Annotated in this window: 28 protein-coding genes, 1 other RNA gene and 1 pseudogene (1 of these 30 running past the window's edge); 2 read left to right on the top strand and 28 right to left on the bottom strand. The window is 40.9% G+C overall.

The annotated features are described in order from the left end of the window. From LH29_RS10025 to LH29_RS10035, 3 genes are all read right to left on the bottom strand, one after another. Window positions 1-4,103, bottom strand: a 4,103-nt coding sequence (locus LH29_RS10025) for a cohesin domain-containing protein (RefSeq protein ID WP_045029236.1), incomplete at its 3' end; no start/stop codon positions are given. Between the two features lie 72 nt (window positions 4,104-4,175). After that, a complete protein-coding gene (locus LH29_RS10030) occupies window positions 4,176-7,133 on the bottom strand; it encodes a right-handed parallel beta-helix repeat-containing protein (RefSeq protein ID WP_045029239.1) in 2,958 nt (985 codons plus the stop codon). 105 nt (window positions 7,134-7,238) lie between these two features. Then, window positions 7,239-8,003 carry a right-handed parallel beta-helix repeat-containing protein gene (locus LH29_RS10035; RefSeq protein WP_157493656.1) on the bottom strand — a complete coding sequence of 255 codons (765 nt, stop codon included), beginning with the start codon at window positions 8,001-8,003 and terminating at the stop codon, window positions 7,239-7,241. An 841-nt stretch (window positions 8,004-8,844) separates the two neighbouring features. Here LH29_RS10035 and ssrA point away from each other — a divergent pair. After that, window positions 8,845-9,242, top strand: a transfer-messenger RNA (tmRNA) gene (gene ssrA, locus LH29_RS24270). Between the two features lie 733 nt (window positions 9,243-9,975). Here ssrA and LH29_RS25095 read toward each other — a convergent pair. The 11 genes and pseudogenes from LH29_RS25095 to LH29_RS10095 form a co-directional block, all read right to left on the bottom strand. Further along, window positions 9,976-10,809: pseudogene (locus LH29_RS25095) on the bottom strand (recombinase family protein); the annotation flags it as partial. Window positions 10,810-10,881: 72 nt separating this feature from the next. Then, window positions 10,882-11,067, bottom strand: a complete 186-nt coding sequence (locus LH29_RS10050; protein WP_045029249.1) for a hypothetical protein — start codon at window positions 11,065-11,067, stop codon at window positions 10,882-10,884. A gap of 245 nt (window positions 11,068-11,312) precedes the next feature. After that, window positions 11,313-12,593 carry an L-fucose:H+ symporter permease gene (fucP, locus tag LH29_RS10055; protein WP_045029252.1) on the bottom strand — a complete coding sequence of 427 codons (1,281 nt, stop codon included), beginning with the start codon at window positions 12,591-12,593 and terminating at the stop codon, window positions 11,313-11,315. Between the two features lie 49 nt (window positions 12,594-12,642). After that, a complete protein-coding gene (locus LH29_RS10060) occupies window positions 12,643-13,980 on the bottom strand; it encodes a polysaccharide lyase 6 family protein (RefSeq protein WP_198152418.1) in 1,338 nt (445 codons plus the stop codon). A 97-nt stretch (window positions 13,981-14,077) separates the two neighbouring features. Beyond that, window positions 14,078-15,682 (bottom strand): glycoside hydrolase family 28 protein, encoded by a 1,605-nt coding sequence (locus LH29_RS10065; RefSeq protein ID WP_082063561.1) that lies wholly within the window; start codon window positions 15,680-15,682, stop codon window positions 14,078-14,080. Window positions 15,683-15,724: 42 nt separating this feature from the next. Beyond that, complete coding sequence (locus LH29_RS10070; RefSeq protein WP_052670758.1) at window positions 15,725-17,356, bottom strand: pectate lyase family protein; 1,632 nt, start codon at window positions 17,354-17,356, stop codon at window positions 15,725-15,727. Window positions 17,357-17,389: 33 nt separating this feature from the next. After that, window positions 17,390-18,835 (bottom strand): alpha-L-fucosidase, encoded by a 1,446-nt coding sequence (locus LH29_RS10075; RefSeq protein ID WP_045029258.1) that lies wholly within the window; start codon window positions 18,833-18,835, stop codon window positions 17,390-17,392. 39 nt (window positions 18,836-18,874) lie between these two features. After that, complete coding sequence (locus tag LH29_RS23770) at window positions 18,875-20,248, bottom strand: hypothetical protein (RefSeq protein WP_157493657.1); 1,374 nt, start codon at window positions 20,246-20,248, stop codon at window positions 18,875-18,877. A gap of 20 nt (window positions 20,249-20,268) precedes the next feature. Further along, complete coding sequence (locus LH29_RS10085) at window positions 20,269-22,143, bottom strand: alpha-L-fucosidase (RefSeq protein ID WP_045029260.1); 1,875 nt, start codon at window positions 22,141-22,143, stop codon at window positions 20,269-20,271. A 127-nt stretch (window positions 22,144-22,270) separates the two neighbouring features. Further along, entirely contained in the window at window positions 22,271-24,424 is a 2,154-nt protein-coding gene (locus LH29_RS10090) for a glycoside hydrolase family 31 protein (protein WP_198152419.1), read from the bottom strand. Between the two features lie 8 nt (window positions 24,425-24,432). After that, entirely contained in the window at window positions 24,433-26,985 is a 2,553-nt protein-coding gene (locus LH29_RS10095; protein WP_045029263.1) for a glycoside hydrolase family 95 protein, read from the bottom strand. A gap of 154 nt (window positions 26,986-27,139) precedes the next feature. Here LH29_RS10095 and LH29_RS10100 point away from each other — a divergent pair, with 154 nt between their 5' ends. Then, window positions 27,140-31,270 (top strand): hybrid sensor histidine kinase/response regulator transcription factor, encoded by a 4,131-nt coding sequence (locus LH29_RS10100; RefSeq protein WP_157493658.1) that lies wholly within the window; start codon window positions 27,140-27,142, stop codon window positions 31,268-31,270. Between the two features lie 1,872 nt (window positions 31,271-33,142). Here the strand turns inward: LH29_RS10100 and LH29_RS10115 are convergent. From LH29_RS10115 to LH29_RS10180, 14 genes are all read right to left on the bottom strand, one after another. Next, window positions 33,143-35,434: a glycosyl hydrolase family 95 catalytic domain-containing protein gene (locus LH29_RS10115; protein WP_157493659.1), complete on the bottom strand. Its 2,292-nt coding sequence runs from the start codon at window positions 35,432-35,434 to the stop codon at window positions 33,143-33,145. Between the two features lie 197 nt (window positions 35,435-35,631). Further along, entirely contained in the window at window positions 35,632-38,442 is a 2,811-nt protein-coding gene (locus tag LH29_RS10120) for a hypothetical protein (RefSeq protein WP_198152420.1), read from the bottom strand. Window positions 38,443-38,633: 191 nt separating this feature from the next. After that, window positions 38,634-40,253 (bottom strand): putative Ig domain-containing protein, encoded by a 1,620-nt coding sequence (locus tag LH29_RS10125; RefSeq protein ID WP_045030157.1) that lies wholly within the window; start codon window positions 40,251-40,253, stop codon window positions 38,634-38,636. Window positions 40,254-40,438: 185 nt separating this feature from the next. Next, complete coding sequence (locus tag LH29_RS10130; RefSeq protein ID WP_082063563.1) at window positions 40,439-42,913, bottom strand: NPCBM/NEW2 domain-containing protein; 2,475 nt, start codon at window positions 42,911-42,913, stop codon at window positions 40,439-40,441. A gap of 69 nt (window positions 42,914-42,982) precedes the next feature. Further along, window positions 42,983-44,152: an alginate lyase family protein gene (locus LH29_RS10135; protein WP_052670762.1), complete on the bottom strand. Its 1,170-nt coding sequence runs from the start codon at window positions 44,150-44,152 to the stop codon at window positions 42,983-42,985. Between the two features lie 27 nt (window positions 44,153-44,179). Then, window positions 44,180-46,168 (bottom strand): alpha-L-rhamnosidase-related protein, encoded by a 1,989-nt coding sequence (locus LH29_RS10140; protein WP_045029274.1) that lies wholly within the window; start codon window positions 46,166-46,168, stop codon window positions 44,180-44,182. Window positions 46,169-46,206: 38 nt separating this feature from the next. Continuing rightward, a complete protein-coding gene (locus LH29_RS10145) occupies window positions 46,207-47,970 on the bottom strand; it encodes a T9SS type A sorting domain-containing protein (RefSeq protein ID WP_082063564.1) in 1,764 nt (587 codons plus the stop codon). Window positions 47,971-47,988: 18 nt separating this feature from the next. Beyond that, the gene (locus LH29_RS10150; protein WP_045029275.1) at window positions 47,989-48,675 is read right to left on the bottom strand and encodes a TonB-dependent receptor plug domain-containing protein; all 687 of its coding nucleotides are present in this window, start codon (window positions 48,673-48,675) and stop codon (window positions 47,989-47,991) included. Window positions 48,676-48,911: 236 nt separating this feature from the next. Continuing rightward, on the bottom strand, window positions 48,912-49,979 hold the full coding sequence (locus LH29_RS23775) for a hypothetical protein (RefSeq protein WP_157493660.1): 1,068 nt from the start codon (window positions 49,977-49,979) through the stop codon (window positions 48,912-48,914). Between the two features lie 25 nt (window positions 49,980-50,004). Beyond that, window positions 50,005-50,673 carry a fasciclin domain-containing protein gene (locus LH29_RS10160; protein WP_045030167.1) on the bottom strand — a complete coding sequence of 223 codons (669 nt, stop codon included), beginning with the start codon at window positions 50,671-50,673 and terminating at the stop codon, window positions 50,005-50,007. Window positions 50,674-50,706: 33 nt separating this feature from the next. Continuing rightward, complete coding sequence (locus LH29_RS10165; protein ID WP_045029277.1) at window positions 50,707-52,242, bottom strand: RagB/SusD family nutrient uptake outer membrane protein; 1,536 nt, start codon at window positions 52,240-52,242, stop codon at window positions 50,707-50,709. Window positions 52,243-52,254: 12 nt separating this feature from the next. Beyond that, window positions 52,255-55,347 carry a SusC/RagA family TonB-linked outer membrane protein gene (locus LH29_RS10170; RefSeq protein ID WP_232302835.1) on the bottom strand — a complete coding sequence of 1,031 codons (3,093 nt, stop codon included), beginning with the start codon at window positions 55,345-55,347 and terminating at the stop codon, window positions 52,255-52,257. 84 nt (window positions 55,348-55,431) lie between these two features. Continuing rightward, window positions 55,432-56,628 carry a glycoside hydrolase family 88 protein gene (locus LH29_RS10175; RefSeq protein WP_045029283.1) on the bottom strand — a complete coding sequence of 399 codons (1,197 nt, stop codon included), beginning with the start codon at window positions 56,626-56,628 and terminating at the stop codon, window positions 55,432-55,434. Between the two features lie 41 nt (window positions 56,629-56,669). Next, a protein-coding gene (locus LH29_RS10180; protein ID WP_052670765.1) for a glycoside hydrolase family 2 TIM barrel-domain containing protein crosses the window boundary here: on the bottom strand, window positions 56,670-57,671 show its final stretch. 1,458 nt of this gene lie beyond the right edge of the window; 1,002 of the gene's 2,460 nt are visible here — the last part of the coding sequence; its start codon lies off the right edge, out of view; the stop codon is at window positions 56,670-56,672.

A 57,671-nucleotide genomic window follows, 5' to 3' on the forward strand; every position in this document is an offset into this window, starting at 1 on the left:
CCCAGATTTGCTGTTGGTGCCTCTTCTGTTGCTTTTACAAACTTCGATCTCGGACCTTCATTTCCTGAAGCATCGTAAGCTGAAACTGCAAAATAATAAGTTGTATCCTTTAAAAGGCCAGAAATAATCCTGGAAGTATCATTCCCTAAGATAATCGGCGATTCCTCTCCATAAACAGTATGTACTCCATCGTAAGGAGACAAAGTATCTGTATCATAGTAGATAATATATCCTGCAATATCTTCCTCCTGATTTTGTTTCCATTTCAAGGTGACAAAACTGGTATCTTGTACTGCAGAATAAATAATTGGTTGATTAGGAGCAATTGTATCGTAATAAATTACCTCTGCGAATGCATTAGCCGACCCCACAACACTTTCCACTCTTATTTCACCAATTGCAGCCAAATGACTCGATCTAATTTGAAAATTGATTTCGCCATTTACAGAAGGTATTTGAATACCTTCTGTTGACGTATCAACATCGGTTGTTAAGACTGTCCCATGAGATAATCCAACTGTAAATAATGTTCCATCGGCAACTATTGAAGAATCGTTGTTCATTATTAAACTGCTTGTAATAGACGAGACTGAAACGCTATCTGCATAAATGCTATCCGGTGTTGAATACAGACCAAACTCTCCATATGGCATGGATGGGGCGAGTGTAAACAACCCTAATTGTTCCACCGGGGCTGTTACTGAATGATCCACCAAATCAACAACTCCACCAACATACACCCATTTTTTATTTGCCTTGTCCTCATAATACATACCCAAGGTATTTTCATCAATATCGCCTAATTCTGACGGGTCATATTTTATGCACATGTAAGCTGTGTCTAACAATATCGTTCCATATGGTTCAAACTGGTAAAAACCTCCAATTCCATATTGCATTCCATAAATTTCTTGCGCAAGTGCACGTTTTTGTTCAACAATATCTTTAACTCTCGATGATATATTAGCTGATTTTAAATCGGGGGCTCCCCCATACCAAGACCAGGATGTTACAGAGATTGAGTCTAATTCTGTTGGGATAGCTTCATCCGGGAGGTTAATAAATGATCCGTTATCACTCAACAATACCTCTGTCATCGCACTTTTTACACTACTGGTGCTACTTTCACGTCTAAATATCCAGGCAAAATCTCCCATTAGTGATCTCACCACAATTGGGGTTTCATTAATAGTTTTTTCCATTAGCACCTTATAGTCAATTGAAGTCGAGGGTATTGGTTGATTAAATTCTTCATTTTTATATTTTTTGAACCAGTTCCATTTCCCTGCCTCTATGATCATTGATTTTCCTTCTTTTATTTCAGTTCCAGCCCCAATATTTGCATCCAGTCCAGGAAGCGCTGCATCAAACTCTATTGTAAAATCCTCTGAATTAGTATATTCACTCCTTTGTATTGAATATGTTACCTGAATATTTTTAGTATCATTAACTAATTGAAAGAAGTTCTCAAGGAGATCACTAAATGTATTAGCTGCAACTTTAATATCAATTCCGCTAAGGCTTGACTGACTCAATTGAGTTAATTCAATTATTCTATTTTTATAATTAGCGATGAACTGGTCAAGTTCATCACCTGAAACAACATATTCAACTTCTTCATCCCAATCATTCATTAAATGCTTACTTAATAAAGTAAGTTTATATTCCTTTGTAGAGTTTAATAGGGAGTAGTCTTGAACATCTGTAATTTTCAATCCATACCTCATATTCCTATCAAATTCATAAAATCTTCCCCTGAGTTCAGGAGGTAATACATTCAAGTCAAACTTCACACCTGCACCAGCTTCAATGGTAAACTCTCCTGAAAAACTAAGTGAGTTTTCCACTTGATTTTTCAGATGATTAAAATTAAACATTAACTCAGCACTGGCTTCTGCACCTAATTCAGCTCCAACAGACATTCTTACATCTTTTCCATAATCATATCCTGCAAAAGCTTCCGCACTTCCTCCATACGCTACTTCTAATCCAACGGCGTCTGAAACAATTCTTTCAGCTAATTCAACATCATCATTTAACCACGTCTCACACAATATAAGCAACCGAATTAATGTATTATCTAATGCTGTATAAGCACCATTCGCCATAAGTATATATTTTACCACTGCCTGAATATCATTGTCGCTTTCGTAAGGGAAATTGTGTTCATCCTGTAATATTCCAGTAAAAGAAAAGCCAGTTCCAGCTTTTGCTATAGCTCCAGCTTCAACTGATCCTATTTTTGCTTTTACACCGACAGCAGGAGTGCTAAAACCGGCTTTTTCCGCACCGGCACGTGCTTGACGTGTTACATCAACGGTTGTTGGAGATTGTGATATTGATTCATCGATATTAAGTTTTATTAGACCTCCATACTCCAACTTAACATTTTCGATCCCTAATTGCAAAAAATGTCCCCCAAGTCCTATAAAACTATTAACATCAAAATACCTTGTATACGCTTTAGAAATTATTTTAGTATTAAAACCAATTGGAAGATCTAACTCTACACCCTGTATTGTTCTTATCAAATAATCAGATTCAGCTCCAGGCAGTCCATTCCCAATTTCATTACTATGTATCTCTATATCAACTATTCCTTTTTCATCAGACTTAAATACATGCGAATAATTCTCACCAACTACTTCAACGGGAACCAACGACAAAGGATTGCCATTGTAGTTATTTACAACCTGATAATACCTGTGCAAAATACCACCTTGCATTGTGGTTGATATATCAGGATTCGGATTCGGAACAATGTTCTGAATTATATATTCAATCGGGATAGGTGTCAATTCAATGTTAATATTTTTCAGAGGATCAAATTCAGGAACATGAATATTCAAAATATCGAATGTTTCGTATTGTCCTGACATAACAGTCAAATTATAACCATATCCATACGGTACCTTCAACAAATATTTACCAGATGCATCTGATGGTGCCGATTCATAATCAAGAGTTTTAACAATAACACCTTCTACTGGTAATCCTGTGGATTTATTTTTTATAATGCCGGTAATTATTCCCTGATCTGGTTTAACAATTACGTTTAACTTTTCGGAAAAAACTGGATATGTTGTTTTTCCATCAGGTGCAAGTAATCCTGCATTCGAGATATGTACTTCTTCGTATCCGGGTTCTTTAGAATAGAATTTGATGTAAAATAAATTCTTTGGATAACCAGTGGATACACCAGTGGTTGTGTTCAACCTTGTTATTCCAACCACTGCCTTCCCATTAACATTGTCAATATCTTGTAAAAAGATTGTATTTGTTTCCCCTCCTTCATTTAAAAATTCTCCTTCTCTGATAGAAACAATTTCAAGAATATCCGGATCATAATTAACATCAAACGAAACAGCAAATAGATCTTCCACATCTTCAACCTGAACTGCAGTTTCGTATGATTCCTCAGGAAATACTTTAACTTCCTCTGGTGAGAATGATACAGTTGAGTGTTCATCATCAATAAAAACCTGTACAGAACAAGAATTAGTTGTTGAACCATAATTCGTCTCTCCATTCGATCCAATCAATCCGGTATTATTTAGCAGCAAAGATGTGTAACCGGCATTATTCGCCTTTAAATTAAGTGTTAGTAAGGTATTTGTAGATGAAGAAGATACACCGCTTGCAGGAGTAGTCATTCTTGATACTGCAACAATGCATTTTCCAGTAGAATTGTCGATAGATTTTAAAAATGTAGTTAAAGCGCTTCCATTCTCATTTAAAAAATCACCTTCAGTTACGCCTAAAATGGTCACAATTGCAGGATCAAATAAGATTTCGGTTGTAAATGTCATTAAATCGCTAACCGGGCCTATATTTATATCCATCGCGAATGTCTCAAGTGGCTCTAACTGAAGAGTAGAAGGATTTAGAGTAACGCTTACTGATTCCGATACTGCATTCCCTGAAATATTAGTGCTTTTTGTTGAATCAACATCTTCGCTACTGTCAAATGTTAATATTTCATATGAGTTGATGATTGAATCTATATTTCTTTTTGCAATGCCATCTAAAGGAAATATAAGACCTATTATCAGACAGGTTAACAATCCGCTTACAATTTTATGATGATTAGAATAAGTTTTCATTTTTGATTTGCTTTTATAATAAAACAAGTATATTTAAACTCTTAAATGACAGTATTTTACTATCTATTTAACCTACTTACCCTGTAATATCATCTTTTTTGTGATAACAGCATTTCCATTAGCAAGCGTGTAATAATAAATTCCTTCGGGCAACCTATATCCTTTGTCACCAAATCGGTTATATTCATACGAATATTCTCCCTGTTCGAGAAACTCGTTAACAAGAACTTTTACTTCCTGCCCAACAGAATTATATAGAGCCAATCTTACATTGTCTGAATTGCCCGTCGGTACTCTAAACTTAATCCGTGTTGTATTAGAGAATGGATTAGGATAATTCTGCGAAAGCGACAAAATACCAGGTTCATCACTGTAATCCACCCCTGTTGTCAAATCTACATTTAGGTCATTGGTATTCAGGCCCATTCTTGTTGTTCCATTCATTGCCAGTAAACCTGAATCAGAAAATTTGAATGAAAGTGGAAGTTTTATTTCCTTCGATTGGAATATTAATTCGCAAACAGTTCCCGAGCCATTGATTCCATTGATGGTGTTGTCAAGGCTGGCTAATCCAATAACAGCCGATCCGTTATCCTGATCAATTGTTGACATAAATGCCATCTCCCCCATATTGTCCAGATTATTGTATTTTTTTATTTCCACTAATTCAAACATTTCTCTGTCATAATTAACATGGAATGCCAATCCGATAGCTTCTGCTATTTCTTCTGCATTCACAAAAACTGAAAATTCAGAGTTGCTTTTAATCTGCTCAATATCTGCTTCAAGAGACAAAATGGCTTGATGTTCTGACTTTAATTGACTTAAAGCGTAAAAAGGATGTGAATAACTCGATTTTAAGGTTGTCTGTCCAAAATAGGTGGCAAAAATAGCCAGGTCGAAACCATCAATTAAAGTGGAAGCATCCAGGTCACATAATTCATTCCAGTTACTGCTCTCTGGATCAGAGCCAAAAGCGACAGCCAGTTCTGCAAGATCGAACCCATTAACATTTCCATCAGTATTGAAATCAGCCGGAATAATTAGATATGGTGGTTCTTCCAACAAAAACGGATCATACTCTACAATACCTTTGGTCCCATTATCGTAATAATCATAAACTTTATCAGCAATTAATCCAAGATCGGTATAGAACCAGTAATTATTTGTAGCATCAATGGTAGCAGTTGTATTATTGTATAAGTCATATTCCTCATTATAACAAATGGAGGATTCCTTTATCTGCAGACTTGAACCGGCATTGTTTACATATAAACCCGAAAGACCGTTATTTTTAATAAATACGCTCTGCAAAACTGAATTTCCTGCTCCTTGAAAATATATTCCATGACCTCCATTTCCAGTAGATGATAAATTCAGGAAATCGTTATTTATTGCACTGGCCATATATATTCCAGTGTTTATATTATTACTTATTTGGCTATTTTTTAAACTTGCATTAAAAGTTCCACTCCCCTTTCGAAAATAAATTCCGTAATAAATATTATCATGAACTTTCAGATTTTCTATGTTCAGATTCATTGTGTAAGCAGAAGAATATCCATCATAATAAAAATAAGCCGCAGCATAATTAAAATCAGGGTAATTACCACAATTATAAATTTCTCCACCAGTTATATTTATCGTTGAACTGTTACTATTAGCATAAGAACAATAAATCCCATACTTCTGTATATCGTGTATCGTAAAATTCTCCAGGTTTATCGAAGAATACCAACCAATTACTACTCCACGAACACACTCCGAAACATCAAAATCGGATAATATATAATCATTCAGAACCGTTACCCCATCTGTCAGCTTCGATACCTCCCAGTTCGATATACGGTATAGGTCCGGATATAGAGATACTGTTGGATTGAGCTTAACGTAACCCTGGTAGTCACTCGTTGACGATCGGAAAATAATCGGATTCGTATCCGTACCCCGGGCATCTATTAATCCGTTAACCTGGAAATTAAAATCTCCGGCAAACTCTACTACAACTCCAGGATCAATTACCCAGGAATCAGTTGTCTGCGAATAATAATCCCCCACAACTGTATATGCTGTTCCCGCTGTCAAGTGCTGGTCACCCATAAATTTTCCCTGGAGCATATGTGTGGTCGCATCACCCCCTTCACTGGTCAGGTATGGGGCAAAACTAACATCACCGTAATTCATCCCATTAATCGAAACACCATCGGTGGTATCCCACCAGTTCAGCGTAGCATCAATTGCTACATTATTGGAATAAATAGCATATGGGCCACTATTGAAAAATGAAGACTGTTTAATATTGGCATTAAAAGTTCCACTCCCCTTTCGAAAATAAATTCCGTAATAAATATTATCATGAACTTTCAGATTTTCTATGTTCAGATTCATTGTGTAAGCAGAAGAATATCCATCATAATAAAAATAAGCCGCAGCATAATTAAAATCAGGGTAATTACCACAATTATAAATTTCTCCACCAGTTATATTTATCGTTGAACTGTTACTATTAGCATAAGAACAATAAATCCCATACTTCTGTATATCGTGTATCGTAAAATTCTCCAGGTTTATCGAAGAATACCAACCAATTACTACTCCACGAACACACTCCGAAACATCAAAATCGGATAATATATAATCATTCAGAACCGTTACCCCATCTGTCAGCTTCGATACCTCCCAGTTCGATATACGGTATAGGTCCGGATATAGAGATACTGTTGGATTGAGCTTAACGTAACCCTGGTAGTCACTCGTTGCCGATCGGAAAATAATCGGATTCGTATCCGTACCCCGGGCATCTATTAATCCGTTAACCTGGAAATTAAAATCTCCGGCAAACTCTACTACAACTCCAGGATCAATTACCCAGGAATCAGTTGTCTGCGAATAATAATCCCCCACAACTGTATATGCTGTTCCCGCTGTCAAGTGCTGGTCACCCATAAATTTTCCCTGGAGCATATGTGTGGTCGCATCACCCCCTTCACTGGTCAGGTATGGGGCAAAACTAACATCACCGTAATTCATCCCATTAATCGAAACACCATCGGTGGTATCCCACCAGTTCAGCGTAGCATCAATTGCTACATTATTGGAATAAATAGCATATGGGCCACTATTGAAAAATGAAGACTATTTAATATTGGCATTAAAAGTTCCACTCCCCTTTCGAAAATAAATTCCGTAATAAATATTATCATGAACTTTCAGATTTTCTATGTTCAGATTCATTGTGTAAGCAGAAGAATATCCATCATAATAAAAATAAGCCGCAGCATAATTAAAATCAGGGTAATTACCACAATTATAAATTTCTCCACCAGTTATATTTATCGTTGAACTGTTACTATTAGCATAAGAACAATAAATCCCATACTTCTGTATATCGTGTATCGTAAAATTCTCCAGGTTTATCGAAGAATACCAACCAATTACTACTCCACGAACACACTCCGAAACATCAAAATCGGATAATATATAATCATTCAGAACCGTTACCCCATCTGTCAGCTTCGATACCTCCCAGTTCGATATACGGTATAGGTCCGGATATAGAGATACTGTTGGGTTGAGTTTGATATAACCCTGGTAGTCACTCGTTGCCGATCGGAAAATAATCGGATTCGTATCCGTACCCCTGGCATCTATTGATCCGTTCACCTGAAAACTAAAATCTCCGGCAAACTCTACTACAACTCCCGGATCAATGTTTAGCTCTCCATTAAAAGTGACATCGCCTGTTATCATATAAGGGCTGTTGGCAACAGTTAAATTGACAATAGCATCATTAACTCCTATTAAATCAGTAGCGAAACTCTGAACAGAAAAAATTAAGAAAATGGTTAGACATGGAATTGTGCGAACAAACAAGTTCGAAATTGATGAGGAACGTTTCATTTTATTGTTCATTTTAGGTTGATACATCTATATGAGTCATTTTATATAAATAACACAACAGTCCGCATTCACTACATATGTGTGAATACGACACAGATTATTTCAATTCTGAATCCGGAAATTGTTTGGCTTTAAAGAAAAATTGGATTGATTGTGTGTTGTATTTAATTTTTGATTCCTTATTTTTTATCAATCCGTTTGTAATATAAAAAAGGTTCTTCGCAAATACTATTAGATTGATTCTAAATAACTAAACATTCGGTTGAAATATATATGTTTTCCCAAAATGAAAAGGATTTCGGTAATATATCTTAGAATCTTGATTAGTAAGCGAATCTTAAAATTTTTTAATCATATTTCAGCTTACTTGATTTATTATATAATTGTTTAGATACGATTCGAATGGCATGCAGATAAAAGGTCAGGATAGTGGTAGTCATTTGAAAATTCGTGTATCCTTATATTAATTTGATGATTTCAGGATTGGGATTGAATTGAATATACAAATTATGAAATACTCAAAAATTAGTTCATTCAACTAAATACACCTTAAAAGTATAAAGATCAATCTTAAGATATTAATATCTCCTTCCCAACCTATATAAAAATAGATTACGTTGTTATCCATGTAATTTTTCTGTTCTTTGAAATAAACCAAAATTTTCAATAATGTATTTCTATTTTCAATGTAGGTAATTCTACAAGATTCAAAAATTGTGTATCTTTGCATATAATAAGGCTCTGGAAAGTGTACAAATTAGGCACATTTGTTACCATTTTGTTACCCATCATTTTTCAAAGTCTTATTATTTTTTGACTATCAATTAGTTAAGACTTCTATGGGGCTGACTGGTTTTGACAGCGGGTAGAAGAGACAGGTAAGCATGTCGGGTTTTGGTTGTTGACCCGTTAAAAATAATGATCAAAACCATAATTGGCGAAAATAATTACGCTCTTGCTGCGTAATCTAACAATTTAGATTACACTTAATTCCGAAACAAGGTTTTGGAACAAGACATCGCCCGGATGCTAATGCTTTGAAGCGGTCCGATCAGGCGGTGCAAATAAATCGAAGCTAGCATAAACGAGGCTCTGGCGTTTTTGCGAAATTAAAAGAGATAAGGTAGTAGTTGGTGGCTTTGATCCGGCTGCTATTCGAAAATTAAGTCAGAGATAAACATGTAGAAAGCTTGTAGCTTCCTCGTTTGGACGCGGGTTCGACTCCCGCCAGCTCCACCCAACGGGGGATTTCATCAAATTTGTTGTAATCCCCTTTTTTGTATCCTCTCAAATCCCTTGCTATTTCAGGGATTAAGGTAAAAAAGGTATTGATTCTTGCTGTTCGAACTCGATCCAATTCTCGGTTGTAGTAAATTCCTTCTGGGAATAAAAGATTTTGAAAAATCTTCTTCCCGTTTAAGTCGCTGGAGTCCCACAGTTTCATAGGGTTCCGACATAAATCAACCGCATAATTCACTACTTTTTTAAGGTTCGAACTATATCCACCAACTTTATTTAATTCTTGTTCAATTGCAAAACATTCCTTTTCGTATTTATTTCTAAATTTATCGTATAAAGTTCGATCTATTTCACCAATAACGAAACGTTCTTCAATAGCATCTACCCTCCTTCTTGTTTCTGTCAATCTCAATTTTAACGCCCTGGCATCATCTAATTGATTTTTGAAGAAACCCGTCATTTGCTCTTCCAGTTGAACTTTAATAATAGAAGTCGTGTCGGCATCAACTTGGAACATGTTTAATACGTTACGAAATAGATCATGCATAGTTTTTGCACTTCTATTTACATTACATCCTCTTGTTCTACATTTATAATAATATAATTCGTTCTTTTTTACCTTATAGCCTGTAATTGAACTACCACATTTTTCACACTTTGCAAACACCTTTAAAGGCAGGTTTTCACTATCCATATCATGAACAAAGCCATGCACACGTTTCTCATTTCTGATATCATTTGCTTCCAAAAATAATTTCTTTGAGATAAGTGGAGTATGTTTGCCTTCTACTACCTGATCAGGAATAAGCTTGCTTACAATCAAGCCACAATAAAAAGGATTAGTAAATAGCTCATGTAGTTTCTTATCAGAGATATTTACTCCAAGTTTTTGAAGTTTTCGTACAATTTCAATATTAGGCAATTCATGGTATGCTTTCCATTCAAATGCTTTTTTGAGAATTTTTCCCTCTTTATTAATGATAATTTGGCGTTCGGTGGCTTTACTTCCCTTATTTAAAACGTCATAACCACGAGGTGGTTTCCAAACCCAATAGCCTTTCATTAGCATTTCACGCATGCCGGTAACAACCTTATCGCGCCTGAGTTCATTATCCATTTGCCCAAACAGAAATAGTATTTTTTGCTGGAAAGAACCTGACGGTGTAGTCGGGTCAAGCTCTTGAGTTGTAGCTAAAGTTATTACGCCGTACTTTTTCAGCAGTTCATCGGCAATAGATGCACCGTTGATTCCGGAACGAGAAAATCTTTCGTAGGAATAAACAATCACATAGCTGATATTTTTTGATCTCTTTACAAAGGTTAACATCCGGTTAAACTCTTTCCGGTCATCGGTTTTTGCTGATTCGTAAGTACCTCCAAAATAGCCAACCACGTTTAAGTCACGTTTGTTCGCATACGCCTCACAAAATCTTTTTTGTGAGGCAAGGCTGGTGTTATCTTCTTGGTCTGCTGATGATACACGTGTGTAAATTACAGCATTGTTTCCCTCATGAAATTTCTTTGGAGCTTGTGGAGCAAATTGTTTAAACAGGCTTAAATCATTCATGGCTTGAAGAATTTTATATTGGACAGGGATAATAATCTTTGAAAATTACAAAAATATCCAATACCGGTGCAGTTATTTTTTCAACATGAAAGCTTTTAATATCAGTAAAGCAATCGTTTCCGAATCTTTCATAAGCTTCTCATATCCATCAGAAGTCAAATGTTTATACTTAGGTATAGAGCGGATTTTTTCCAAAGGGAGCCTCTTTTTCACCCTTGCTGTTGCTTCTTCTATATTTCTATTTTCGTTTTCCTGCATTGTTTAATATGACCATTTTACATCATGGCTATTGAGTCATATCAAACGTATACAATATCTAGTCGATCGTGAAAATCTGTGGTTGTGTGGCAGTTTGAGGCTCTTTATGTCTTTGAAAAGTATAAAAATTCCCCTGAGACTTAAAAGTTTGTAGTTATTCTGAAAAAACAATATTCCCTAATCATCTCTTATAACATTACTTCCAACACCCTTATTTATTAGATAAATAACAAGGATGAATCTTATTATGACATTACTGCCTTTGATCGACAGCCGAAAACAGCGATCACAACGAAACAGAATAGAGGTAAAACAAATGAAAAATTAACCGCCGGTAATCCAATCACAGTTCCCATATCGATGATCGCGCCTTGCAGTGGAGGCATGATGGCTCCCCCGACAATGGCCATAACGAGTCCGGCTGCTCCCAAGGTTGCATCTTCTCCCACATCGGCTAGTGCAATGCCGTAAATTGTAGGGAACATCAATGACATAAAGGCCGAAGTCGCAATCAAACAATACAAGCCGGTCTGGCCTACAATGAAAATAGTTCCCAATAAAGTAATCACGCCGCCCAAAGCAAAAATCATTAGAAGCCTGTGAGAATCAACATATTTCATCAGGAATGTGCTGATAAAGCGACTTCCCAAAAAGATACTCATGGCAACGATGTTGTACATTTGAGCGGTAGACTTATCAATTTCCAGATTATCAGCATACTGAATAATGAAAGTCCAGCACATGATCTGGGCAGCAACGTAAAACATCTGAGTAACTACTCCTTCTCGGTAAATCTTATTGGCAAGCAACCTTTTCAAGGAATGAATCGGATGTATGTTATTTGAATGGCCGATAGGCGGCATTTTTACCAAAGCAATTACGACAAACATTAATAGAACCACCAAGCCCAATATAACATACGGATCTCGGATAACCATCAAGTCGTTCGTCTTAATGGCAGCTTTTGTTGCTTCATCAAGGGATGGAAATATCAAGTCTCCGGCTGCATTTCGCTTATCGGATTCCAAGGCAGCTAAAACGATTCTAGAAGCCACAAACATTCCCAACAAAGATCCCATAGGATTAAAAGCTTGAGCCAAATTCAATCTCCGGGTTGCTGTTTTTTCACTTCCCAACGACAAAATAAAAGGGTTGGCTGTGGTTTCGAGAAAAGCCAATCCAAAAGTCAGGACATAAAGCGAAGCCAGGAAAAATCCGAATGCCTGAAATTGAGCAGCCGGATAAAATAACAATGCCCCGATTGCGTACAAAGTTAAACCTAACAGAATCGCTTTCTTATAACTAAACCGTTGTACAAATAAAGCTGCCGGAATGGCCATAGTTGCATACCCTCCGTAAAAAGCAAACTGCACCAACGAAGCCTTTGCATTCGAAATCTCCATTACGGTTTTAAAAGCTGCAACCATGGGATTTGTGATATCGTTGGCAAATCCCCAAAGGGCAAACAGGCTGGTTATTAAAACGAAGGGAACAAAATATCTTTTCTCGACCAATGAATCATTCATCTATTTACAATTTAAATTTATTTGATAAACAACATATTACGACACACATTTACCAGATAAGCAAATAAACCGGGCCAGTATTTTCTTCAGTGGCATAAAAGACCAGTTTTTTACCGACTGGACCTGCCGAACAACCAGTACAGTCGTTCGAAGTTGTCCGTCGCTGCTGCATAATGTCTAAACTGATTTGGGGATCGTCGTCAATATTGCTGATATCTAGAATATCACAGTCGTCAATATTACGTAAAGACGACGTTACCTTTTTACCACCTGGCTGAAACAATCCGTTAAGGTTTTGCATAAGACCGGTCTTTGCAAAAGCAAATCCCTCTGGTAGACTGTATTTTTCGTCGGAATCGACAACATTGTTGATGAATTTTTCGTTGCCGGTCATATCTGAAACCGGAACTGCAGTTGGATTAACAAACAGATTGTTGTTCAGTATTGAATTTTGGGGCTTAGAATCGCCTTCGCCTCCCAGTTTCATGGATCCGGATGACACAAACGTATTGTTTGCGATGACAATATGGGACAATGGATCGGCCTGATGGTTTACCAGCCAAATGGAAAAACGGTCGCCGGTATCGAAATAGTTGTTATACACCATTTGGTTTTGCCCTTCTTTAATCCGAAGCCCGGCACCACCTAGAAAAAAATTGCCGTAAACGACATTGTCTTTACCATGCCTAAGTGTAAAATGTGATTCGCCATTGTCAATGAAAGTGTTGTAACGGTAAACATTTTCACGGGATTTAGACGAAATGATCTCGCCATCGCCGTTGCATTTCGTAAAATAGCAATATTCGACAAGGGTCCTGCTGATGAATTTCGACTGATAACTGTAGCCAATGCGCAAAGCCTCGATACCATAATCGCCCCCGGCATTGGGCGGTGCCGTGTGATTCTTGAACGAGCAATACCGGATGACATTGTATCCGGGATGTGCTTCCGAAGCCTCAATTTCAACAACCGAACTCTGGATGTCTTCCGGCTTTTTCTCAAAATTGCAGCGAATAATTAAATTGTGCTTCGCTTCGGGCTTCACATCCAGATAATAATGGGAATGGAAATTCGAAAAATTCAAATTTTCAAGCGTATTGTAATTTCCAGAAACATCGAGAATGTTGTTTTTTGTTTTTCCATCTTTAAACTGAAATCCAGAAAAAACAACCGAATCGGCCTTGAGTTTTAAAAAAGAATTTCCGGTAAAAATGACTGATCCCGGATTTTCAGCACAAAACACAATTCCGTTCTTTTCAACTTCGATCTGAATATCCAGATAAGTTCCGCTTTGCCAAATGACCGAATCGCCTTTTTGAGCCGATTTGTGTGCAGCTAAAAAACCTTCAGTAGTCTTAACTAGCCATGATGCTGCATATGATGGCATGATCATCACTGTCAGTAACAGTGAAAATAAGTAACTTTTCACGTTCAACCTTATATTAATATCTTTCATTTATTAAAGTGATCTAGACTAAAAAGCTCTATTTTGTAATAAATTTTACCGCTTCCTGAGGTACACGTTTGCCACAAGTCTGAGCATGTTGAACTTTCCAGTCAGTATTCTTTTTCAATGCAATATTGTCTGAGCCTTCCCCCTCAACACGTAACATGGTTAACGAATTTGCCTTGGTATCTACCGATTTAACGGTTGCACCATCTACATTTTCAAACCGTATGATTTCCTCATTTCCGGTTGTTCCCGGAAGTTCCAATCCATCAAGAGTCACATGTTTCCCATCTTCACACACAATGGCAGGTCGCAAATCATTCGAATCAAGGGTGAAACGGATATTAGTTAATTTCAATCCGTTGACGTGACGGGCCCATACTCCATAAGCAGGAATCGTTGGCCCAAAGGTTTTCACTTCCGGGTATTTATCGATGGCCTCGGCTACTGGATGCCGGGCGTCTTCAAGTGTTCCTCCCCCGGCCAATGAAATTTCGATATCTTCCAGCGTCAGGTTGATGATGTCGTGACCGGGAACTCCCGTGATCAAAATTCCCGAGGGTGGTTTCAACTGAGCCTCAGCCGAAGCTTTTGCTTTCACATTGCGGATAACAACGTTCTCAAGCGTTCCGGTCGGTTGTTGTATGTCCTGTCCTTTTCGGAAAACGCTCAGGCGTGAGCCCAGACGGAAAAGTATCGGGGTTCGTACATTGTCCATCGTTATCTCCGAAATTTCAACGTTTCGCAGGTGTGCTCCATCAACGGTAAGGAGTTTAATGCCTCCATTTTTGGTATCATAAATATAGCAGTCAGATATACTAATGTCTTCAAAATTTGCCATTGATTCAGTTCCCATCTTTATACCAGCCTGATTACTTTTCAGTCTCATACCAGTTACTTGAATATCCTTACAAGCCATTTTACTCCAGGTTGTTTTAAACACCAAAGCATCATCCCCACTGACTACATCACAATTTTCTATTCGGACATGTTGGCATCCGTCTATACCTATTCCGTCATTGTGTGCAACACCAACACTGTTAATCTTCAGGTCACGGATTTGGATATGTGTACTTTGGGAATAATGAGAAGTCCAGGCGCCAGCAAACTTCAAGCTTACACCACTGACTGAAACACCTGAACAACGGACAATACGAAGTAGAAAAGGACGGTCCCCCCAACGTTTTCCTTCCGAGCGTGTGTCGGTCTGTATTTGTTTTTCCTTGATCGCTTTTCCCCGGCCATCAATTGTTCCTTCACCTTCAACTGCAATATTCCGGGCATCAACGGCAACCACCAACGCCCAACCCACATCAATCCCCAAGCCTTCAGTGAATGGATCGATATTTTTGTAATCTTTCAAATCCAGACTTCCAATCAACTCTGCTCCCTGATCAAGGTGGAGCGTCACATTGTCTTTGAGGATGATTGTGCCGGTAATAAATTTCCCGGATGGAACAATCACTTTTCCACCTCCACTATCAAAACACTGATCGATGGCTTTTTGAATCGCATTTGAATTCAGGGTAATGCTGTCTCCCACAGCTCCGTAGTTTATGATATTGAAGTCCTCAGCTTTCGCATTTATCCCTGATGAAACTAAAAAAAGTATACTTAGTATTCGCAGTAAATCATTCATTCTAACAAACGTTTTAATATTTTACCGGTATCCTATCCCTACTCAAAAAGATATGTGATCCAGTGATTCTATTTCGTAACCTATATTTTCGAGCGCCTTACGCCCCAATCGTTCATTTAACTGTGCCAGGTAAAGACTTGCCGGGGCAACGTGTACCCCGGGAGAATCAATAATTCCTTCGGGAAGGTTAGGCCCTGCATTAAAAGGACGGGGCATCGGTTGACTAGCTCCAATGCAGCCAATCATCCAGTTAGCCGCTCCCGGGGGATTTTGAATAACATAATCCCGTGCTTCGCAATTCCAGGCAATACCCCATCCCATCGACCAGCCATGCCCCGAGCCCATAGAGCCTCGGTTGCGAAAATCAATCCCCCCGTTTTTAGCACGGACATTGTCGTATAGCATCCCGGTTGACCAGCGTTGATGAGATTCTGCCCTCATATTGCCAGCAAAGTCACAATTCAGGATCACAATTGGCCCCGGAATGCCTTTCCCGGTAGCAACAAACCAAACATTATCTGCAATTACTTTACACCTGTGTATTAAAACCTGGCTACCATTGGGTGCAAATTCTGCTGGCTTTGAAGCCCCCTGGTGAGGTGCTTCCCGGCTAACGGTTACATTCTCAACAGTTATCCTTTTGCCTTTGATTCCAACACTGTTCATCGTTTCCTGAATATAAAGGTCTTTTGCCCAGCAATCTTCCCCATTTATCCGCAGCGCAGTAAAATGTGATTTTGTATGAGAAATGGATTGAAGCGGGGAAACAATGTTCAAATGCTCGATTCCCGATTGTTTCACAGGTGACCGGGTCATTCCTTTTTCTACAACTACCCCGGGAGAATTGAGGTAATCCAAATCATATGAATCAGATAATGGAACATCAACAGTGATTTTGTTATCTGAAATTTCAGTAATTCGCCGTTCCGTAATTAAATCGCTCCCAACCGTCAACCAGGTTTGAGGTTTCCCGTCGCGGACAAGGTCATTCATTTGCATGAATTTGACCCAACTTTCAGTTACCGGTTTTCGAATGACTATAAGATCGCCAACCTGAAACAGACTTGCATCTTCAACTGAAAAAGAATTGGCACCGGACGGAACATATTTATTTGAAATTTTGGTATAAACCAAATTGCTCTCTTCCTTTTTAGAATTGTTATGATGAGCACTATTTTCACTGATCGACAATGCATTAAATGGATCACCAGAAAGCCTTAGGGTACTTTTTTCATTACCTGACAAACCACTACCACTTCCCCGGAGAACCACGCCACTTTTTTCAATTGAAATAGTTTTGGAAATAGTATACTCACCAGGTGCTAAAAGAACGGTTCCCCGGAAATCTCCAAATAACGGCATTTCAGAAACTGCATCAATGGCTTTTTGGATATTTTCAGTATCATCATCTCCGGAAGGAGAAACAGTAATTTTAACCGGTAAATCAGGTAACATAACTCCACCGCCCAAGTAACCGGCATGAGAGAAATCCATAATTTGATCGCCAGCAGGCAACCTCTTATAATTCAGTTTTCCGCTATCATTATAAAACACCCATTGACTTGAAATTCGTTCAGAATTCGAGTTCAAATGGCTTTGTCCTTTCGTAACAAAAGAAACAACACTCAAGCCCAGTACTATCGGTAGCAAAATCAGCAAGCTTATCTTTTTCATCCTTGTTTTGTTTGGTTGATCTTAAACAAAAGATTAATCGAGTGCCCCGCTTTTCATTTCCTTTTTAGGACCTTGTGAAATACGGTCCACCACGTTTCCTTTTACTTCAACTTTTATGACACTCGCAATAGCATCAGCTGCCTTCTCAGGAACACTCAACACCAGACCTTCTTTTGTTCCGGTCGTTTCAATTTTCTCTCCATTAGCAAGAAGTTTAGCTGAAACAACCTTGTTATCCAGGCCAGGAACAAGAAGTTTTCCATCAGTTGGCCAATCGAACACCGAAAAGTATAGCGTTGTTTTTCCGCTTTCCTCTTTTTTGGTGCAACGCCCCCAGGACAAAAGACCAAACGGGCTGGCTTGCGTTTTCCAAATTGATTCACCATTAACATCCATCCACTTACCAATTTCGTTCAAGCGCTCTATGGCTTGCTCCGGAAAAGTTCCATCAGGTTTGGGACCAACATTTAACAGGTAGTTTCCACCTTTCGACGTGATATCGATCAGGTTACGGATCAGCAAATCCGTCGACTTCCATTTGTTATCATCGCGCCATCCCCACGAACCATTCATCGTCATACAAGTCTCCCAGTTCTGACCTGCAAGTTCTTCCTGATCCGGGATTTTTTGTTCGGGAGTTTTGGTATCTCCCGGAAAATTTGGGCGTTTCAAACGGTCATTGGTAATAATATTCGGCTGCAGTTCCAATTGTTTCTGAAGTTTCAGGGCTGCTTCATCAGTCATACGTGTTGGGGTATCCCACCAAAGCACGGAAATTTCCCCATAGTTTGATAAAATCTCCCGAACCTGCGGTACAGCAACCTGATCAATGTACTCCTCAAAGGTTGCTGTTTCCTGCACCGGATCCCAATGCCCTTTGTGTTCTTGTGTATAAGCATCGATTTTAGTTGAATCAGGGTTGGGCCAACCTTCTTTCATAACCTTACGCGCAACTGTTCCTCCAGGATTGTTCCAGTCCTGGGCCTGTGAATAATAAAATCCCAATTTGATGCCGTACTTTTTACAAGCCTCTGCCAGCGGTTTCAGCAAGTCTTTTCCATATGCCGTAGCATCTACAACATCCCATTTGCTTGCTTTGCTGTCAAATAATGCAAAGCCATCGTGGTGTTTTGCCGTGATAACCAGATACTTCATTCCCGCATCTTTTGCCATTCTTACCCATGCATCCGGATCATAGTTCACTGGATTAAACTCTTTGGCTCTTTCCTGATACTCGGCAACCGGTATTTTACAGCGGTTCATAATCCACTCTGCACCACCTCTGGCCTGTTCATGACCATGATACTTACCTGCCCATTGTGAATATACACCCCAATGGATGAACATCCCGAATTTAGCTTCATGCCACCATTCCAGACGTTCTTCATCGGAAAGTTTCTTTATTTCTGTTTTTTGAGGTGAACACCCCATTTCCATAATTAGTACGGAAACCATTAGTAGAAAAAATAGTTTTTTCATTTTATAAGTAGTTAATCAGTTTTTAAATAATTATTTTAATTAAAATATCATACTCAAAAGAATACTTCTTTGTGTATATTCAGTGGTCAACCTCGCAAAATAGCAGCCCGGATTTAGGGTTCTATCCTTTCCTGGCACCCACTTTACCTCATATTCCCCTGCCTGCTGTACCTTGTCAACTATCACGTCAACTTCACATCCCTGTTGATTGTAAACCACCAGTTTTACTTCCGTTTGAAATGGGATAGAATAAGTGATTTTTGTTTGTTCGATGAACGGATTCGGATAACTGAACAGCTCCAAAGCTTTTCGTTCCGGGAAGGGGGTCACCCCCGTTATTGTTTCTGATTCGGCATAATCTGAATTTCCAAGCGTATTTTCGGCACGTACCCGGTAAACCGTATTTTCAGAAGGAGCACCTTTTACAACCCAGTATTCAGTTCCGGCCGGAGAACAAGAAAGATAGTGCCAACTGGTTCCTCCATCCATGGAAACATCAATCCGGAACTGGTCTTCGTTATTCGAATTATCCTTCCATGAAAGAACCGGCTCTCCGCTTCCATTCTTTGTTAAAGTAACTTGAGAAGGAGCGCCCGGAGAGGTAAATGTGGTTCCTTCTGTTAATGAGAAATCAGCAAGAAGTACCTGTTCATCACGCCAATAGGAAAGACTGTTAAGGCTCCGGTAAATTCCAAATTTTGGACGAATGAATGTAGATCCTTCCCGCCAAAGGTCAAGCGCATTGCTTTCATATTCAAATAAAACGACATCATCTTTTACACGTCGCAGTACAAGGTGATATTCGCCCGGATCACTGTAAACTACCCTTTCTATAGCTTCGATCCATTCCCCTTTAAATGGGTTTAAATCAACCTGTTTTAAGGTTCCCCGCCCCGGCACACCAGATGAGGGAGTGTAGATTAATTGAAGTTTGTCGGGGCTGCCATATCTCGGGGTAATTGTGATGATAGGTGCCCCGGCATCAGGCCCGTCGCCGGCCTTCAACTGGTGGATATGACAAAAATTGGGCGAAGGCTGAAAATCTTTATCCAGCTTAAATTTCCAGCGATAGTAATGGGTTTCTTCATGCCCCGCTTTTATATTTTCTGGTGAGGGACCATAAGTTTTTATTTCAAGCCGCTGACGGTCAACCCGCTTTTCCCTGTCACCATCTATGTCCTTGTGCATCGTAAAAACGAAAACGTACTTATTCAAATCATTGTCCCATTTTTGTGTGATATGTTTAACTCCGGTATGGAGCGAAGTCTCTTCAATGCCATACCCTTTAGATTTTATAAGACTATATGCATCCTGGTCGTTGTTGGCATCAAGGAAAACCTGTGCTGTTGTGTTCTGTAAAGCGAAGGTCAATAATATAAGAGTAAGGTCAAAAACTTTAGATAATTGATTCATTTTCATGAGAAGGATATTCATTATTTTTCAGAGTTTATCTCCACCTCAAAGAGTTTCATTAAGCTCTCTCCCGAAACCTGTTCCGGTTTGATGGTCAACAATTGCCTACCCACAGGAATGCTACAAGAACCAATGGCTACCGACCTTATTTCTGTTTTGTCTGAAGGCTCTATTTCCAGTGGGAACTCGTTTCCCGCAACTAAAACCCTAACTTTTCCACCAGAATTTTTATCTACCAGAAACCGCATCTTCAAACATGCATTTATGGGTTGGTCCAACCTGAAATCCCAACTGACCGACTGCTCCGTTTTTGTCCACCCGTCTACATAATATCTATCTTTCTTCCCGTCGCCATACCGGAAACCAGCACCTTGCAGTTTCGCATCAAAAGCCAGCAGCCGGTTATTTGTTTCTGCTGATAATAGCCGGACAGAATCAGTTTCAAATTGATGCCCCATTTCCAGCACAACCACTGAATTCTCTTTGTTGGCCGGAATTTTTGGCAGATTGATTTCGAGTTCCGGTGCTTCCATCCTTTTCACCTGAAGTTCTTTTTGCGAAGGATCTTTTAATAACCAGGCTTTCTTAGGAGCAGTTTTCAACCCGCCAACAACCAGTTTCCCATTCGCAGGCCAGTCGAATACGTGCAAATACAATCGATTGCCCTTTTGGGTACAAACACCCCACGACTGGAGCGGAAGCGGCGATTTTTGCGTTCCATAAATACTTTCCCCGTTGACTTTCATCCACTGCCCGATGCCCCTTAAGATTTTCAGGTCACGCGAATCGATTTTCCCGTTTCCCATTGGACCAATATTCATCAGCAAATTGCCGCCGCGCGAAGCAGCATTGGCTAAAAGCCGGATGAAGAAAGAAGCTGGTTTATGACTATCATCGAATTTGGAATAGCCGTATGATTCGTTGGTTGTAGGGATGGCTTCCCAATCGCCGGTAACAGGAAAAAACTCTGCCGGACGATCAGCTGTGTTCTGATAATCGCCCATGTTTCCTTCTGCGTAGCGTGCCAAACGCCCATTTACTACCACATTTCGATCTATTTCGCGAATGGCCTGAAGGATACGTATGTTCTCGGAAAGTGGCAATTTATGGGGTGTGTCAAACCAGATAATATCCGGGTGATAGTTGGTCAGTAATTCTTTGATCTGCGGTATCGCTTTTTCATCAACATATTTCACCGCTTTAGGCAATAGCTCCGGATGAACATCATACCAGTAACGACCTCCAAACAGATTCAAATCACCTCCGGGATTATTGTAATCCCAGTCATTGCCTGGTGCATTGGGATCTTCCCAATCGAACGCATGCGAATAGTAAAAACCAAATTTAACTCCATATTTTTTACAGGCTGCGGCCAGGTCTGTCATCGGATCTTTTCCCCATTTAGTCGCATCCACCACGTTATAGTCTGAAACATCCGAATCAAACATGGCAAACCCATCATGATGCTTTGCTGTAATAACGAAGTATATCATTCCTGCATCGCGAGCTGTTCGAATCCATTCATCAGCATTAAAATCAACCGGGTTAAATGGTTTTACTACTTCCTCCTTATACTTTGCCAACGGAATTTTTTCTTTTCGCATAAGATGCTCAGAATAGCCACTCACTTTTTTGCCCTTCCATTCTCCTCCAGGGCCAGAGTAAACACCCCAATGCACAAACATGCCGAAACGGGCATCGCGCCACCATTCAATCCGCTCCTCATGGCTCCTCATCGATTGAGTCCACCAGCCGCCTTTTGCTTCGTCAATCGCTTGTTGGTCCCTTTTTTTTGCTGCGTTCATCATGTTGGCATCTTCATCGCCTTGCCCCTGTGCAAATAATGGTAAACAGAAAAACATTAGAACTAATAATATAGTTAGTTGTTTTTGCATCTGAATTAATTTCAAAAAGTAAAAAATTGTTGTTTAACCTGTCACTGCAAGTAAAGAAGCAACCGTGCAAAATTACAGGCTGCTTCTTATTACTACCTCTCCTCTCAATGACCTCTTGTCAATCTATTTAGCGTGTTGTCATTTCCACCCAGCTCACCTTACCAATATTATCAGGTTTACCTTTGTCGGCTTTCGAAATGGTGGTTTTAATTTTCCCAGATGAAGATCGTTCAATTTTCAATTCCCTCCATGAATAATCACCTTTTTCATAGTTGAAAGTTTCGCCGTCATCATCATACAACCGATAAGTACCGTCTTTTGTCCCGTAATGACGGATTTCCAAATCAATCCTTTCCCCAGCTTTGGGCGCCCGTAATTGAGCTTTCATCATTGGAATGATTGCCCCGTCTTTAACAAAAACCGGAATACGACTCAAGCCAGGCTCAACGGTAATCACCTCTCCATCGCCAACATATTGACCCGTATAAAAGTCAAACCATTTCCCTTGTGGCAGAACTACTTTCCGGTTGATTTCGCCGGCAAACATGGGTGCTATTAACATATACTCACCAGCCATATATTGGTCTTTTATTTCTTTTCGGACTGCTTCTGCATAAGGGTTCTCATTTAAATCAACTTTCCCCTCAACTTCTTCTGGATGAATTGAAAAACCGGGTTCAAGATACATGGAACGAAATGGTGGTGTTCCTTCAAAATGATATTTAGCAAATTCGGAATAGAAATACGGAAGTAAGCGCATTCGTAAATCAGCCATAGCTTTCACATCCTTCTCAACTTCAGGAAACGACCAGGGTTTGGTGCCGCTGGCCCAGGCATTGATCATGGCCATCGGCGAAAAACAAACGGATTGGATCCGTCTTAACCATTCTTCAGCCGTTTTTGAACTGCGCGCTTCCGGAGTCCACAACACCCCAGAAAACCCGCTATTACAAAGTGCAGTAATAAAATCGGGGTGACTGTAATAATCATTGTATATGACATAAGGGAGGTTCGAGGCTCCCCCGTTCGATGCCCTAACCAATCCGTAAGTACGTTCATTACACTGATGGTAAATGTCGGCTGTAAGCTTTTGCATCAACACACCAAAAGTCTGGCGCATTTGCTCGCCACTGATCCCAGATGGAAAAGTGGCAACATCCGGCCATAAATAATGATCGTAACCATCTACTTCGTCAATTTTATACCCACTAACACCTAGATCCACCTGGCTCTTTTTCAATTGTTCTCCCAATAAATTGGCAGCCTCAGGAATGTTCACATCCGGAATAGTCCCCAGCCAAACTGTATGGCTGCCATAATACGGTTTTAGTGCATCGTAAACCGGGGATTCCGGGGAAACATACGGATTTGTCCACAAATTCAGACGGATCCCCTGATCTTTCATTTCTTTTATAAATCCCGCCGGATCAGGGAACCGCCCCTTGTCCCATTCAAACGAACAAGGGTAAGCCTTACTTTGCCAGCCTGGTTCCAATCCAATAAAATCAAGCGGAAACTGATGCTCATCAAAAGCCTTGACTTCCGCTTTCACATCATCGGCATTGTATAGTTTTTGCACACGCTGGGTGAAGCCTAATCCCCAGCGCGGCGGCAAACATCCCCCACCGTTAAATAAATTGAATCGACGTACTGCATCTAGGGCTGTTGGCCCTTCAAATACAAAAACCTCGAGCCCTGTGGCTTGAACCGACATTTCAATTGCATCAGAATACGGGCGAGAAGACCATTTTTTGTCCGTGTTGCGGTCGCGCACTTCCGGGAAGTCAGGGCTATCCATCCTTACTGCGGTACCGCACCATACTTTGATGTAGCGGGCTACATTTACAAAAACGCCGTACCCCTGATCTGACACATAGAATGGCACAGGTGCATGCGAGCGTCCGTTGTCTTTCCCACCGTAGTGGTCCATGTGCAATTCAAATACCCTGCCCCGTTGAAATATGCTTTTAAAATTAAGTCCAAATCCAAATACCTGTTCATCTTTCTGCAGGGGAAAACGCAGATAAATTTTTTGATCTTCCGTCCGTCCCATAATTGCACCCTTCTTGAACGGGAATCCGGGCTGGTTCATACTTGTAAGCCCTGGCACCGAGGGTGAGCCTCCGGCAGCTTTCAATAAGTCAAACTTTTCCGGAACCCCTATCGTGGTTTTCCAAACACCGGGAGCTACTTTTTCCCATGAAAGATTTTGTGCAGAGACGGCACCCACAAAAAACAGGAGTATCAACACAAACGCAAACTTTTCATTTCTTTTCATCATCGTTTTTATCACTTTTTAGGTTGGATCTTATATTGTTGCCCGGCTGTTGTTTTCCACTCATAAATAATACCTTCGGGATTATTTAACTCAACAGGATCTGTCTTTGAAGAATTAACAAACGGAATTGTAGTAGCAGGCTGCAATAACGGATTTGAAGAGCCTGATGATAAACTTTTCTCTAATCTGAACCGTTCTCCTGCTATTTCGTCCATCACTTTAACCCGACAATCTCCCTCCAGTTTGGAATGGATGACTGCAGACTGCAAACGGCCTTCTTCCCATTTCAGATCGACCACAAAACCTCCACGGGCAACCAAGCCTTTCACCTCACCAGAGGGCCATTCAGAAGGAAGTGCAGGCAATAACTCAATGTAACCTTCGTGGCTCTGCACCAACATCTCGGCAATACCGGCAGCTCCTCCAAAGTTTCCATCGATCTGAAACGGCGGATGAGCATCAAACAGATTGGCATAAGTTCCACCGCCTCCCATTACTTCCTTTTTCTCACCAATATAAGTCAGGCCGTCTTTCAGGATCTTCAATGCATGATCGCCATCTTTCAAACGGGCCCACCAGTTAATTTTCCAGGCCATTGACCATCCTGTGCTAACATCCCCTCTGTGGATCAGCGATTGTTTAGCTGCACTGGCCAACTCTGGTGTGTTATTAAGAGCAATCTGGTTGCCCGGATACAAACTGAACAGGTGGGAAATATGTCGGTGATTGTCATTCGGATCATCCCAATCCTGAAACCATTCCTGAATTTGCCCATGTTTTCCAATGTGAAATGGATACAGCTTTGGGAAAACAACGGCCAGCCTTTCAGTAAACTCATCCTCTACCCCAATTACCTTAGCTGCCTCCAGACAATGGGCTAACAATTCACGAATAATAGACATATCCATCGTACTGGCTTTTGATATCTCATACGATTTACCATTTAGTTTAAACTTATTTTCAGGTGAAGATGACGGATTGGTTACCCAATAGCCATTTTCGTCCATCACCATCCAGTTAAGAACAAACAGAGCAGCACCTTTCATGAGTGGCCATGCTTCTGTTTTCAAAAATTCCTGATCTCCGGTGTACAGGTAATGTTCCCATACATGCTGGCAAAACCAGGCACCCCCCATTGGCCAGCACGACCAGCGTGGAGCCCCTTTAGTATCCCATGCCCCACCGCCTGTGGGAGATGTTTTGGCCCAAACATCGGAATTGTGGTGAACACACCAGCCTTCATCTATCCCATAGTTGGTTTTTGCAGTAACAGCACCATTTTCAGCCAGATTACTCATAAAATGGAACAAAGGCTGATGGCATTCTGAAAGATTGGTATTCTCGGCTGGCCAATAGTTCATTTCAGTATTGATATTTACAGTGTAATTGCTTCCCCATGGTGGCTGCACATGCTGGTTCCATATACCTTGCAGGTTTGAAGGGATTGCCCCCTTTCTCGAAGAAGAGATCATCAGGTAGCGCCCGTATTGAAAGTAAAGTGCGACCAGCCCATTGTCCGGACGACCTTCATTGTATTTTATCATCCGTTCATCAGTTGGAAGGTCCAACAACTGATTCCCAAGGTTAAGGTCTACTCGCTCAAACAAGTTTGCGTAATCTTCTTTGTGCTTTTGCAGTAGATCAGTATATGTTTTCTTAGTTGTCTGGTACATATTTCCCATAGCCTCGTCTGAAGGATCCTTACCGTTGAATCCCGGAGATTTATCAAAGCCATTGAAACTGGTTGCTTCAGTCATTATTATAACAACTTCGTTCGCCCCCTGCACCCCTATTTCATTTTTTTTCGACTTCAGGTTACCCCCCTTCGTAATCAATTTCAGATCAATTTCAAAGTTCATTCCTTCTCCATCAAAATTATCATATACAACTTGACGAGGTTCAGAATCCCGGTGAGCTACATATTTAGGAGCTTTCCCAATTAATCGAAGATGGTCAAGAGCTAAAACCTGAACCTTGTAGTTTAGCTTTGAAGAGATCAGCGCAGAAAAAGATATTTTCTCTTTTTCTGAAGCAGTCAGACGAATGATCATTGCCTGATCAGGATAACTGATAAATGCCTCGCGTTTGTACTCCACATTCCCTTGTTCAAAGCAAACAGTCGAGACAGCAGTATTTAAATCCAGTTTACGCGAATAGTTTGTGACAATTGTATCCTCATTAAAATCAAAATTCAAAAACAAATCCCCCAACGGAAGGTACCGTGCAGAATAAGGACCATGCATCCCGCGCCATAATGAGGCCGCCTTCCCATATTCGGAATCATCAATGGCCTTCCTGACCTTTTCCAGTATCTCGGGGCCGTTCTTAACATTCCCAGGAACAGGTGCCCCTGACCAAAGACTATGATCGTTCAGTGAATAGTGTTCTTTGGAAATCCCTCCCCAGACCATCGCTCCGGTAGTTCCGTTTCCCAATGGCAAGGCTTCTTCCCAGACCTTTGCTGGTTGATTATACCAAAGTAATAAATCTTGTTTTTTATCCGACAATTTGCAGGAAATTAAAACAGAAAATAATACTAAAAAATATTGTTTTTTCCAGTTCATTTAGTAACGGTATTAAGTTAAGTATACTTCTGCATAATGCTGAACCAAAATTGCTCAATATTTCCTCTTTTTTCTTTAGGAATCAGTTGAAGTTCTTACAAATTTGTGCTATTCTCCACTATTACGAGTAAAATATTTATAAAATGTCGCAAAAGTGAAACATAGCCTAATCAATTCTACTTTTTTGCAATCTGGACCAAACTGGATTAATTTGTATTTTTGGAAAAACTATATCACACCTATGAGATTACGACTTTGGACAACTATTTTCATTTTAGCTTTTTCATATTTATCGTCTTTTTCTGAAAATTCTGAAATGCTATTCCGTAAGATTTCTCCCGACGGCGGTTTTTCTTACGGATTCGTAAACGCGATTGCAGAAGATTCGTATGGTTTTATCTGGTTTGGAACAGATAACGGTCTATTCAAATATGATACCCAGGAAATAACTAGGTTTTTGAAGGATGACAAGCCGGGCTCAATTCCTTCAAACAACATTCTTGCACTATTCTGTTCAAATAAAAAAAAGCTTTGGATTGTTACCGATGAGGGGTTGTGTTACTACGACCAGCATCACGAAAGATTTGTAGCTGAAAATTATATTGAACCGGGGTCCGTTTCCCTAAATTCAAATATTAGGGATATCAAACAAAACAGCAGTGGAGACTATTTCACTCTCCATACAAGAAATGTTTGCCAAATCGATACATTAAATCACAGTTATAAAATAATCCCCATTAAATTTATTAACGGGGATACTCCAAGTACCATCTTTTTTGATCATTCGGATGTTTTATGGGTTGGAACAAACCAAGGTAATATTTTTAAAAGTCCATACCCATATACCAAAATCATTTCTATTACTTCCTTGCGAAATGCATCAATCAGAACTATATGCGAAGATAACAACTCCCTGTGGTTTGGATATGAATGGGGAGGAGTTGATCATTTAACCAGGGATGGAGCCTTGATAGACCACCTGGACCACTCCGACTCAGAAGCAAAAAAATTACCACATAACCGCGTCCGTAAAATTATTAAAAACAGTGATAACAATATCTGGATTGGTACTTATAAAGGCCTCTACATTTTATCCCGAACGGGCTACCGTTTAATCCAGTCTGATATTTACAATGAACTGCCGCACAACAGTATCAAAGAGCTATTTATGGACTCCCACAACGGAATATGGATTGGCACCTGGTCTGGTGGCCTGGCCTATTACAATTCAAACGATAACCGGTTTTTGCATTTCAAAAAGAATTCTGATCCAAATTCAATACAAAGTAATATTATTAGTTCATTTGCAGAAGACGCGGACCAAAAGATTTGGGTTGGGACTGAAGATAATGGACTTCAGTTTTTTGAAAGAGATTTAAAGGAATTCAGAAAATTTAAACTAAAAAAAAGTAACGGATCTGTAACGAATATTAAATGTCTGGCTTTAGGACAGAACGAACAGCTTTGGGTCGGAACATTGTTTGACGGATTGTGGAAAATTGATTTGAAAAGTCTAAGCTACGAGAAAATTGACTTTTTCAAAAGCCTTCAATTAAGAATATACTCACTTCGGGAAATCAACACTGGCCTTTGGATTGGAACATACGGAGATGGATTGTTTTATCTAGATTTTAATTCAAAAGAAATTCAAAGGTTTATCCCCGTATCTGGTGACGATGAATCCATTTCGTCCGGCTATATCAGAACAATCTTATCAGATAACAATGGGGGGTTATGGCTTGGCACTCATAACGGATTAAACTACCTGGCAAAAGGAAGTAGCAAATTTCATCGATATTTTACACAAAATCAAGATAGTCTGATATCCTCAATCAGCAACAACGAAATATATGCACTTTTAGAAGATTCTTCTGGGAAAATCTGGATAGGAACAGCAAACGGACTAAATTCGTTTGAGCCAATTACAAACAAATTCGAAGTCTACAAAAAAGACTCAGGATTATCAGGTGTCAGTATATTCGGCATAGAGGAAGATGCAGAAGCTAATTTGTGGATTAGCACAGAAAATGGAATATCAATTCTGAATCTTAAAGACAAAAGCATCAGAACTTTCGACACAGCAGATGGGTTGCAGGGAAAGCAGTTCAACCCAGGAGCAAGTTTCAAATGCGAAAACGAAGAGTTGCTTTTCGGGGGGCCAAACGGATTCAATATCATTAATCCGACTAGCGTAAAAAAGAATCCGGCCCCATCAAACACAATTATTACAAATCTATTTATTGACAACAAAATTGCCGGAGTAAATGAACCTGATAATAAAATACAGGAATCGATAGTTACTTCAAAGAAGATTGTACTTCAACACCAGCAGAATTCATTAACATTTGAATTCATTTCCACCAATTTTATCCAACCGGAAAAGAATAAATTCAAATATAGGTTAGTAAATTATGACAATAATTGGATTTATTCAGGAAAAGAAAACAAAGCAGTATTTACCAAAATACCTCCAGGACAATACACTTTTGAAGTATTAAGTTCCAACAACAATGGTATCTGGTCATCAACTCCCCGTAAACTGCAAATTGAAATCATACCTCCTATATGGGCGCGATGGTATGCTTTTACCATTTATTTGATTTTATTGATTTTAATATTATGGTACATCCGAAAGGGAATCATTATGAAGCAGTGTCTCAAAAGAGATCTGCTGGTTGAAAAGGTAAAAAATGAAAACGAAGAAAAACTATCAGAGCTTAAAATGAAGTTTTTCACCAATGTGACGCACGAATTCAGAACTCCCCTAACATTGATCATGTCTCCGTTGGATTATATTCTTAGAAAAAATAATTATGAACAAGACACCCAGGAACATTTGGATATAATTAAGCGAAATGCAGTCAGATTAAAAATCTTAATCGATCAAATCATTGACTTTAGAAAACTGGAGCTGGGAAAAACGACCTATTGTCCTGTTAGTCTTGATTTAATTAAATTTTGTTCTGACATCTATTCTTCATTCGGTATTTATGCGAAGGACCGTTCTATTGAATACATATTTCAAGCGCCCAAGCAGGATATGATGGTCTTCGCGGACTCTGACAAAATTGAGAAGATACTTTTTAACCTTCTTTCCAATGCTTTTAAATATACCTCTGACAAGGGGGAAATTGAATTTTCAGTAAAATTATCTCCATCAATAGAAATGAACCGGGATAACGGCTTTTTAACGAATACCGAAATTCAAGGTGAGGGTGTGGAAATTTCGATCCGAAATACCGGAAATCGAATTGAAGAACAAGAGATCCACAAGCTGTTCAATCGTTTCTATTCTGATTCGCGGGGAACAGGAATCGGGCTACACTTATGTAAAGAATATGCCATGCTTCATAACGGTGCTATAGCCGTTTTTTCAAACGACGTCGGCACCATATTCAGTTTAATAATTCCTACAGCCGTTGGCGACATAGAAGAATCAACTGAAGAGCATGAGATCAGTAAAAAGATCTTATATACTGAAAAAAACCAGCGGGAAAGATTGAGGCAAAGTGGCAGTCAGAAAACAATTTTGGTTGCAGAAGACAATCCGGAGTTGCTCAGATATATGAAAAACCTACTAAGGGAGGAATTCAATGTTTTGACTGCTGAGAACGGGATACAAGCCGTTGAAATTGCCAACGAATTGGACCCGCAACTGATCATTTCGGATATCCTCATGCCGGAAATGGATGGGCTTGAATTATGTGATCATTTAAAACAGGACATTCATACAAGCCATATTCCGATTATTTTACTAACCGCACTTTCAGAAAAAGAAAAAAAGATTAACGGATTCAGCCTGGGTGCAGATGCATATATTGAAAAACCATTTGATGATCAAGTACTGCTTGCCCAAATAAAAGGTATATTAAAAACAAGGGAACAACTCCAGCAATGCTTTAAAAAATCATTTGAACAGTGGACAAAAGATAGTATTTTGCTGCCTTTCGACAAGCAATTAATTGAAAAAGCAATAAAAATTACGGAAGAACACCTTCTGGATGAAACTTTCACGGTAGAAAATCTCGCTTCTGAACTAAATTTTAGTCGTAGTTCTTTGCACCGGAAACTTCGGGATCTAACCGACCAATCCGCAACAGAATTCATACGTTCTGTCAGGTTGAACAAAGCGCTGACTTTAATGAAACAAGGAAACTACAATATGGAGGAGGTATCTTACGCCGTCGGGTTTAGTTCCCCTTCTTATTTCTCCCAGAGCTTCAAAAAACACTTTAATAAGTCTCCAAAAGCCTACCTAGAGGAAGTGAGACAATTAGAGAACTGAAAAGCAAAATGCCACAGTTTCACGAAGAGTGTTAGTAAAATACCCCATCAGTAAAACGTGTGGAGCCTTTGTGTAGCTTATTAAGTGTCGTTAATCCTAGCGCCTTCTACTTACAGGGCAAAGCTGTTGAAAACTAAAGAATGAGCGGCTGACCGTGCATGTCTCCTGTATTCTTTTCTGGTCAAGGTAATAATGGCTGGCGTTCTATTTGTTGGTTCCCTCACAAACATCGGTTACATCACCATCTTCGTTAATATACTTTAACAAAGCCGCCAAGCTTTCCGGGTAGCAGGGCCATAAACAGCCTCCATCTATCCACCGTTTTTTACGCCAGAGATGTAGGCAAAAGCGAACACAACGGTACACGACGTTTCCGGCTACGAGTCCGGATCATCAATGACCTGCCTCCACATGCCATGATCAGTCTGATATTTTAACAGCGAAACCATCATCTTCTAATATCCTTCCAAAATCCGCAATCTGGTTGGATTGTCTTTCGGCAGCAACCGAAACAGCTGGTTCATTCCAACGGCCATCCAAATGTCTCCCATAGCCAGATAAGCTTGCGACTAAACAGCCGTAATCATAAACATGTCGTCGATCCACAATCGGGTTTGCCAGGTTAAGCCCATGTTGTAGTATACATACTACTCCGAAGTAACATGCTTCCCTTCGGGCTGTCTCCACTGTTTATCAGCAAGGCCTTTCCCCATATTGAGATATTTCTTTTGACCGGGTTGCATGCATAATTCCAAAGGAGCCGTCCAAAACAGTATAATCAGAATGATCCGAAATCGGTATCAAAGAAGCTTTTTAACCCAGTAGCGGTTCAAGCCGGTCGACCAGTTCTCCTTTCAGCTTTTGGTCGTTGGTTTTCTTTGCAAACGTCAGGGCGCCATACCTGCTACACACTTCCGGATAAGATATTGATTAGACGGATTGGACTATCCAAAATTTTGGTAGGGGCATTCAACAAAAAGTTCTGCTATTTTAATCCAACTTCTTGTAATGAACAGCCTTTTGACCAATGACTGAGGTCAGCTTTTCTGCTTAGCGCAAAACCGGCTGAAACGCAAGCAGTTTTGCAACTTTGAAGAATTTACTTTTCCCTCCTTTTGCGATCCTGTAAAGAAATTCGTAGCCTCAGGTAATATTGTGTAGTGGCTGATTGTCGGCAACAATCTGGAAAAACAGATGACAATTGTCTCCGACCAATTCCTCACTTACCATGATATTTCCCTTCGTATAAAGTTGAGGCATTATCAAGGTGTCAATTCTTAAAATGATATCAAAGTCTCCTGTTTTTTAAGAGATGTAAACTGTAACCGATCATTGGCCCTCAAAAAATCTTTTCCTCCTGCGGTCAGGTCAAACCCATTCTTAACAAATTTGGTAACCTCTTTGAATTTCGGATTTCCAATATCGACAGAAGTAAACTTCTTAAGTTTTATCTGCATTACCCAGGCTAATGATGGGGACACTTTCTCTAAGACCGTGGGATATATTATTCATCCTGCGCACCGGCACCAAAAATAAGCAATACCAGACAAATCGTAAGCCATTCAAGTACATGGATTATTCAAAGAATCACAGAAAGCTGTTTCGATTACTTTTTAATGACAAGCACAGAAATAGCCAGACAGATTAATTTATCCAAACCAAAATTCCTGATATAAAACGGCATCGGATTATTTTTGCCAGTAAATGAACTCTAGAAACCGTAAGTTCCACAACCAGGAGGGTAATAAAAAAGGCCTGGCAATAAATTGCCAAACCCCTTAAATTCTTTATACATACCTTTTGAAAAAGGTATATTTCTTATAATTATTTCGATCTGTTGGCTCCGCGCAAAAACAGTTTCTAGATCAGTCTCTATTTTTTCACTCCCCAATAATTGGCAGTATCCAGTATATCCACTTTTGAGATTGTGAAATCCAGTTTGTCCCCGGCGTACAAAATAACCGACTCTCCTTTTTTCAGATCAATTTGAATTTTGTTATCACCCAACGGAGTTAATTTAAATTCGCGTGAGCCAGCCGCATTTATTTCTCCGTTGAAATCGGCTTTTACAATGCAAGGTTCTTCGGCTAAACTTTCAATCTTCACAAATTGAGTTTTTCCACCAGCTCTTTTTGCGCTCACCAGAAAGGCTCCATCTGCCCTTAAGTTTTCGAAAGCAGCGTCTTTCCAGTTATCAGGCACTGCCGGAAATATCCTGATCGTGTTATTGTAACTGCTCAGGATCATATCCTGAATGGCACGTGCCCCGTACAAAGGCGTTTCGATTACAGGCGCCCCTTCAATATATAAGGTATTGGGCTGTGCCGGAAAACGTTCGTGGTCGAGAGACTTTAGGACAAAATCACGAGCAGCGTTCCCTTCCCCTTTCATGGCTTTCATTGAGGCGGCTGCCAACCAGGAATACCCACGATAGGCCTCGGAATACGACAGCCAGTGAGATAAGGATTGGTCGATAATTGCTCCCTGTTCCGGGTCATCATAGGTATATTCGTAAAATGGATAGATCATAAACAGGTGGGACCAGTGCCGGTGAGAATAGGCAAATTTTTGATTTTCACCTACCATAAAACCTTCTGCCTCATCCATAGGGTACGGAACCAAATTAGCCAGTACATTCTTCACCTGTTCAACTTCTGGGTCTTTGAGATGCAGCCTCTGATCAGCTTCGATCATGGCTCTCAGCATCCATTTGAAAATAGCGAGGTTATAATTGCAATCGGCCGGTGCAGGATAACCATCCCTGGTGTATTCAGGCGAACCAGAGGGTTTCAGGTGATAGTTATTATCCTTTCTTTTTTCAACATAGTGATCCATATAAAACAGGTAGTGCCCTTTAATCAAGGGATACAGCTTGTCTCGTAACAAATCTTCGTCCATAGTTAATCGGTACTGCTCCCAAACATTGTACAGAGCATACCCCAGGTCGCCTACTTCATAGTCCTTAGTAGGGCACGGCCGCTCCAAAGTTATGGGACAGGAACGACCAATAGCATAACGGCCATTACCACCAGCATTGGCTTCCAGATTTTCCCGGTATTTCCACATCCAGTTGATCAATGAACTACCTTCTGTTGCATGATTTGCCACAAAAAATGGAGAATAAGTTAATTGGGTATTCAGGTTCCACCATATTCCAGGCCATTTGGTATCGCGCATATACCATGGTCCGGCCAAATCGATAATAGGGCGGTCTTCTCTGGTTGCCGATGCCATCTTGTACATTTGTATCCAGTAAAAGCTTTCCAGTCGTGAGTTTGGAATTGACAGGAAACTTTTTTGATAGTACTGGTGCCACCAATCGCGATGTGAAGCAACAAAGCTGTTGATCTCCTCTTGTACTGCCCGCTCAACAAGTTCGACGGCTATTTTTTTTGCAGTCGTTCCCGGATATGAATATTGCTCTGTCACATAAACAAGATATTTCCCATTTCCTTTTTCTACAATTTTCCATGCAGTTGCGAACTGACCTACGCCACGTCCATGTGTATTGTACATTTCGTCTTCAGGCATATCCGCCAAGCTCACATTTACCCCTTTCATTTCTTCAATATGCTGTGCCGGATAAGGTGCTGTTTCCTTTTTACCACGCTCCGAAAAACGTGAAGTCTGAATTGTATCGGGATGCCAGCTAAAGTTCATGGTTTCACCTTCAGGTACATTCACTTCAAAAAGAAGCACCTCGTCAATAGCATGCGCTAAAACCTTAAAATCTATCTTCTTTGTCTCATTCGAAAACTGCCCAGAAACTTCTGCATTCCACAAGTTCAACCTCATGGTCCCCTGCCCACCTTCAATACTTTCCAGCCCCAACGAAAAATTCCCGTTAGGCATACGGTATCTACTTGTATAAATTGATGTCCCGTTACGGTGATCATAGGCATCGGTCCGGCTAATTTCAAAAAAAAGGCTGTTTGCTTCCTTCCAAAAAATAGTCCCTAAAATCCCATTTCCCACAAAAGCGCCTTCTGTCCATTTTACCGGCATTTTTTCCCAAACCAAATCATTACGTAAAAGAAAATCGGACCAGTCGACCGCTGATTTTAATTCCGCACCCGATTTCTTTTGACAGGAAGTATTAAATATTCCAATCAAAATTAGCAAAAGTACAAGATGTTGTTTTATAGTCATTTGTTTAAATCTCATTAAGTTATTTTATTTCTATTTCAACGATAAAGAAATCTGAACAAAAAGAAAAGAACTTTAGAAATTCTCCATAGTTCTTTCAAAATTGAACCAGACTTTAACTTTTGTTTCGTTAAACTACATTTTCTAAAATCTGTATTCCACTTAATTACGAACCAATATTTTACAATTTAATGGTTTGCCCTATACTTTGTAAATTATAGCTTTGAAGGCAAGTTTTCCCACTTGTCATTATAATAGACCGAATGTTTAATTTTTATCCGCTGTGAATCAATGAATTTAACAGGATTATCAATTCCTTCCGGTCGCACCATTTGTACAGAATCAATAGTGGCTCCTAATACGTCATTAAGGAAAATCGCATACCGCTGATCCCTATTTTCATAATTAAAAGAACTATTGGATATCGTAAGATCTTTGGCATGTCTCGCCCAAAGACCATAAGAAGGCTGAACTCCCAGGTTTTTGACATTGTATTGGCCAACACCCAGCTCAGGAGGGTTACTTTCTGAATCTTCCAGTGGATTGCCCCCCTTCACCATTACATGCACATCGGTAAAAGCGATGTTGGTCACGTAACCGGTATGCTTTCCGTTCGGCAATCGAAAATCTAATCCGCCCTCTACATCTTCCGAATCCGGAAGTTTGTAACCTGCAACAATTGGCGAAGCCTTTCGCTGGCTGCCGTCAAAAGCTTTCCAGCGCTCACTGCGAAACGAACTGCCTCGATAAACTTCGTAGCAATCAATCCCATTCAGGTGAATATTTTCCACTTCCCCAATGTTTACGTTGGTGCAAAGCAACTCATCGTGGGGGGTTCCATTTTCTGTAAATTTACATCTGGATACATTTGCCCCTAAAACCCTCCCACGGTTAGAGATCGAAATGAAAAACGGAGTATTTGTCCGGTACATCTTCGAGCGGGAATGTATGGCGCCGGTATGACCGCAATTTAAATGGATATTACGCACATGACCACCATCATTGGTTGAGATGGAGAAACCAGCCTTATTGGCGCCAAGCACATAAATGTTATCCACACAAACGTCGGTGATATCATCTGCAGTTTCTGATCCGATTTGGAAGAGATTACAATTTGTATCTCCAATGATATTCCGAACTTTATAATTTTTGGCCGGACGGGTAAATCCCAATGAACAATCGGAACCCAATTTCACAATATCATCGGAGCTAACCTTACAATAGATATTGGTGGCCGTTACCTCGTTACAACCCATAAAATCATAAATATCACGTACATTCGAAGTACTGTTCTTTCCGAAGTAAGTATCGTGAACGAAAATTGAATCCGTACCTGTGGCCAGCAATACGAAATGGCCGCCACGATCAATATTCAGCATATTTTCGGTATCTATTGAGGCATTGCCGTCAGAGCTAATGTAATACGGTTCATCCGCTTTTTCATCGTACCACAAATCTTCCTGACGGGGAATTCCCCCAATTTCCAGGTTCGTACAGAGTTTCAGCGAAAACATTTTATCAGCCCTGTTTCCGGGGTCATTGTTCATTACCTTGTCGCTGGTATTTAAATTGCCATCTCCGGTAATCCGACCATTGCCAATTATTTTCACATTGTCAAGTCGTTCCCCAAAAAACATGGCATTTCTAAAATAGGTATGCCCAACATCCTGCTTGGTTAGGTAATTTTCAGGATCATCGTACGGTTTCGGATCGGTTGGTGACAGTCCCGAACGATATTTCCGGTCACTAAACCAGTCTGCTTCCGGCTCGTCACAACCTTTTAGTGCTTTTATAGTGGCCCCTTTATTTACATAAAGCCAAACATTGCTTTTCAGATAAACTGTCCGAACGCTATAAATACCATCACTGAAGAGCAACGTTCCTCCTCCAAGTTGATGCAGGTATTCGATAGCCTGATTGACGACAGCAGTATTGTCATGAATTCCGTCAGCAACGATATTAAACTTCTTTACATCCAGTTGTCCGCTATAAAAGCGGGCTATATTGGAATAGCCTTGGTGAACTCCATCCTTCACATTTAAACGAAAAACGTATTCCCGCTTTTCCTCAAGACCCGATACTTTGGCAATTCCTGCTTTTGCATCCATTTTAGCAGGACAAGCCAACCATGTCTTACCGCCATCAGTTGAGCATTCCATTAAAATTTTCCGGGACACAACCGGAGACCAACGGAATGAAACGTTGGTGTAATTTGAAGTATTTCCTGGCCAGGACCCTTTATCCATGATCCTAGTAAAATCTGTGATTTCATTTTTTACAATAAGGGTCTTTTGTTCCGCCCCAATTCCCGGGCTTTTCAATTTTTCTGGTTCAGAGGTCTCATAACTGGCATGAAATCGGTATTCCCCAACCTTGGGAATGCTTACATTTTTGAAAGTAATTTCCAGATCAGCCCCGTTGGATGGCCGCAAATCCAGATGCATGAATACCAGACAGGTCTGGCCTTCTGCGTTTTTTTCAAGCTGGACCGTGCCGACTTTCGAATACGGATAATCCGTTCCTACCCGGCCAATTGACTGTTGTTCCAAATCATCCAGCTTCACGCTTCCCCTGCCAATTACATTCGCCCACACATTTTCTTTTGAAACATGAATTCCTTCAGGAATAAATACACGGACTGTGGCATCCGGAGTTCGTTGACCAGCAGTAAACATCACAGTCAAATCTCCCGGTAATTTGGTAGTCATTTCATTCCTGGAGAACTCCAGTACACCACCGACTGCCTGTGGCTGCAACTGAATGACATACTTTTTTGGGGACTTCCCGTTTTCATCGGTCACCCACAATAAATCGCCATTCTTCAGTCCTCCGGTTTGCGGAGTTTTCCCATCACTTTCTGTCAACGCATAATGCTGTACAGACCCATCTTTTGACTGAATTTGATACAGTAATTCTTCAACAGTAACACCTGTCGAAACCAATCCTTCATCTTCAGGAGTATCCACAGTAAATGAATAAGTCGTGCCGGATCCAACATAAAGAGTATCTCCTGAAATTCGGTTCATAACAGAGGTATAGCTCGTTTTCTGGGTTATAGCTTGGCCAAACGTTTGTATGGCAATTATCCCTGTTAGCCATATGCAAATGGCCAATTTTGTGCCTTTATTATTCATCTGTTTAAATTCTTTTGATTTTTAATGCGAAATTTTGAAAAGGCTCCGTCTTCCGGTTTATATTCAATTTGTTTCAAGTAGATTTAGAGCGTTTTCTCATTTCCTATTTTTACTAATACAACACCATGTGGATTGACCTTTGTTTCAAATTTCGTATCAAAAGTCCCCAAATTCTTTTGCCTCCATAAATCCCTGACGATTTGCTTTCCCGATACGTTCAGGTCAGACCAGTTAGCTGTCACGGTTGCAGATTCTTTATCCAGGTTGTAAAGGGCAACGGCTTTTGCCCCGTCTTCAAGGTCTTTGACATAAACCAACAGCTTGTTTCGTTCGTTGCTGGCAATTGTTGCCTGCTTCCCGAGCATATCCTGGTTAATAGCCAGCACCTCATCGTTTGTAATTAAGCTTAATGTAAATTCGTCTAACTGATTTAAATCACAACCAAGCAGGAGGGGTGCTGAAGCCATACACCATTGGGTCATGTGAAGATATTGCTCATCCGGAGTAAGCCTTGTCGGATGTTGTTTTCCTCCAAAATTTACGATACCCAGAACCATCATGTCCGGATCATTCCAGTGACCTGGCCTGGCGTGGGGTGCCCATTTATCGCTTGGCGGGCCAACTGGATCCACCTGCTCTTTAGGAATAGGGATATAAAAAGCTTTTGTGGCCATACTCTGCCAGTTATCCTTAATATCCCCGGTGGTTCGCCAGCAGTTGTACATTTCAGACTGGCCTTCAATCCATTCATAAGGCATACTGTTTGAGTAGCTGAAAACGATATCACGTCCAGAACCACGTAAAGCATCGGCCATCAGCTTCGAATGGCCCCGAAAATCCTCCATTGTTTCACGAGGAGTGGAACTCTTTGGGTTCCAGTCATATTTTAAATAATCAATTCCCCAGGTAGCCCATTGTCTGGCATCATTATTAGAGAAACAATATTTACCATGAATTCTTTTTCGACGTTTTTTCCCATCTTCCATTATCGTGTCTTGCTTACCAAAATCCGGAGACCAGCTACCTTCCGGATTATTGGCACTACCTCCCACATATCCAGCATATGTCGTAACCCAGGGGCCGGAGTATATCCCCACCTTTAGTCCCATTTCGTGTATTTCGTCGCACATCTTCTGCATGTCGGGAAACTTTTCGTTGGGCTGGATACCATTAAACTTTCCACCCCGTTTATCCTGCCATGCATCATCAATGTTTACATAGGTCCAGCCGTGATCTATTAACTTTGATGCAACCATGGCTTGTGCTGCATTAATAACATCTTCGCCAGTAACTTCCGCATGATAAGCGTTCCAACTATTCCATCCCATAGGGGGTGTTAAAGCAATATTTTCGCCTACTACAATTTTAAACTTTTTTTCATCGGAACCTTTGGCATTTCTCGCATGCAACACCACATTGAATTCACCCTGCTCAGTTAACTTTCCGTTTATTTGTCCTGTTTTTGAGTCCACACTCAGGGCAACAGGTAAACCTACAACCGAGAATTCCATTGGCCTAACCCCGGTTGCCGGTATCCTATACAAGAACGGGTTATTAGGTCGAACACCAAATATTGAAGGACCGTTAATACGTGGTGTTTCAGGCGGAGGAGGGGTCAGGATAAACGCGGCCAGGGAATCGGACAAGGTATTAGTTTGTGCAATCACTGGCTGGCTGATAATTGTCAAAGTGAATAAGGCCATATATATGCTGTTGATAACAATTTTTCTCATATCTTATTTAATTTTGTTTGAAAAGTATTCTGTCAACTCTTTTTTGGCGAGACCATGCTACAACCGGTACCCCTTTCATATGATCATTCTGCCTGGTAAATTTTTTCCTATGCTACCTGGTACTAAACCCCAGAAAGCTAAAAAAGAAGGCTTTTTCATCGAATAAGCTTAGCATTGACCCATTCTGACTGATCGCCGGTGTTCCCCCCTTCACCCCTATTTACACGAAGTGTCAACCTTTTAACCTGACGAATGTCAACTGATACTTTTTGCCCCGGATCAGACTTTTTCACCCATCCGCTTTTCCAAAGTTCCCTGCCATCGCCAATCAAAACGAACTCAACGTTTCCTTCTTTTCCATTGGCATCATCTATGCCAACCAATGCTTCAAATGTTGTAAAACCTTTATCCAGCCTATACTCCAGTTCAGAATTAGTGGGCAAACCGATACCTTGATGATAAAGCTCGCCATCAAGTACCAGTCCATTTCCTGAAACTGATCTGTTGGTTTGGTGTACCCGCCAACCCAATTTTGTACGCACCGGGGAAAGATCATTCAGGAATAGTTCCTTTTTCACCAGTTCTGCAGGAACAAATTCAATCGTTGCTCTTTCTCCGCTTCCGGTTCCGTCGTACCAAACTGTTTGGACTTCAACTTGATATTTTCTGTGAAGGTCCAACTCAGCTATAGAGAAAGAACAATCTGGGGTATACCCCATTTCTTTCCCATCCAAATAAACCTTATAACCTATTGTTGTTTGCATTTTCGGCACCCAATGCACATTCACCGTGTTGATCCCGGTTGGCTCCAGCCAAAGTTGACTTACCTTTTCCTGTGGCATTTGAAAGAGTTCAGTTTCCTCGAATGAAACCTTCCAATCAACGTTTCCGGTTTGTGAAGACAAAATCCGCAGGCAAGCCCAGCCATCATGATTGTAGGCTACTGTTTCTAATTTTCTGTCCTCGTTGTTTGCTGTCACTCCTGTTATTTTAAAATTTTTCCCTTTAGGAAAAGCGAAATACAGTTCATAAGGGTCATTTTTTATAACCTGGCTGGTGCCACTAAACGTATTGTCCCTACGTTTTAAAGCTTTCAGATCAACCCATCCTTGCGTGATGTGGCGGGAGGTTGAAACCAGCTGGACCTGCCCATTGTCGGGTACCAGCGCAAACACTTTACAACTAGTTGGCTGTAGCCCCACAGATATCCCATTTTCCCATGCCCCCAAGTAATCCCGGTTCCAGAAATCGAACACGTGAACCGGTTTATTCTCAGGTATCCCCAGTTTGGCCCAGTTTACAGTAATTTGCTTTTCCTTTTCCTCACCAAAATTAAAAAGGCCAACAACATCATACGAACGTCCCAGATGACTTACCTTTAAATCCCATATTGGTTTCTCTTTACCGGCAGGGAACAAATCGAGCGGACGGATATCGGTTGCCGGAAATACTTTCCGTACAATATCTACGCGTTCTGCCGATAAATCCATCATCCGGTCGCTGCACATCAGTGCTTCCCCTGTAAGTCCCTGCATGGCTGCCCAAACCCGTGCCTGACGTAACGGTAAGGGGCTACGCACCAGCATCACATCTGGGTCGGTGTACCAGGCAATATTGTGTAAAAAATAGTATTGCATAGTCGCGTTCAGGGCTGTCCGAAATCCATTCCAACTCAACAAATCGTCTCCTCCGGTCCTTGATCCGTTCATGATCCCAACCCCTTCAAGAGGTACTACCCAGCACCCGAGAAGATACTTGTCTGTCCCCATCACATTCCGCATTGTTTTAATTGTTTCACGGTATAATTCCGCCGAATCATCCGATGGGTTCTGCATGAATTCCTTTTTGTTCCGGTATTCCCGGGTAACAATAGGCTGTCCGTCGATCTTAATATATTCGTACCCCCAGTTGGTCAGGGTAGTAAAAAGCGATTCTATATAATTTTGTCCTGCGTCAGAAGATGGATCTACAAGAAATTTTCCTTCCCAGGTATCCGAGGCTGATGTTCCATCTGGCTTTTCTAAAAAAGCACCAGGGTGTGATTTAACAACTTCCGGATTGCTTTGACCATGCGGAGCCAGCCATATCCCCGGCTTTAACCCTAACGATTTGATATAACTGGCAATTGTATCCATTCCCATCGAAAAACGTTCGTTGATGGTTGTCCAATCCCGATTGTTACCACTGCCATGTCCAACTCCCTGCCATCCATCGTCCAACTGTACATATTGAGCCCCATAATCCTTCAGGTTTTCCGCGATCCAATCGGCATTTTTCAAAAATTCATCGCCGGTAATTTCCTGGTAGTAATAATACCACGAACACCATCCGGAGGGGGGCAGCGGAAAATTGCTTTTATCAACAGGCTGATAATATTTAATCCCGAGGGATTCTTTATAATAGTTTGAGATTACAGTTCCGTCATTTAATTGTACTTCATCCTTCACCGGATCAAAGATCCCTTGAGCAACAGAAGTTTCAACGTTGCCTAAAGTCATAAACAGCACATCGGGGGAGTGATTATCGTTCACCCTGCAGGGAACCCGATAAGGCCATTGTTGAGCATGGGAGCAATGTATCCCAACCATCATTAACGACGATGCAAATACAAATTGTATAATTGACTTCATTTCGGAAAGTTTAATTTAAACAAGTATCCGGTCTTGAAAAGATCGGATCCTAACATGTTTTTTAACACATTAATTCATTAGCCAAATCACCGGATGACGAACCGGTAAATTCCTGAGAACTTCCGGGTGAGTCGGTTTGACCGGAAGTTTCAGATAAGTATCGATGTAATGTGGATTATTGTACGCAACTCCCGCAAACAAGAGTGAAGACTGGCGCTGAGGCCATTCGTTCCAAATATAAATATCCTGCGGGTAGGTCCACTTCGATTTATCAGCAACAAAGGGATAAATAAATTCCATGCCTTGTTTCAACGATCTTCCATCGGGCATTTCATATGTCCAAAGGTTACTCTCTGGTGTAGACAAAATTTGGGCTACATTGCAAAACGCATCGATATTAAACAAGGAATAGCCATAGGGTTTTGTGCGCTTCAGCTCCCTGGGGAAACTCCCATCTGACTCCATTTGGTTGGGAAGAAGAATGTTTTTGAACCGGTCCACACACATATCGATAACCTTGCGGTCATCCACCAGGACAGCCATTGCCGATGCAGTTGCCACCCAGCAGGTACCATGGTTATTTTCAGCATTCAGTTCCTTTATACCATATTCGTGGGTTGTCATCCACTCAAGGAAGCGACTAAACCATTTTTTGATTTTTTTCGATTGCTCAGCTGTAATACCACCTTTAGCAGAAAGGACTTTGGCCGACTGGGCTATTTCTACAAAATGATAGGCATCGATCAGTCCGATACTCCTACCGGTATATCGTCCTTTGATTGCCTGGGCGTATAACATATTGGGATTCATCATGGTGGTAGTATCTATAAACCAGGCATTCAGGTGTTCCATAGCCTTATCGGCATACTTTTTTTCGCCTGTCAACAACCAGGCAGAAGTTAAAGTTGCGACCATTTCGCTCATACGTACCATTGCATGACGGTGTTCTGAAAAATTTCCAGGGTTGCTTTGCCCGTCTTTTTGAATATAAGGTCCGTCGGGATTTTCAGGATCGGGCCACCAATAGTCACCTTCAGAATAAAAATCGTGTAATCCGCCTGCACTGCGGTCGCAATGCGAAGCGGTAACGGTTACAGGCTTTTCAAACAGGAACGAATCTGCTTGGGAAACTTCTATTCCTTTTACAGCTTTTATCACTTGCTCGCTATAAATATCCGACTTCTTACAACTAACCGTTGCCATGACGATTGCCAGCAAAGAAATAATTAATTTATTCATAATTTTTTTATTTAGTTAACGTAAAAGTTAGTTCAATGAAATAATGAGTTCTCTATTGGGGGGCCAGTCAATATCACGCAACAGCCTCCCATTCTCTTTCACACGGATGCGCAATCGTTTACCCTCACGTTTTACATCAATATCGAAATCAGCTTGGAAAGCCCTGATTTTTCTCAATCTCATAAAATCCCAGCCATCGGGCAGATGGGGCGTCAATCTGAAAGTCCTGAATCCAATTGGTTCAATTCCAAATAATCCTTCAGTAACTATCCTGCAATAAAGCCCAGACTCCGCAGACAAGTGTCGCTGATTTCCTTCTGGCCAGGCTTCAACCGGATATGGGACATGATCGCCCAGCAATCGTACCGCAGAATAATAGGCAAAGTAATCCAAGGCAGGGTTGACTTCTCCGGCAGCAAGCAATCCTTTGAAAGCGTGAAGTGTGGAACGATCCCAGAAAGTAGTTGTTCCGGATTCAGTCAGTAAACCATCCTTCGTCCACAAGGCATTGGAGAAAAGTGCTTTTGCGGTTTCATCCTTTCGGTCGTAAATGCCCATATTCAGCGGATAACAAATCCAAGACCTCAGGGTTGTATTTCCCTCGTAATATTGATAGGTGTTAAATCCCTGGACATTGGCACCGAAATAGTTTTCAATGGCAGTCCGCAGTTCAGCCGCCCGCTTTTGATAAAACTCAGCTTCTTGATGCTTATGGAGTTCCATTGCCAAACTCGAGGCTGCAATTAATCCTCCATAGGTAAGCGAATTGGTTGCCAAATTAAAATCACCATTTTCGAAACGGTTTTCCAGTTCATCGGAATCCGAAAAGACAACCCCTTTGTCGGACTTTTTACGTTCCAGGTATTCCAGACACCAGGTAATCAGCGGCCAAAGTTCTTCAGCTGTCTTTTTATCCCCATAAGCCAGGGCAAAACGTGAGGCCCCGTAGGCAATCATCGCCTGATCCCCCCGGTCTTTTGCCCCATGCCAGGTCCCAACCCCCTCTGAAATAATTGAACTTGGAATCGGTTTATATGCGGAGTTTATAAAACGGGCAAAATGGCGGTATGAATTAATGGCCGATTCGTTCCCTTTCAGGTTTCCAAGAAATGGAAAAAAGGGATTGATATATTCGGCCTGGTCATTGGCCCAGATGGCAGCATAATAGGAACCGCCACCGGGACCATGCATCAAGCCCCCTTTTGTATCGTAAATACTTTCTGCGGCTCTGATTTTTGCAAAGGCAAACTCGCAGTCAATAGTGTCGTTGGGCGTATCCAGGATCAGGTTCTCCCCCAATTCGCCAATCAGCTTTTCCCTTTTTTTGAATTCAAAAGCAGGTGAGAAAGCATATGGGTCTATTACAGACCTATGAGCCGAGTAAGCCATATTGAAATCCAGTTCTTCCCCGGGGTTTATTGTATATTCCCCATTTTTATCCGATTGAGCACGAACCGTGTATTCCCCATAAATTCCTTTTTCCGGGTCTGTTTTTTCCTCAAAATCAACCGATGGAATTTGGACCTTACAGGCCGATGAAGATGTATTTCTCAAATTAATCAATTCAAAAACTGCTGCTTTATCGACCGATGGAAAAATTGTCCGTTCAATAACCAAGGGTGTATTTGTGCGGCTTTGTATCTTAACAAAGCCTTTGATATAAAAACTTTTCGGGTATTCTTGCAGCTCAGTTCCATCGACAAGCAATGGAGGATAAATCCCCTGATCAAACTTATGGGAAAGGTGTGACTTGGTTTTGTTAGGATGAAAACGAAGCATCGGGAAGATCGTCTCCTTCTCCAGAAACAGGCTCCCATCATTATTTATACCATAATGAACAATGGTAGAAACCTGGGTTCCGCTCATTTCAATATGATCGATATGAGCCACTCCGGATTTAACATTCCAGACAATTCCACCGTCAGTGGTCATGTTCCACCAGTTACGAGAGTGTTGAGCCTGCAACATCGTTACACCTACAAGCAACAATATCAACATGATTTCAATCTTTTTCATAGCACCTGGGTTTGGTTTCTATTAATATATTATAACAGTCAGTTCAAAAGGATTTTTTGGAGATATGTTCTTTCCGGTGTGAAACATTCCAACAAATAAACCCCACTCTTAAGCCCCTTGACATCCAACGAAAAAGAGTTTTTCATGATTCTCCCTGATTTGATTTTGATTCCATTCACCGAATAGAAATTAAAGTACATTTTTTTTTCCTGATGATCAATCTTAATTTCTCCTTTGCTGGGATTTGGATATATTTTGATATTTTGCAAAGACGGATTGTCCGAAATACCGGTATTCAACGATTTGCTTTTCAATTGTGCTTCATACAGAGAACCAGGCTGTAAGTTTATCTCATTTTGTCCTTCCCATTCCCCGGCCGGACGGCCTGACAAACGACCGTCATACTTTTCACCCTCCAGGCCAATACAATAGTTTTTCCCGCTTACCCAGGGAGACTGCACGGCCGCTCTTGACACCCTGCAGTTCCATACGACCTGAGAGACACCAGCCCATCCATGTCCGGATCCCCAGTTTCCACGGTCCTGAACATTGATTTCACCGTCAGTATCAATTAAATCGAAGAGCGTTCCGCTGGCCCACCGATGGTGAGGACCAATATCGGCATGGGTATTCCGGGATTTACATTGCGTAAACACATTGGGGCCGCAAACACGGGCACCGGTCACATAGTCGTGACGGCCTTCTGTGGTGTAACAATTTTTAAATAAATTGAGCTGCCCGTTACAGTTGAACGAGTAGCGACGTCCACCCGTAATGATGGATTTGGCATCCAGGCACTGACAGTTCAGGACAGAAATATTCCTTGAATTTCCATCTATTGAGACACAGGAATAACCAAAATAGCGGGACACAACATTCTGCGCCCACCCCTGGTCAACCCTGGAAAAATTGACGGCAATCCAGCCATGATCTTCGTCAGTTTCATCTTTATAGCTTGATTCGAGTACTAGGTTTTGAATGCCGCAGTTCCGGATTCGTCCGGGGAAGGAATATTTCATCAAATATCCGCCTCCATACTTTTTATCCATTTGCATCACGACCGGATTGTCGAGATACACTTTATTTCCATCAATACTGGTAATGACACGTTCAAAATAAAGGTTATAGGAAGAAGCTTTCCATTGGATCGTCCCCTCACGTTCCTCTATCTGGTCCATTTTCAGATCGTGAATCCAGTTATCCGTTCCGGGGCGGTAAAGTAAAACCGAATCACCTACCTGAAAGGAAGACACGTTATCCAGGGTTACGTATTTCCTGCCTACAGGTATAAAGTTCTCGTCTATTGTAACTCGGGTGGACTCTATTTTGTCCATACTACCACTTCCCTTAAAACAGAACAAATCAAGCTGAGCAGTTCCGGTTTCCCGCACAATCGTTGCAGAGGCCCCAGTTCCCTCTCCCTTAACCACGATTCCAGATTTGGTAATAAAAATACTTCCGTTCACCTCATAAACACCATTCTTCAACAAGACCGCTCCCCGGAAACCATTGCTCCCTGGTGACCTAGCAGCAACACGGTCAACAGCACGTTGAATGTTCTCCCGGTTGTCTCCATCAATTGGTTCCACAGTTTCAACAACAGGGATTTCGGGGATTTCCTGTGTTCCGGATGCATAACCAACTTTACTGAAATCCGGAATTGTGTTTCCCATTTCGTCGGCATTATACACCAACTCCTGGTTTTCGTTATAAAAAACAAATTCGGACAGCCCCCCCTGAGACTTTCCCCACAGTGAAAAAGAAACACACGCTAAAACCAATATGACCCTTTTTAAATCCATTTTCTGATAATTCTAACTCTATTGCTGCGTAGTAACGACAATAGCACCGTTTGCCCCTCTGGCTCCATAAATGCTGCCATCTTTTAATACATCCACCTTTTCAATATCATACAGATTTAGATACCGGAAATCATCACTAATAGCCCCATCAATAATATATAAAGGCTCATTCCTCCCATCTAGTGAAGTTCCCCCCCTGATTTCCAATGTCACCGAACCATCGTCTGTATAATTTAGGTTCAGGCCCGGAATTTTTCCGGCAATAGCCCTGATTAAATCTGTTTCTCCTGTGTCCAGCAACTCCTGTCCTGTAACCGAAAACGAACCGGAAGTAGTATTCCTCTTTCGTTGTGTCCCGTAACCGATAGTTACGATCTCTTCCTCCCCTTCAGAAATAAAAAATTCCTCTTCTCCGGTTTTGATCTTCAGAAAATTCATTCCGTTCACCGGAATTTGAAAGATTCTTTTGGAAGGAAGCATGACGCTTATGCTATCTGGCAACTGATCCTGAACAATTACAAAGATCCCTTTTCGATCTGTTCGAACGGGTTCTTCTTTATTGCTGGTAAAGACCGGAATATTCTTTATCCCCTTGCCCTTTACATTCACGACCAACCCAACCAAGGTATCGGCAGGGCTTTGGACCTGAGCCAATGTAGCCATTGACCCTATACATAAAAATGCAACCAAAATGATAATTCTCATCGCTTCAAAGTATAGTTTGCTGATAAAAAAGACAGGGCTATCTCAAACTGAAAAGGAAGGAATATAACCGGGTCAATCTATTCATGACATAGTTATCGAAAATTCCACAAAGAATCCCTCAAACCTATCTAACACAGATAGGTTGAGGGATCACTTGCTATATGGAAACATCCAAAAATGTAATCAACATTCTCTTTTCAACCTGATGTAGCCCCATCTTATAACCCTCCCTTATTTTAAGGTAAGGCTGTTCCATCGTTGGTTGCATAAGCATTGTCAAAGTAGAATTTTGGAGCCTTGTTTCCTCCATTACCATTCACCATGACAAAACGCCACTCTTTGATGTAAACCTCATCTTGCGCAGCATTATCTGTTCTCCAATTTATTAAGGCATCTGTCTCAAGTACTTTCGCATTGCCCACAAACACGGAAATTGTGTAATCTTCCTCCATGTTAACAGCAACATTCTTGTACTCACCTTTGGCAAAGGCCAACTCAGGTGCGAAGAAATTAACACTGTACCAGGTTTTAGACCCCATATTATTCTCTTCAAAAGTCAGCGTACCGTTAAAGGCCTGACCGGTCTCAACATCTACAGGATACCCATTCCCCTCAACCGGGAACCATTCGAACCGAATATCGTCAATGTACTTCTCATCCACATATTCAGGAGCCCGGTTCAAGGTCAACCTATAGGCCATTTTATTGGCATAAACCGATGATTTTACGGTCACGGTATCGGTTGGGAAATCAGATTTCCATCCTACTTTAGCCATGCAGCTAAATGGAACTTTCAGCTCCGGATCGCCAAAATTATAATAGATGTAGCGGTTGCTGGAGCCAGTTGATCGAACATAAGCTTCCAAATAACCGTTTGTTTTTCCATCTACAGTCTCAGACTTTAAGGATAGTTTGGTACTGCTTTGTCCTTTAAATGAATATATAGAGTTCTCAAATTTCTCGAAAAAGAAGGAAGACACGTACATATCGTGATAACGGATCTCTGATTTTCCACCTGAAGAAACTTTGCAAAAAACACGATAGGTACCGGTGGTACTTGGTGCTTTCCATGTCATTTCATCCAAGCCCTGAGGTTGGACTAGAGAGCCTCCTTCACAGCCCCACTCATATGTTACATCCATTAAGTCGTCAGCGTCTACAACCATCCATAGTTTGACCAATTGGTTGGTATAAAACTCGTCCCCGCCCGTACTTAATGAATCGATTGTTACAGAGCCTTCATCTTTACAATTGGTAAATATAAAAGCTAGTAAAATGATTCCCAGTGTATTAAAATATTTCATTTTCATCATTTAAAATTTAATTATATCACCTTAACTGCAATTTTGTTGGCCGATCCAACCAGGAGTCCATAACATGCATATATGATCCATCACTCGTTTTAAGATTAGTCGTTCTTGCTTTAAGCTCTTGGATATAATGACCTTCAAAGTTGTTGAATACAATATTTGCATTCCTTGATTTTAACAGGTACATGTTAACTTTTGCGGTATCGGCAGTAGCGAATGTGTCATACCAGGTCGCCGATGCCGGCAAATTGCTCCAGGTCCAGGCTCCTTTTACGGTATGGTAAAGAAGCAATTCCTTTACTTGGTCTTGTGAATACAGTTTCAAGGTTTGTGGAATAATGATAACTGACGTGTCATTAGGATCAGGAAACGAGTGAGTTTCAAAATAGTTAGAAGTTGATTCACTGAAAGCGGCATCAGTTAACAATAAATAGGTACAATCTGGTTGTTCATAATTCGATTGTAATCCAGTGTATTCAATACCTTCCTTCAATACAGAGAACAAATCGGGACGCGACTGGATAAATTCCCAGGCTGTCATGTTGGTTTCATTACTATAGGTGCCAGCCTCATAATCGTATTTGTAGGGCACTTGAAATTCCAAACCTACTAATTCACAGCTCGTAAAAATTACGGTAGCTGAGAAAAAGAATATGGCATATTTAAAATAGTTTCTTATTTTTTTCATGATTTTTTCCATTTTAGTTAATTGGATTGAATATTATCCCTCGGTATAAGGAGGATTTTGATGTCCTCTTAAAGCAGGATTAGATTCAAATTCTCTATAATAGATTGGGAACAAAACCCTTCCAGGGTCACCAAAACCAGTAGGTTCAACGCCGGCTTCCTCCTGGCGCTCCCTTAAAATCGGATCCATTACATCCATTAGCCTATTGGTCCTTACCAGGTCAAAATAGCGCTTGCCTTCAGCCATAAACTCCAATTGGCGCTCCAGCAGGATAATACTTTCTACCCCGGCTTTGTCGCTGGGGTCTACTTCGCTTTTCGCATCTGCCATATAACCAACCCGCTGTCTGATCTGATTCACAATATCCAATGCTTCACTTCCTTTACCAAGTTGGTTTAGAGCCTCTGCTTTCAACAATAGCACATCGGCATAACGATACATGCTGGTTTGTATTTCACAGTCTGAACTTGAATAAACAAACCAGTGACTTGTAGCGGATGAATTATCAACAGGGCTGTATTTGGTGCATTTTTCAATTCCTGCGCCATCACCAGTTGGCAATAACCAGTGTGCAGTACTAATTGGTAATTGCTTACCTCCATAAAACATTTTCACGGTATCCAGCACATTCCAGAAACGGCCATCAGCACCTTCTCCAGAGCGCAAACGTGTCACAAACTCATCAAAGATCCCCTCAGAAACTTTATAGGGATTATTGGTATTTGATGCACCAACCCGTTGTGCCCATGGATTCCCTCCATCCGACTCATAACTCCATTGCATGTTAAAGATGGCTTCAGAAGAACTTGTAGGATTAATAAATATTTCTTTCCATTGATCCGGATTCGAAACTAATTCAAAATTCGAATTATTTTTAAAGTACTTATCAAAATCGCTGACTGCTTCACTATATTCATGAAACCACATATCAAGATCAACTTGAAGGGCCCAGGCAGCTGCAAGGTTAAAATAGAATTTCCGGTCACCGGACACACTAGAACCAAGCAAGGTTAAAGCCATATCAAGGTCACTCTGTATCTGATCTTTAATTTCAGCAACCGGAGTCCTCGGAATATGTGATTCTTCTACGTTACCATTCCACATCGTCGTAATTAATGGAACATCGCCCCAAACACGAATAGCATAAAAATACATGTAGGCCCTCATTCCGTATGCTTGTCCTACATAATCCCCCCAATCGCCTTGAACAGTACCTTCAATTGTTGGAAACCTTTCAATTGCCACATTGCATAAATCGATTGTATTGTAGAGATTTTTCCAACTATAGTCACTTTGAGTCGATTCAATGGCATTCATATATGCCTTTCCGTCATCATAACTGGTTGTATGATAATTATCCGAACGAATATCTCCCCACTCCAAGTGTTCACGGTCCAGCGTATTCTGGAATGAATCATAAATACCAGCCATCCAGACTTTCATATCTGATTTGGTTGAAAAATATGTTGCGGGGGACATATCTGAAAGTGGTGCCCTATCCAGAAATTCATCACAACTATATGTAACAAAGGATAGAATTATTATTAAACTCAAATATATTTTCTTCATAACTCAAACTGTTTAAAAATTCAGATTTAAACCTAAACCAACTTCCCTGTTTCGAGGATAAGACCCCCGGTCTTTTCCCGGAGTCAGCACACTTCCTCCCACTTCAGGGTCAAATCCGGTGTAATTTGTCCAAGTTGCAAGGTTATTCCCATAAATATATGCTGTAGCGCCCTTAATAAATGTTTTTCCCAAAATACCTTCATCAAAATTGTAGCTCAAACGCACATTTCTCAAACGGATAAATGAAGCATCTTCCAGGTAAAAATCACTCAATACAGCTCTGTTTTTAGTTTTACGGTTCCGGGTATCAATCGCATACCATGGCGTGTTCTGCCCCTGGAATTTCCAACCAGTCACAATATAATCAACCCATTCACGGTGTGAGTTACCACCCCATTTAGAAAGGTATTGTTTCAGGTCGTTATAAATTAATCCACCCCAGCTTACGTAAAAATTGAAAGAAAAAGTAAATCGTTTATAATTAAGGTTGTTGCTCCAGGAGGCGGACCAATCCGGGCTACCTTTACCCATGATCTTACGGTCGTTATCATCAATCTTATTGTCATACACGCCTTCTGCATTCGGCATATTTTCCCAGATAACGTCACCTCCGCGCATTACTACGCCTCCTGAGGTCAGTTGATTAATGGTACCCTCATATTTATCTCCGTTAGGTAACGTGTAATGGAGTAGCGTTGGTTGACCATCCAATCCAATAATAACATTACCATTGTTATCGCGTTCGAGGACGGGGGTCAGTAACGTGTGGTTGTCTTCTGTATAAGCATTGCTAACATCATATGGGTAAACCCCCATGTTATTGTATCCATAAAATAATCCGGCAGAATATCCCTTTGCTACATAATACATGTTGCTTTGAATATAATCTTCCCTGGCTAAATCAACAATCGTGTTATCATTTTTCCACCAGTTAACTGTGGTTTGCCAACTGAAGTCTTTTTTTCTGACAGGATAACCCGACAACGATATCTCCACCCCTTTGTTTTCAATACTTGCCAAGTTTACACGTGTATTGTCGTAACCCGTAGTGTAGGGCAGGTTCATGGATGATAACAAGTCAGTCGTTGTTTTCACGTAGTAGTCTGCTGTGAGGCTGGCCCGCCCACCCAGAAAATTCAAATCAAGGCCGATATCGGTTTGTTCGGTCTGTTCCCAATGCAGGTTAGGGTTTCCATAAGTAGATACCGGAACAACACCAGAAATACCGTTGTACGCATAACTTCCAGATGTATACCGAAGTTGGGACTCATAATATCCAACCCGGTCGTTACCGGTACGTCCCCAACTCGCTCTCAACTTACCATCTGATAACCAGTTTTTAGCCCAGCCCATAAAGCTTTCGTCAGAGAAACGCCATCCCAGTGAAGCTGAAGGGAATAACCCCCAACGCTTATTTTTACCAAAGCGGGATGAGCCATCATAACGAATGTTTGAGTTGAACATGTAACGGCCTTTATAGTTGTAGCCTATACGACCAAAAAAGCCAGCGATGGCATAGTCGGTAGCTGTTGTATTCGTTTTGGTCAGGTCAAGTGTACCTAAGTTCATCGTATGCACTGCTTCAGAGACAAAATAGCTGGCTTCGTAATTCAAGTATTCGTTTTTTCCGGTTTCAACGCTGGAACCTGCCATTGCGCTGATATTGTGGTCATTCAGCTTCTTATTATAGGACAGATAAGCATCTCCCTGATAAATTTGGGACCATGTGGTATTGTCACTTCCTTTATTTCTATTTCCTTTTGAATCTAACTCTGCCGAACTAAAAGAATTCTTTCTTCTGAGGTTTAAGTTTGCCGTGGCGCTGGTCTGAAAAACCAGGTCTTTGTTAATCTTAAACTCAAACGCCTGATAAAGGGATGTTTGCCATCTCTCATCCAGGTTTTCGCGGTCGTAAAGCTCCTGCACCGGGTTTTTCCTTCCCCCCATTTGGTAATAGGGTGCGAAACTTCCATCCGGGTAGTAAAGTATCATATCCGGATCCCTTCGAATGGCCCCCTGCAACACTCCAGCAGTACTAACACCATTGGTCTGAGAGTTGCCAAAACTAATCCTTGACATCCACTTCAACTTATCACTAACCTGATAATCAACGTTAAACCTTGATGTTAGCTTGTTATTATAGCTGGTTAGAATAATCCCCTGGTTACCATTGTATCCAATCGAAGCGTTGTACTTGAGCCTGTCTGAGCCTCCACTAATACCAAGGTTAACATCTTTACGAATAGCCACGCGTGTTAACAGGTCCTCGTAAAAATAGTTTTGACTTTTCACCAAGCCTACCGAGTCCGTCGAAGCCTTAAATTTCATCAGATCCTGTGTTTTCTTATTATTATTCAACACCGTTTGAAACTTGTTGATCTGTGGTAGTTTATTCGCGATAAAACTGTAACTGTTCAGGATACGGACATCAATTCTTGGTGTTCCTGCTTCTCCCATTTTAGTAGTGATAATTACAACTCCGTTGGCCGACCTGGCTCCATAAATCGCACTTGAAGCGGCATCTTTTAGTATTTCAATTGATTTAATGTCATTCGGGTTAATGTTGTCAACATCATCCACGATAACATTATCGACAACAAACAGTGGAGCAACTCCTGAATCATCAAAAGTTGATGCACCACGTACCATGATGGTACTTGACGCTCCAGGCGCACCTGATTCACTGGTAATTTGCACCCCTGCAGCTGTACCCTGCAACGCGTCAAAAACGTTGACGGCCTGTCGCTGCTCAATGGCCTCACTACTTACCGAGGTAATCGCTCCTGTAACATCACGTTTCTTTTGCGTTCCATATCCAACAACGACTACTTCGTCTACATCCACATAGTCTGCCACCATTGAAACATTAATTTCCGACTGTCCTTTAAGTTCAACTTCTTTGGTAAGCATGCCAATATAGCTAAATACCAAGGTCTTTGTCTCTTGTGGACACACCAACTGGAATTTACCATCCCAATCAGTTACTGTACCATCTGTTGTTCCTTTCACAACAACGGTAACACCGGGAAGAGGCTCTTTATTGTTATCCGTTACCTTTCCCGAGATCGATTTTCCCTGTGCAAACAGATTTATTGTAAAAATCATGCACATGAAAAAAATCGTCAAGTACTTAAAAATGTGATTTTTTCTCATAAAAAAAGATTTAATTTAAAACACAACAATTTGTTTTCAATCGAAATAATTTGCTAATCTAATTAGTGATTCCATATAGTAATAATCTGCATATATTAATGGGATATCAACCTCCGAATCATGAGGTTTTGATCCTGTTGAATGATCAAGTAAAAAACCATGATTGTTCCCAGCCGCTGAGCGATAGCTATTTGTTAAGCTTTTTAGTATTTGTTTAGCCTTTCCCAAGTATGTAGCTGATTGACCTGAACTATAACCACTCAACTCCAACAAGGCTGAGGCTATTACAGCAGCAGCTGATGCATCACGGGGTTCATCGGGTATATTAGGCGCGTCAAAATCCCAATACGGTACCAAATCCCCAGGCATATTTTTGTGGTTCAGAATAAAGTATGCAATGTGCTCGGCCTGTTGCAAAAATTCAATTTGCTTCGTTTCACTGTACACCATGGTAAAACCATACAATGCCCACGCTTGTCCCCTGGCCCATGAGGACACATCTGCGTATCCCTGGTGAGTTTGTTTTTGAACGACCTCCCCAGTTTCAGGATTGTAATCGACCACATGCCAACTGCTGTAGTCAGTCCTGAAATGATTTTTAATTGTCGTTTGTGCATGAGAAACCGCAATTTTGTAATAGGTGGAATCACCGGTTTCCCGGGTTGCCCAGAAAAGCAGTTCCAGGTTCATCATATTATCAATAATCACTGGGAATTTCCACTGATCCTGGTGGTGATCCCACGAACGGAGACATCCTACTTTTGGGTTAAAGCGGGTAATCAATGTTTTTGCCGACTGAATCAGAATGTTCCGGTACTCAGGATTATGGGTCAGACGGTAACCATTGCCATAACTGCAATACATTTTAAACCCCATGTCATGGGTACGTCCATTGAATTGCTGATCGGCCAATTGCCCGGTATATTTTTGAGCTGATTCTTTCCATCTTTCTTCCCGGCTTTGTTCATACATCAACCATAAACAGCCCGGGAAAAACCCACTACACCAATCGGATGAAGGAACCATCTTTAGTTCTCCGCTATCCCCAAGAGAACGGGGACTTACCAACTTTTTTCCATTCGATTGCACATGGACGGCATTGTCGGCATTAAGTTCCAGCTTTTCCAGCTGACTGGCAATGTATTTCCAGGGGTTGTTACTAATTGAATTATCAACCTTGCACCCCATGAAGAATAAAACTCCAACCAGGAAAAAGTAATATATCTTTTTCATCGTTCTTTGTTTAGTTTGTCAGTTTTGATTGTGTTTAAATGTCACTCCGCCCGGGATATAACCGCTGTTTTTAGTCCTTCGGACTTTACAGCTGCTGAATACCTTTCATTTTCTTTTCTAATTTTTATTTTGGCCACACCATTACTTAGTTCTACCACGCGTGACCCGGTAGGAGTTCCCATATTTTCAACTAAAACTGCGTCACCTGAAACCGAAAAAGTTACCCTGGCGCGAGCGTCCAAACACAGCACGTGGTTTTTATCAAACGCCTTAGCTTCCAGCCAACTGTACTGATCATCAATAGCGACTTCCTTCAATTCTAAAATTGCCGGTTCTCCCCATTTTTCGGTTTGATATTCAAGTTGGATACTATCTTCTGCCATTTGTCCTTTCGACGTTGAAACTGCTTTCAGCTCATTCTTTCCTTCCCTGAACTCAACATTCCAGTGCAAACTGGCTGCCGGAAAGTCCTGTGAATCACGTTTCTTTTTTCCCAGGCTAACCCCGTTGAGGAATAACTCAACTTCCTTGCAATTGGAATAAACCTTCACCAAACGCGACTGTCCTTTTTCACCCCAACGGATTGGCCACGAATGCCCGTAAATATGAACCATGGGTTTCGTTGTCCAGTAGGACTGAAAAACATAGTAAGACTCTTTGGGGGTCAGATCGCGTTCTACAACCCCTTTTTGGTTCATGTACGGAATTGGATTTTCAGGTCTGACCGGAGTTGAGAAGTCCTTAAAAACCCAGGCTGCAGTACCAGTAAGCCAAGGCATTTTTTCCTGTTCTTTTAAAGTCCAGTCAAATAGATTACAGGCGTAGGTTTCTGTCCAATCACCGTCTTTCGAAACACGCGCGGCCCCGCCGTACAACGAAGCATCTCCCGCCTTTTCATCTGCACCGGTACCCGTCTTAACTGATTCCAATCCAACATCCGGGTTTTCTGAATGGCGTCCGGCATGGCTACTCGCTCCCCATTCCACATGTAAAAAGTGACCTACCTGCTCCATTTGCTCCCTTGAAACGCTGAGGTATTCGGT

Source organism: Draconibacterium sediminis (genome assembly GCF_000949475.1).
In the GTDB taxonomy this organism is placed as follows: Bacteria; Bacteroidota; Bacteroidia; order Bacteroidales; family Prolixibacteraceae; genus Draconibacterium; species Draconibacterium sediminis.

Excerpts from the sequence above, each read along its gene's own strand:
- LH29_RS10030 (WP_045029239.1), bottom strand. The coding sequence starts at position 7,133 with ATGAATTACGGTGATGTTAGTTTTGCCCCATACCTGACCAGTGAAGGG.
- LH29_RS10035 (WP_157493656.1), bottom strand. The coding sequence starts at position 8,003 with ATGAAACGTTCCTCATCAATTTCGAACTTGTTTGTTCGCACAATTCCA.
- LH29_RS10050 (WP_045029249.1), bottom strand. The coding sequence starts at position 11,067 with ATGCAGGAAAACGAAAATAGAAATATAGAAGAAGCAACAGCAAGGGTG.
- fucP (WP_045029252.1), bottom strand. The coding sequence starts at position 12,593 with ATGAATGATTCATTGGTCGAGAAAAGATATTTTGTTCCCTTCGTTTTA.
- LH29_RS10060 (WP_198152418.1), bottom strand. The coding sequence starts at position 13,980 with ATGCCATCATATGCAGCATCATGGCTAGTTAAGACTACTGAAGGTTTT.
- LH29_RS10065 (WP_082063561.1), bottom strand. The coding sequence starts at position 15,682 with ATGAATGATTTACTGCGAATACTAAGTATACTTTTTTTAGTTTCATCA.
- LH29_RS10070 (WP_052670758.1), bottom strand. The coding sequence starts at position 17,356 with ATGAAAAAGATAAGCTTGCTGATTTTGCTACCGATAGTACTGGGCTTG.
- LH29_RS10075 (WP_045029258.1), bottom strand. The coding sequence starts at position 18,835 with ATGAAAAAACTATTTTTTCTACTAATGGTTTCCGTACTAATTATGGAA.
- LH29_RS23770 (WP_157493657.1), bottom strand. The coding sequence starts at position 20,248 with ATGAATCAATTATCTAAAGTTTTTGACCTTACTCTTATATTATTGACC.
- LH29_RS10085 (WP_045029260.1), bottom strand. The coding sequence starts at position 22,143 with ATGCAAAAACAACTAACTATATTATTAGTTCTAATGTTTTTCTGTTTA.
- LH29_RS10090 (WP_198152419.1), bottom strand. The coding sequence starts at position 24,424 with ATGATGAAAAGAAATGAAAAGTTTGCGTTTGTGTTGATACTCCTGTTT.
- LH29_RS10095 (WP_045029263.1), bottom strand. The coding sequence starts at position 26,985 with ATGAACTGGAAAAAACAATATTTTTTAGTATTATTTTCTGTTTTAATT.
- LH29_RS10115 (WP_157493659.1), bottom strand. The coding sequence starts at position 35,434 with ATGAGATTTAAACAAATGACTATAAAACAACATCTTGTACTTTTGCTA.
- LH29_RS10120 (WP_198152420.1), bottom strand. The coding sequence starts at position 38,442 with ATGAACCGAATTTCAGGAGATACTCTTTATGTTGGATCCGGCACGACT.
- LH29_RS10125 (WP_045030157.1), bottom strand. The coding sequence starts at position 40,253 with ATGGCCTTATTCACTTTGACAATTATCAGCCAGCCAGTGATTGCACAA.
- LH29_RS10130 (WP_082063563.1), bottom strand. The coding sequence starts at position 42,913 with ATGAAGTCAATTATACAATTTGTATTTGCATCGTCGTTAATGATGGTT.
- LH29_RS10135 (WP_052670762.1), bottom strand. The coding sequence starts at position 44,152 with ATGAATAAATTAATTATTTCTTTGCTGGCAATCGTCATGGCAACGGTT.
- LH29_RS10140 (WP_045029274.1), bottom strand. The coding sequence starts at position 46,168 with ATGAAAAAGATTGAAATCATGTTGATATTGTTGCTTGTAGGTGTAACG.
- LH29_RS10145 (WP_082063564.1), bottom strand. The coding sequence starts at position 47,970 with ATGGATTTAAAAAGGGTCATATTGGTTTTAGCGTGTGTTTCTTTTTCA.
- LH29_RS10150 (WP_045029275.1), bottom strand. The coding sequence starts at position 48,675 with ATGAGAATTATCATTTTGGTTGCATTTTTATGTATAGGGTCAATGGCT.
- LH29_RS23775 (WP_157493660.1), bottom strand. The coding sequence starts at position 49,979 with ATGAAATATTTTAATACACTGGGAATCATTTTACTAGCTTTTATATTT.
- LH29_RS10160 (WP_045030167.1), bottom strand. The coding sequence starts at position 50,673 with ATGAAAAAAATAAGAAACTATTTTAAATATGCCATATTCTTTTTCTCA.
- LH29_RS10165 (WP_045029277.1), bottom strand. The coding sequence starts at position 52,242 with ATGAAGAAAATATATTTGAGTTTAATAATAATTCTATCCTTTGTTACA.
- LH29_RS10170 (WP_232302835.1), bottom strand. The coding sequence starts at position 55,347 with ATGATTTTTACAATAAATCTGTTTGCACAGGGAAAATCGATCTCGGGA.
- LH29_RS10175 (WP_045029283.1), bottom strand. The coding sequence starts at position 56,628 with ATGAAAAAGATATATTACTTTTTCCTGGTTGGAGTTTTATTCTTCATG.